Raw genomic sequence first — 57671 nt, 5'->3', positions numbered from 1 at the left:
GCGGTCTGGAACGGGGTGGCGAGGTCCAGCCCTTCGAGGGCGAGCGCCGAGACACGTGCCGGGTCCGGGTTCTTGCTGCGGATCACGGCCATGGCCTCGTCGAGGCGGACGTAGGAGCGCTGATGCACGTTTTCCGTGCCTGCGGCCGACGTGACGATGGCGTTGAACTCCCGGACGTCGTCGGGCCGTCCCAGGTAAGCGAAGGCTGTCGCGGCGGCCGACCCGAAACTGACCGGGTGGTAGGAGTCCAGGTCATGGACGATGGTGGCGTGTATCGGGCCGCGCTGTTGCGGGGTCAGGGATGCGACGATCGCCCCGGCTTCGTCAATCGCGGCCACAGCACCGTCCGCATCGCCGACCTCAGCTCTCGCCCAGGCCACACCGTCCGTGAGGAGGATCGCCCGCTGCGGCCCGGACGGGGCATAGCGCAATCCGTCCAGCGCGTACTCCTCGGCGCCACGGGGGTTGCCCGCGTAGTCCTCGACGATCCCCTGCATGTACCGCGTCCACGCCATGAGCTGCGGGTCCTCCAGCAGCTCACCGCGGCGGAAGGCTTCGGCGAGGGAGAGCCGCGCGGCATCCGTCTGGCCGGCGTTGTTGTGCACCCAGCCGCGCAGGCCGGCGCCGATCCCGGCCTGGCGCCACAGCCGGGCCTGGTCGGCGGGGCGCAGGCTGAGCTGCCCGAGCGCGTCGGTGACCTGCTGCATCTCGGCGATCCGCCCGAGCAGCACGGTCGGCGGGGTCGTCGGGTAGTCCGCGACGATAGCTTTCCAGCTGGACGTCGACGAGGGCCAGCCCACCCGAGCCGGAGGCGGTCCTGTCCAGGGCGAGCAGCCTGTCCAGCGGGGTGAGCGCGGATGCGACCGCCACCCCGGCGACCGTCAGGCCGGCCGTTGCGGCAAGTGCTTCGAGGAGATCCCGGCGGTTCGTGGCAGCCTCCCCGATCAGCCGCTGCACAGACATGACAGGCACGCCATGGTCTGTGAGCGCGATGGTCTCTTGCGTCGTTGTTTCGCGCGTGGCCTTCTCATCGTGCACGCCCTGGCACGCCCTGGCACGCCCTGGCACGCCCTGTCACGCGCCTTTGTCAGGCGGTGTGCGGACGCAGGGAGGAGGCCAGGGTCCCCAGGTCGGCGGCGGACGCACCGCCCTCGCCGCCACCGTCGGAGACGATCAGTACGACATCGCCGACCTGGCGGGTGAACGCGAGGTGGCCGGCATCGTCCCGCCTTTCCTGCCAGGACTCCCCCGCCAACCGTGCGGTCCCCGTCACCGGCCGGTCGCCCAGGACCCGCGCTACCGCGTCGGCCGCATTGCCCTGGTTGAGCTGGGCGTACGTACGGTTGCCCGGACGGTCGACCACGTAGCCGATGCGCAGCTCGACCACGTTCGCGCGGGACGCACCGGGGGGCGGCTGCGTCCGGATCGACGTGGCCTTCCAGTAGCTGGGCAGACCCGCCGGTTCGGCGACGTCAAACGGCGCCGAACGCGCGAACGCGGCCAGCGGGGCGGCCGTGTCCACCGCGCTCACCGGGTCCGAGCCACCCCTTGGCATGAACAGGGTGAACAGCGCCACCCCAAGCATCACAACACCGAGGGACAGCACCATGTCCCGGATCGTTTCCTGACCGCGTCGTCGTGCCACCCGTCCATCCTGACGTCCCGTCCCGAGCCGGACCCGACGGGGCAGCCGACCCGGGGGCCAAGGGCCAAGGGCCAGGGGCGGGGCTGGGGTGGAGTGGAGTGGGCCAACTAACAGGACGCCGTGCGGCCCAGCCACACGCGCAAAGGCCGACTGGCGATAAACAATGGACGAGCGTCCGGCACGCCCCCTCCGCGGGCCGGACGCCCTCGTCCTGCGTGGCACCTTCGTTCTCTGGTGCCACCTTCGTTCTCTGTGCAGTTCGACGCACAACCGACGACTGGCGTTGCGTCGGCACCGGCAACCGTGGTGTCAGACATCCGACACCCGATGGATCAACCACAGGCCAGGCGGCCTCGCAGTGGTACGCCCCCGACCGGCCGGGCGCTGAGATCGGCCGTCACACCGCCGGTGGGCGCACGGACGCGGGTGCAATTACGCTCGGATGCGTGGCAGCAGACAGCAATCTTCCTGATCCTCTCGCCGTCCAGGGGCAAGCGCCCGATCGCAACCTCGCTCTCGAGCTCGTCCGGGTGACCGAGGCGGCTGCGCTCGCCGCCGCCCGATGGGTCGGGCGCGGCGACAAGAACGGCGCGGACCAGGCCGCCGTCGACGCCATGCGGCGGCTCGTCGGCACGGTGTCGATGCGCGGGATCGTCGTCATCGGTGAGGGCGAGAAGGACGAAGCCCCGATGCTCTTCAACGGTGAGGAGGTCGGGTCGGGCGAGGGTCCCGAATGCGACGTCGCGGTCGACCCGGTGGACGGCACCACGCTCACCGCCAAGGGCATGAACAACGCGATCGCGGTGATGGCCGTGTCCGAACGCGGGTCCATGTACGACGCGAGCGCCTGCTTCTACATGGAGAAGCTGGTCACCGGACCTGAGGCCGCCGCCGTGGTGGACATCACAGCGCCCGTCGAGGACAACATCCGCGCCGTCGCCAAGGCCAAGGGCGTGCATCCACGGGATGTGACCGTCGTCGTCCTGGAGCGTCCGCGCCACGTCAACCTGGTCGAACAGATCCGTGCGGCCGGTGCCCGGGTGAAGCTCATCTCCGACGGGGATGTGGCCGGCGCGGTCATGGCCGCGTCCGCCGACACCGGCGCCGACCTGCTGCTGGGCATCGGCGGCACCCCTGAAGGAATCATCGCCGCGTGCGCGGTGGCCTGTATCGGCGGTGTCATCCAGGGACGGCTCTGGCCGCGGGATCCCGACGAACAGAAAAGGGTCTTCGACGCCGGCCATGACCCCACGCGCGTTCTGACCACGCGCGAGCTCGTGAACAGCGACAACGTCTTCTTCGTCGCCACCGGCATTACCGACGGCGAGTTGCTGGCCGGGGTCCGCTACCGGCCCGGTGGGGCGAACACGTCATCCCTGGTTATGCGATCGCGCAGTGGGACGGTCCGCCGGGTGGACAGCCAGCACCAGTTGACCAAGCTCCAGGCCTACTCAACGGTGCCGTTCTGATCAGGGCAAGGAGCCTGGCCAGCCCAACGGCTCCGGGCAAACCGCCGGCACCAGGTGAGCTGACGGCAAGTGAGCTGACGGCAAGTGAGCTGACGGCAAGCGAGGCGACACCGAGCGGGCCGACGGCGGTGTTGCCGTTGCGGGCGGGCGCCTGGGTGACGCGCGTCGTCGTCGCGACCGCCGCTCGTCTGGACAGACCCGGTCCGCACGGACGCGCCACCCAGGTCACCACACTGCCCGACGCCGCCCGGTGTTTTCTGCGTCATCCCCGGCCATCGGTGCTGCTGGGCACCGTCGGGAGCCTGGCGACCGTGCGGCTCGCCCGTGGACGCTTCGGGCGGGCCGATGTCCTGGTCGCCGCGTCGATGGTGGCCATGCAGCCGTTTGTCGAATGGGCGGTCCACCGGGAGATCCTGCATGCCCAGCCGACCAGCCCGATCGGCCGTGCCTTCTACCGGACCGCCGGCAGGGGGCACGAGCAGCACCACCGTGACCCGACGAGCCTGGACACGATGTTCGTACGTCCGCAGGAGGTGCTTGGCGGCGGCACGATCGCCCTTGCCACAGCCGTTTTCGGATCACCTGGGGCGGCGACCGCGGCGCTGTGCGCGGCGGCGGGCCTACTCGCCTACGACTGGACCCACTTCCTCATCCACAGCAGCTACCAGCCTCGAAGCAAAATGTACCGACGGCACTGGCGCAACCACCGTCTGCACCACTTCCGTAACGAGCGCTACTGGCTCGGAGTCACGTCGAATATCGGTGACATCGTTCTGGGAACCAACCCGCCACGTGACGCGGTTGCGATCTCACCGACGGCAACGCGCGCACCTACCCGGTGAGTTGTCGCGGAGCCGCCCATATCCGCACCTGGTCGACGTACATGGTGACTGTCGCGGGTGTCTGGCTGGTCCGGCACGGGATCGCGGAGGTACAGCCCTTGTCCAGCTGCAGGGCCAGATGCATCGCAGACGTCGACGGGATCGGGCTGAACGCACCCGCGGTGCTCGGCGCGCTCACCGTCCATTCCGGCACACCGTTGAGATAGAACGTGATCGATCGGGGCAGCCACTCGACCGCGATCGTGTGCCACTGGGAGTAGTCGCCGGGCAGGTAGTGCCACGCCACATGATTGTTCGATCCGTTGTGGACGAAGCTCGACGCACCCTGGCGGTTTCCGTTGATCGCTTCTAGCAGGTCGATCTCACCGTCGGTGGGCCAGTGGCCGGACGCCGGCCACAGCAACACCACCCCCGAGTAGCCATCCCCACGCTCAACCCGGACGCGGACCTCCCAGCGTCCATACCGCAGGTCGGTCTTGCTGGCGATCCCGCCGGACAGGTCCCGCCCGGCGGCGTCGAAGCCGCCGGTAAGACGCAGCGTGCCACCCGCGACCGTGGCCCGGGCCGCCGACCGTGGGAAGGCAGCCGCGTTCGGGCTGTCATAGACCCACCAGTTTCGAAGGTCGACACCCTTGCCGTCGAACTGTTCGACGAACAGCGGGGCGCCCCAGGCCGCGACCGCCGAGGCCGATCGCGGGTCGGCGATACGCGCCGGCCCGCCGCCGAGCACGGCGGGGTCCGTGCACGCCGTGGCAGCGCTGAACGCCACAACACAAGCCGCGAGCAGCGGCAGGACAACGCGAGGCCTGGTACGCATCTGAGGGCAACCCAACATCCGGGCGGGTCAGGCCCCCGCTGACCCGCGCAACCGGCTTTCCTGTCGCCAGCGAACCTAACACGGAAAGTAATCAGTCGGACGCGAAACGCTTACGTTGCGTGACGCGAATTGCCGGTCACCGGAGAGCACCCACACAGCACCGAAAACACCCGTTCTGCTGACGAACCCCGCTGAGGATGGACACCATTCAGCAGTGACCGTATGCCTGCGCCCCGACCGTATGCCGCCGGGTGAAACGAGCTCTGACCGGCTGGCCGGTCGCAGCATTCCGCGGGCCATTGTGCACACCGACCTCGTCAGTCAGGCTATTTCCTGGATGCGCCTCGATGCACCTCGATGCACCTGGATGCACAGAACCAGTTCTTGTAATCGTCTCCGGGGTTTCCCGTCGTGCTTTGTCCGGACTACCTACCGGGGCTGGTGGTGCGGACGGGTGCGTCGCGCTGCTGACCTTTCAGCGACTGGTCCGGGTTCCGGGTGGGAATGGTGGTTGCGTCGGCGCCGGGATCGCTGGTCGCAGGACCGCCGGTCGAGGAGCCGCTGGTCGGGGACACGGACGCGATCGCCCTGCGCCCGGCAAGACCCAGCGCTCTGGCGAGGGGCGGCCCGGCGGCAGCCGACACCATCGCGACCGAAGCATCCAACGTGCCCGGGACGGTGACCGAACTACCGCCCGGTACAGCCGAATCCCCATGCCCACACGCACTGGTGGCCGATACTACGGCCAGAGCCGCGAGGCACGCCAGCACACAACGGAGACTGGAACGCATGACCGCCGCCATCTCACCTGTCCAGGCGGCCGACCCAGTCGTTACCGCGAAGCTGTTCCCCGCGTTACCATTCTCCGCGTTATCATTTACCGCGTTATCATTTACCGCGTTACCATTCACCGCGTCGATGCCAACGATAGCACCAGACGATGCCGAACCCGGGGAGATCTGTGCGACGCCGGGAACGACAACTGCCAGACAGTTGTTCCAGTGTCCACCCCACCCGAAAAGGCGTGATCGCGCCGTTTTGACCAGCCAGCCGAACAGTGCGAACGGATAAATAATTTGGCCTACATGTGTCCGGTCGATGATTCATGAACGACACATCGGGTCACCAGCCCGGTCGGTCTGAGCAATTGTGATCGATCTCATCATGATCAATGCCATCTACCCGCCGACGCCTCCGTCAGTGGCCCGACCGGCGCGCCCGGCACACTCCCGGCCCACTCCGTGCCCACGCGGCGGATGGCGGCTCCGATCTGTCCGGCGGATCTTCGATCACGTGGCTCGGCCAGGCCCTAACCTCCAGGACGGAAGGTAGCCGTCGAACGGGTAACGACCGGTGGGAGCGGGAGCACATGAGCGAGCAGGACTACCGCATCGAGCACGACTCAATGGGCGAGGTGCGGGTGCCGGCCACAGCCAGGTGGCGGGCGCAGACGCAGCGTGCGGTCGAGAACTTCCCCGTGTCGGGCCAGCGGATCTCCCGGGCCCACATCGCCGCGCTCGCCCAGATCAAGGCAGCCGCGGCGACCGTCAACGCCACGCTCGCAGTCCTGGACCCGGAGATCGCCGCTGCGATCTGCGCGGCCGCCGTGGAGGTCATCGACGGGCGCTGCGACGAGCACTTCCCGATCGACGTATTCCAGACCGGCAGTGGGACGTCATCCAACATGAACACCAACGAGGTGCTGGCGACGCTCGCCACCGAGCGGCTCGGCCGGCCGGTGCACCCCAACGACCACGTCAACGCCTCGCAGTCGTCCAATGACGTGTTCCCCTCCTCGATCCATGTCGCCGCGACGCAGGCGATCGTCCACGACCTCATCCCCGCGCTTGCCCATCTGGCCACGTCGTTGGAGCGCAAGAGCGTCGAGTTCGCCGAGGTCGTGAAGTCCGGGCGCACGCACCTGATGGATGCAACGCCGGTGACCCTCGGGCAGGAGTTCGGCGGATACGCGGCCGCGGTCCGCTATGGCGTGGAGCGCCTGCACGGCGCGCTGCCTCGGATCGGTGAGCTGCCGCTGGGTGGCACCGCTGTGGGCACCGGCATCAACACCCCGCCGGGCTTTGCCGCGGCGGTCATCGAGCAGCTGGTCGCGTCCACCGGCCTGCCACTGTCGGAGGCACGCAACCACTTCGAGGCCCAGGCGTCCCGGGACGCTCTGGTCGAGGCGTCCGGTGTGCTGCGGGTGATCGCACTGTCCCTCTACAAAGTTGCCAACGACCTGCGGTGGGCGTCGTCGGGTCCGCGCGCGGGACTCGGGGAGATCCGCCTGCCCGACCTCCAGCCAGGATCCTCGATCATGCCCGGAAAGGTGAACCCGGTCATCCCCGAGGCCGTGTGCCAGGTTGTCGCGCAGGTCGTCGGTAACGACGCGGCCGTTGCGTTCGGTGGCTCCGCGGGCAACTTCGAACTGAACGTGATGTTGCCTGTAATCGCGCGGAACCTGCTTGAGTCGATCCATATCCTGTCCACCATCAGTCGACTGTTTGCGGACCGTTGCGTGGACGGCATCGTGGCGGACGTCGAGCGCTGCCGGCGGTTTGCCGAGTCCTCTCCGTCCATCGTGACGCCGCTCAACCGCTATATCGGATACGAAGAGGCCGCCAAGGTGGCCAAGCAGTCCCTGGCTGAGGAGAAGACGATCCGGGAGGTTGTCCTCGAACGCGGCTATGTGGCCGCCGGCACACTCACCGAAGAGCAGTTGGACGCCGCGCTGGACGTCCTGTCAATGACTCACCCATAGGCCTCCGAGCGCGCAAAAAGCGCGATCGCGCACTCTTCGGCCCCACGACTCACCCATAGAAACCCCCAGGCCTCCGAGTGCGCGAAAAACATGATCGCGCACTCTTCGGCCCCACGACTCACCCGTAGAAACCCCAAGGGAGATATACCCTCGCCGATTTCCGGTCCGAAACATTTCCTCCGGATCAGCGCCCGCTCGGACCCCGCACCGGTGCGATCACAGCGGCCGGGAAGGCGCCGGACCGTTCGTGGCCGGCGAACGGCGGGGGCCGTGGAAGACCCCCCAGCAAGCCCCCACGACCCCCGCACCCGGTTCAACGACACGATCCGGTGGAGGTTACGGGCAGCCGGAAGATTTTTTCGGCTGCGCCGGACGGATCCCCCCGCGCCGACCCGTCGACACCGAGCGCATCCATGTCATCACCCGAAACGGGCTGTGCTGCCCGCCGGTGCGAAAGACCCCCGCGAAGAAGAAGTAACAACCTGGCGATTGGGGTGTCGCGGGCCTCCCGGCCGGATAGCCTCACAGTAATCGATCGTGGGGCTTTTACGTGAGGAGGTGACGATGTACGATTACGACCTCCTCGTCATCGGGTCGGGTCCGGGTGGGCAGAAAGCGGCTATCGCCGCCGCTAAGCTGGGCCGTCGGGTGGCGATCGTCGACCGTCGTGACATGGTCGGCGGAGTCTGTATCAATACCGGCACAATCCCGTCAAAAACACTGCGCGAGGCTGTGCTCTACCTCACCGGCATGACTCAGCGGGAGATGTACGGGCAGAGTTACCGACTCAAGGACGACATTACGGTCGGCGACCTGTCCTCACGCACGCAGCATGTCATCGGACGTGAGATCGACGTCATTCGCAGCCAGCTCAGCCGCAACCGGGTCACCCTGCTCATCGGTACGGCGAGCTTCATCGACGCGCACACAATCAGCATCAAGGGTACCGACGAGGTCGACGAGCGGCGGGTCCACGCGGAAAAGATCATCATTGCGACCGGAACGCGGCCGGCCCGGCCGGACACGGTCGACTTCGACGGCCGCACCGTGGTCGACAGTGACCAGATCCTGGCCCTCGACAAGATTCCCGGCTCCATGGTTGTGGTCGGTGCCGGTGTGATCGGTATCGAGTACGCATCCATGTTCGCGGCGCTCGGTACGAAGGTGACAGTGGTCGAACGCAGGGACCGGATGCTCGACTTCTGCGACGTCGAGGTAGTCGAAGCTCTTAAATATCATCTGCGAGACCTTGCCGTAACATTCAGATTCCGCGAGTCGGTGGTGTCGGTGGGACGCCACAACGGCGGGACGTTGACGTTGCTGGAGAGCGGCAAGAGGCTGCCCGCGGACACCGTCATGTACTCGGCCGGTCGCCAGGGGCTCACCACGGCGCTGAACCTCGCCAACGCGGGTCTGAGCGCCGACAACCGCGGTCGGATCAAGGTGGGTTCGGATTTCCGGACCGAGATGGATCACATCTACGCAGTCGGGGATGTCATCGGCTTCCCCGCCCTGGCCGCGACATCCATGGAGCAGGGCCGGCTCGCCGCCTACTCGGCCTGCGGCGAGGACGTTCATGTGATGCGGCACGACCTGATGCCCATCGGGGTCTACACCATCCCCGAGATCTCCTATGTCGGCAGCACCGAGGACGAGCTCACCGAACGGGCCGTGCCGTTCGAGGTGGGCGTTGCCCGCTACCGGGAGCTGGCCCGCGGCCAGATCGTCGGAGATTCCTACGGCATGCTGAAACTCCTGGTCAGTTCAATCGACCGCAAACTGCTCGGCGTACACGTCTTCGGCACCGGTGCCACCGAGCTCGTCCACATCGGCCAGACCGTGATGGGCTGTGACGGCACGATCGACTACCTGGTCGACGCCGTGTTCAACTATCCGACACTAGCCGAGTCCTACAAGGTGGCCGCATTGGACGCGATGAACAAGATGCGCGCCATCGCCCGCTTCAGCGGCTGACGCGCGCCCACCCGGATCGGGCGCTGTGGACGCGCAGCTTGTCCCCCAGGATGCCGGGGAGTTCCTCGAGGAGTATCCATCGGTGATCGGGGATCTCCCCTGAAGGTAGACACACCGTTACATCTGGAACATGTAGAACAAAACGAACATCATAGTGTATATGGGCAGGTTCATCCCAGGCACTGTCCGCCGGGATGATGTGCGCCTCAATATCCACCGGTCGGGCAGTGTCCGGAATCACAACGTTCGTGGCGATTCCGGTCTCCCGGGCAAGCTGACGCAGTGCTGTGCCGAACAGGGACCGATCGACTGCCTCGACATGCCCCCCGGGAAGCAGCCAGCGGGCCAGGCGCCGATGGTGGATATGCAACACCCGCCAGTCGGATGTGACCACGACCGCACGGCACGTGACATGCCCCGGCATCGTAGCGCGATCGGTCACCGAACTCGGCCCGGCCATCGCGGCCAGCACCAGGGGACCCACCGTCTCAAGTTCGCCCGGGTTTTCCTCAAGGTAGTTGAGAACCACCCCGGCGACCGCATTGTTGCTCACTGCCACGGCACATCACAGTACCGGCGAGAAGCCGCTCCGGGATGGCTGGGGGCGTGTCGGACGCTGCCGTTTCCATCATGTTCACGAGGTCCACCGCGGCTACCGGGCCCGAATGGAGCTGGCACATCCCAGCGACCGCACGCGTTTACCCATGAAGCTGCCCGGTGTGAAACGACTCCGGGGGTCGCACCCGGCGCTCCCGTGTCGCCAGACCGACAGGATCCCGTCCGTGTTCCGGGGACTGGGGACTTGGGCTTTGGGACTTGGGCCTGAGGCCTGGGGCCTTCGGCGCTGACAGCCCGACGACAACCGGGGCGATCTGTCGGATGTGCCGCCTATGGTGTGGTGACCGGCACCAGTGGTGAAAGCCACACTGGTCCGGCCGGCGGATCCAGGTGACCGGGGGCGGTCACGCATCGCGTGTCTACGTCCCCGGGTCCATGAAGGGGGAGATCAGGTTGGGCGCTCGCGAGGGTCTGGCAGGTTCGGCCCGATCCGGCCGGTACCGGATGGCGGCGGCAGCCGCGGGCGCAGGCCTGGCCCTGCTGCTTCTCGGGGCATGTGATGGATCATCGAATGTCGGCGGGACAACATCGTCGGCAGGCTCCTCAACCGGGGCGAACTCGTTGCCGACAAGCTTGCCGACGGCCTTTCCGACATCGCTGCCCGGTGGCCAGCATGTGACCGACGGGGCCGATGCCCTCAAGGAACCGAACGTACCGGCCGGCTTCCCGATCCCGCCGGGCGCCAAGGTCAATGGCGGCACGGCCGGCACCAGCCAGTCCACCGTGGCCTTGACCGGTGTGTCCGACACGGCGGTGACGAACTTCTACCGCACGGCGCTGCCAGCGGCCGGTTACACCATCACCAGCGACAACCAGATTCCCGGCCTGGCCACGGCCATGGGATTCCGCGGTCACGGCGTGACCGGCACCATCGACGCAGCCGGTGTAGGCACGGCCAACGGCGCGATCATTACCTTCCGTAAGGAGTAGGTGACTACGGAGGTACGAGGGACGGAGCCGAGGCTGCTCGGCTCACGGCACCTGGCCGCATCCGGCAGGCCTGCACCCGGCAGGCCTGCACCCGCAACTGTTTGACTTGGCGCCGACACCAGGGCAGATTACGTTATAGTCCAAATTGGGCTATAAATTGCTAAATGGTGGCCGATGTTGGTTGACCACCGAGCGGCTGACGCCGTGCCGCGACGACCCGCGGCCGGCTCCGCTCGGTGGGTCTCCTCCAGCTGACTCCAGCATTACTGGACATCGTCGGAGCATGCCGGATGACTGACCCCGCCAGGCACCGCAGGTACCGCTCCCCGCTTCGCACCGAACAGGCTCGTCAGACCCGGCTACGCATCCTGGAAGCGGCCAGAGAGCTCTTCCGTGCGCAGGGCTACGCACCAACGACGATCAGCACAATCAGCAAGGCGGCCGGTGTCGCACCCGACACCGTTTATGACGCCTTCCGGTCCAAGCGTGGGCTGCTCAAGGAACTGCTGGGCCTCAGCGGCACGCAACATGCGGATGACATCCGGGATCACGCGATGCCGGGCCGGGTGGAACCGCCCGCGATCCGCCAGGAAATCGATCAACGACGGCAGATCGCGATGTTCGCCGCGGACGCCTCCCACCAGCTCGAACGTCTGCGGCCCCTCGATGACATCCTGCGCGGTGCGGCCGCCACCGACCGTGAAATGGCGGCTTTCCGGGAGAACCAGCAGCTCGGTCAGCGGCGGCAGACGATGACGACCGTGGCACTCTGGATCTCTGAACGCGGACCCCTGCGTGACGGGATGCCGGTCGATCAGGCAGCCGCGGTGATCTGGACGCTCACCGCGCCGGAGGTTCACCACATGCTGCGCGTGATCTGGCAGTGGACCGCGGAACAGTACGAGACCTGGCTGGGCCGGACGCTCACGGACACGCTGCTTCCCCGATCACTGTAGAGCGCTGGGGCACACAGGAAACGCACAGATGACACCCACCGTGCTCGGCGACCTGCGCACCCATCTCGCCGTGCACGGCCCGTTGCCCTATCGCGGCAGCCCGCGGTAAGGGCATGTTGCTCCTGCGCACATCACCACATCTTGTGCTCGACGGCATCCAACTGGCCGCCGAGGCCGTCAACGCGACGCAGGCGTTTCTGTGCACGCATCATGATCACATGGCCGGCCGGACCGACACGCCGTCCAGGGCAGCTGCAAGCCGCCCTGGACGAGCGCGCCACCGCCGGCGTCGACCGGATCCCGGTAGGGCTGTTCCCCGTCCCCCCGAGGTTTCTCGCCGGTGAGGCGACCGCCCTGGTCAACACGATCAACGGCGGGGAAGCCATCCCCCGGTTCACCCCGCCGGCGAGTGTCCGACGCCGGCGCTGGCGCTGCTCCCGGCCGGCGAACCGTGACTGGCGGTTCAGGTGGCGGGCGACGGCGGGCCCGCGCCGGAAACCGCAACCCTGGCGAGGCGGCGGGCCAACCCGGTGATGAACAACCTCGCGCCGAGGGCCACCACGGCGCCCGTGCCGGGCACCAGCGGAACAAAACTACCCTGCCAAATGATCTGGGTACCACCGCTGTCCAACGGAGACAGATCAACCGTCCCGAGGTAGTCCCGGGCCGGCAGCCCCCGGTGAAGCCGGTAGGCATGCCGGTGACCCGGCACATACTCGACGATCTCCTCCCGGGCGTACAGCGGCGGCCGACCGAGCCGACGCACCGCGCCCACGCCACCCGGCGCGGGCGTACCCTCCCGCTCCCACCAGGACCGCGACACGAGCGGACCCGCCCACCGCGACCAGCCCGCGCCGTCCGCCAGCAGATCGAACACCGCCGACGGCGACGCCGCCGACGTCTGGGTCACCATGAACACACGGCGCCGACCGCTCATGACCCGTCCACGGCTGGTTGCCGCACTGGTACTCCACGGCCGATTTCGATCACCGGGGTCAGCGGCACCAATATCGATCTCATACTCTTACTCTTCATCAACTGCGCACACAGCGCAAGAAACCACGCGGGTCTGGCACGGATGACCCATCGACAAGGCGTCAGTACCCGTGCATCTCAGTGGTCGGCGGTCGACGCTCCCGTGTGACACCGACCGGCCCACGGCCCAGACGAGACGATCGACAGCACTTGGTACCAGTTCAGTACTGAACTGGTACCGTCAAGGGCATGGCCATGAATCTCCGGCTCAACGCAGAGACCGAGATCGCGCTACGCGCATGCGCCGAACAGACCGGCCGATCCCAGCAGGAAATCGTACGGGATGCAGTAGATCGATACCTCAACGCCGCGAACGTCGAGCGCCACCTACCACGTGACCGGCGGATCGATTCCGGCACGCTGCTCCCGCCTCGCACGCCGTACCGTCGAACGACGCCGACCCTGACCGTTCCGGACGGCACGACAACTCTCGATCTACTCGATCGCAGCGACCGAATCTGATGCGCGTATACGTCGACAGTAGTGCTCTGATCAAGCGAGTCGCGATCGAAGCGGAATCCACCACGCTGGTGGCGACACTCGACCGTTATTACGCGGACCGAGACTTACTGATCTCATCTTCGCTGGCATGGATCGAGGTCACCCGGGCTCTTCATGCACGGGCACTGTCGCCCTTCGCAACCGCGACCGTTCACGCGGACGCCGCGATGTCAGGCATTGCCGAACACCCCATCTCGCCGGAGGTCGTCAGCCTTGCGCGTCGAATTCGGCCACCGGTTCTCAGGTCGCTCGACGCGATCCACCTCGCGTCCGCGCTGTTGGTCGACGCGGATCACATGGTGACCTATGACGCCCGGCTCGCGGCTGCCTGCACGGAGAATAGTCTGGTCGTCACGTCCCCGGGACGGGCCTGACCACGGTCACCTGCAGCCGCGCTTCGCCACCGGATCGGCGGCACGCCAGCTGGCGGAGAACCGATGCCTCAGCCGGCGTCGGCCCCTGCCACGCCGACCGGGCACGACTGGCCGGTGCCCACGAGCATCCGCCTATGTGACCCCTGCACCACGACAGCGGAGTCCCGCGTGCCCCCCGGGGGCGCTGGTCTGCAGCCACGAACGCGCCCGGTAGTTGGCCGTAGTAGACCAAACACAGACGGGCGGCCGTAGCTCACCCCGCGCGGCTCTTGTAAGTGCCCTCATGTGTGGGCATGCTCTTCGAAAGGATCGTCCCCACGCCCGTGGGGACGATCCGGAAGCCGACTGCCCAGGGGAGGCGAAGAGGGAAGTGACGCAACCCAGCGCTTGGCCGTACCCCGAGCCGTACGAATGGGTCGATGCGCCAGACCCCGCCACGCAGCAGGCGATCGACGAAGCGTACGAGGACCTCGCCGCGGGACGATCGGTCATCTGTACCAGTGATGCCGCGTTCGACGCACTCCTGCACGAGCTGTCCACATCCCCGCGGTCGAAGGCAAGCTGACCCCTCGCAGGAGCGCTCACTCTTCGTCCTATTGTTGTGACCGTGCCCACATACGAGCCGGTTGCCCGCTTCCTCGCGGAGTTCCATCGGCTCTCCCCCGCGCACCAGACCGCCTTCCTGCGCGCTGTCGGGCTGTTCCGTGAGGGACTGGAGTCGGGCTCGTTCCATCCGAAGCTGCGGGTGAAGGGTTACAAGTCCGAGTCCGGGATGTTCGAGATGACGTGGGCGCCCGACGGCCGGGCACTGTGGCGGTACGGCGACCCGATCCCGGGTAAGCCTGGCCCGCACATCATCTGGTTGCGGATCGGCACCCACGACATCTTCGAACGGTAGAAGCGACGCGGACTGCGATCAACCGGCGTCGGCCCCTGCCACGCCGACCGGGCACGACTGGCCGGTGCCACTCAACCCGCAGTAGCCGTTGGGGACCTTGTGCAGGTACTGCTGGTGGTACTCCTCAGCGAAGTAGAACGGACCGGCCGGGGCGATCTCGGTGGTGATCGGGCCGAAACCGGCCTTGTCCAGGACTGCCTGGAAGGCGTCCCGGCTACGCTGCGCCGCAGCACCCTGCTCGGCGGAGAACGTGTAGATCGCCGAACGGTACTGGGTGCCGACGTCGTTACCCTGGCGCATCCCCTGCGTCGGGTCGTGCGCCTCCCAGAAGACCTTCAGCAGGTCCTCGAAGCTCACCACCGCCGGGTCGAACACGACCGCAACAGCCTCGGTGTGCCCGGTCAGGCCTGAACACGTCTCCTCGTACGTCGGGTTCGGGGTGATTCCGCCCGCGTACCCGACCGCGGTCGAGTACACCCCGGGGATCTGCCAGAACGTCCGCTCCGCACCCCAGAAACAGCCGAGCCCGAACACCGCGGTCGCGAAACCCGTGGGGACGGGACCCCGCAACGGTGTGCCGAGGACCGCGTGCCGATCCGGTATCGCAAAAGACGCTTCCGCGCGGCCGGGCAGTGCCTGCGCGGCCGTGGGCAGCGTCGGCTTCTGGCGAGCGAAGAGCATGTCGAGCACCTCCGGCATCTCTGAGAGCCTGTCCATGTCGTCAACCACGGCCGTCCCCGGTACGTTCCCCGACTACCGCGGTTGACGACTACCGCCGTCGACGACAGCCGCCGTCCACGCCGGACCCGGGCAGCCTGACTGCCGGGTCCGGCGTCCGCGCCGCCGTCTGGCGGGCTACAGGACGAGGTCCTCCAACATCGTCGTGACCAGTGCGGCGATCGGCGAGCGCTCCGAACGGGTAAGGGTGACATGCGCGAACAGCGGATGCCCCTTGAGGGTCTCGATCACGGAGGCAACTCCGTCATGCCGACCAACCCGCAAGTTGTCACGCTGAGCGACGTCATGCGTGAGGACCACCCGCGATCCCTGGCCCAACCTCGACAGCACGGTAAGCAGCACCCCGCGCTCGAGCGACTGCGCTTCGTCCACGATGACGAACGCGTCGTGCAGCGACCGGCCACGGATGTGGGTGAGCGGGAGCACCTCCAGCATCCCGCGATCGGCGATCTCTTCGATGACGTCCTGGGAGACCAGCGCGCCGAGGGTGTCGAAGACGGCCTGTGCCCAGGGCGCCATCTTCTCGTTCTCGCTGCCCGGCAGATAGCCGAGGTCCTGACCGCCGACGGCGTACAACGGCCGGAACACCACGACCCGACGGTGCAGCCGCCGTTCCATCACCGCCTCGAGCCCTGCGCACAGCGCCAGCGCGGACTTTCCGGTACCGGCCCGCCCACCGAGAGAGATGATCCCGATGTCGGGATCGAGAATCAGATCCAGCGCGACGCGTTGCTCCGCGGAGCGTCCGTGCAGGCCGAAGGCCTCCCGGTCACCCCGGACGAGGCGCACCTTCTTGTCCGGGGTGACCCGTCCAAGAGCCGACGCACTGCCGCCGGAAGCGGTGAGGACCAGACCGGTGTGGCAGGGCAGCCCGGTCGCCTCGGTGATCTCAACAGTCTCCCGAGCGTAGAGCCGATCAAGATCCTCCTGGGAGACTGCGAGCTCGGCCATGCCGCTCCAGCCCGAATCCACCGGACTCTGCGCCCGGTACTCCTCGGCGGCAAGCCCCACCGCGGACGCCTTCACGCGCAGCGGCAGATCTTTCGTGACGAGAACAACGTCGTTGCCCTCCCGAGCCAGGTTGAGCGCGACAGCCAGAATGCGCGAGTCATTGTCATCCACCCGAAACCCCGGTGGGAGCACCGAGGGGTCGCTGTGGTTTAGTTCAACCCGCAGGGTTCCACCGTCGTCCAACGGCAACGGTTGATCCAGCCGACCATGGCGGATTCGGAGGTCGTCAAGGAGACGAAGGGCTTCACGGGCGAACCAACCCAGTTCCGGGTGGTGCCGCTTACCTTCCAACTCCCCTACGACAACCAGAGGAAGCACAACATTGTGCTCCGCAAAGCGCAGCAGCGCACCAGGATCGGACAAGAGCACGCTTGTGTCGACGACATGCGTTCGTGGCACACGCCCACCCGCTTACTCGGAGGAAGTCCGGGACAGGGCCCCACAGGAGGCCGGGTCCCGGCCTCCTGACGTTGTCGCGAATGCGGCACCGAGGGGCCTCCCGAGTGGTCCAGCCCAGTGCCGGACCACAACTTGAGCCAACTGGATCCATCCCGACGGATCGCCGTTCGGTAACGTCCGTCAGTGGAACCCAGGCTCACACGTTAGCTCCCCCGCCTGGAAAGCGCGACCATCTTCGCACAACACGCTCGGCAACAGTCACCGACCATAAGGTGATGGCGCACGAAACCGCCTGCGCCCCAGACAGAACAGGTTGATCGTCTAATCCGATCGAACGGTCTTGGACAACGATGTGGTCCGCTGTTCAGATGACGGCCACCACCACAGCGGACGGCGGGTGGCCGATCGCGGGTGCGTCGCCGCCGCGACCCGAACGTACGTCGCCGTCGCCGTCGCGACCAGAACGATGACGGTCGGACCTGCGTCCGTGGTACATACCGGACACTGATCCGACCGTCATCCGCCGCATGCAGCATGACCGCCGAGACGATCAGCCATGATCATAAAAAGTCGTCACGAAGGTGGCGGTGCCCACGGCGTGGCAATGGCCACCACGGCATGCTGTCAAAGAGCTGCGCAGCCGGTCCGCGGCCCGTCGTCAGTCCTTGAGTCGGGCGACCAATGCCTCCTGTTCGGCCCACAGCTCGACCGGCAGCCCGTCCCCAAAGGTCTGATAGTGATCGGGGATCAGCTCCGCCTCCCGCTTCCAGACCTCGGTGTCGAGGGTGAGCAGCTCGGCGAGCTCCTCCGGCGCGACGTCGAGCCCATCGGTGGGCAGCGCCTGCGCCGTGGGCAGGACGCCCAGCGGTGTCTCCACCCCGTCCGCCTGCCCTTCGAGCCGCCCGACGATCCAGGCCAGAACCCGGCTGTTCTCGCCATAGCCCGGCCACATGAACCGGCCCTGCGCGTTCTTCCGGAACCAGTTGACATAGTAGATCCGCGGTAGCTTCGCCTGGTCGGCCTTGCGACCCATCGCCAACCAGTGCGCGAAGTAGTCGGCCATGTTGTAGCCACAGAACGGCAGCATCGCGAACGGGTCGCGCCGCAGCTTACCGATCGCTCCGGCCTGCGCCGCGGTCGTCTCGGACGCCACGATCGAACCGAAGAACACCCCGCGCTGCCACGTCGGCGCCTCGGTCACCAGCGGGACCGCGGTCGCCCGACGTCCACCGAACAGGATGGCCGAGATCGGGACACCCTTCGGGTCCTCCCACTCCGCCGCGATCGTCGGGCACTGGCTGGCGGGCACCGTGAAGCGGGCGTTGGGGTGAGCGGCCGGTTCGGTGGCCTCCGGCGTCCAGTCGCGACCCAACCAGTCGATGAGGTGCGCGGGCTTGTCCCTGGTCAGCCCCTCCCACCAGACGTCACCGTCGTCGGTGCGGGCGACGTTGGTGAAGACCGTGTTGCCCCACAGCGTCTCGATGGCGTTCGGGTTGGTATCGACGCCTGTGCCCGGTGCCACGCCGAAGAAGCCAGCCTCGGGGTTCACCGCGTACAGCCGGCCGTCATCCCCGAAGCGCATCCAGGCGATGTCGTCACCGACGGTCTCCGCCTTCCAGCCCGGCAACGTCGGAATGATCATCGCGAGGTTGGTCTTGCCGCAGGCCGACGGGAAGGCCGCCGCGACGAAGTGGACCTTGCCCGCCGGTGAGGTCAACTTGAGAATCAGCATGTGCTCGGCCAGCCAGCCCTCATCGCGGGCCATTACCGAGGCAATCCGCAGTGCATAGCACTTCTTGCCCAACAGGGCGTTCCCGCCGTAACCGGACCCGAACGACCAGATCTCCCGGGTCTCGGGGAAATGCGTGATGTACTTCGTCGAGTTGCACGGCCACGGGACATCAGCCTGACCTGGCTCGAGCGGCGCGCCCAGAGAATGCACGCATGGGACGAAGAATCCGTCCACGCCCAGCTGTTCGAGGGCGGGGGTTCCCATTCGGGTCATCGTCCGCATCGACGCGACAACATACGGCGAGTCAGTAATTTCAACGCCAAGAGCGGAAATCCGCGAGCCTAGCGGGCCCATACAGAAGGGCACGACATACATCGTGCGCCCGCGCATACTGCCCGCAAACAGGACATGCAGCTTCGCCCTCATCTCAGCCGGATCGAGCCAGTTGTTGGTCGGCCCGGCGTCCGCGCGGTCACGCGAGCAGATGTATGTGCGGTCCTCAACCCTGGCAACGTCTGTGGGATCGGAAGCCGCGAAAAAACTACCTGGCCGCTTCTCGTCGTCCAGCGGCACAAAAGTACCCTTGTCGACCAGCAACCGCGCGAGTTCCGCGTACTCCGCATCAGAGCCGTCACACCATTGGATGCGCTCCGGTCGGGTGAGTTCGGCGATCTCGCGCACCCAGGCAATCAGCCCGGTATGCCTGGTCGGGGCAGCGTCCAGCCCCGGAATCTGCGCCGCGGTCGTCACAGCTCCCACCTCCGCTTGAGTTGAGCCCACCACGGCCTCGCCGTGCCGCCACACGTCCCCGCCATGACAGACCCACTCGTGCCCGGGATCGTGGAACGCGGAACGCATGCGTAGTGAACCCGCAACAACGTGCCGACACCCCACCGTCCACTACATAGCGGGTCCACCACGGCTCGGGTGATTCGAGGCCGGGTACAGGATCTTTTGACTCTACCGTGGGAGCTTCTGACAGTCGCGCGGTCGAACTGCCCCACAGCGAGGTAGATCCGTCACGCTCCGGAACTGAACGCGGTGCGCGACATTGGCGGTGGGTAGTAAGGAGAGTGGTCGCAAGATACGGTAACCAGGTGACCACAACGGCACCCGGACACGACTTCGGCAACCATCCCCACAACCTGGTGCGACCACGGATGCGTGGGTGGCTGCATGCCGGCGCGTTCCCGGTCAGTGTGGCACTCGGCGTAATCGCCGTGGCTCTGGCAAGCACGTTCCGCGCACGGCTGGCCGTCGGCATTTATGCGCTGAGCATCGCCCTTCTGTTCGGCACCAGCGCGCTTTACCACCGAAAAATGTGGTCGACGTCACGTTCCCGCTCGCTGATGAAGCGACTCGACCATTCAATGATCTTTGTTTTCATCGCCGGGACGTACACACCGCTGACCTTGCTGGCGCTGCCACCGAGGACCTCGCGGACCATACTCACGATCGTCTGGAGCGGCGCAGCGGTCGGGATCGGACTGCGGATGCTCTGGCTGCACTCGCCCCGCTTCCTGATGGTCCCGCTGTACATCGCCCTGGGCTGGGTGGCGGTCTTCGTCATACCGCAGCTGCTGCACACCGCGGGCGTGACAACGCTGGTTCTGATCGTCGTCGGCGGCGTCCTCTACAGCATCGGGGCGATCGTCTATGCGACCCGACGACCGAACCCGGCCCCAGAGACGTTCGGGTACCACGAGGTTTTCCATGCGTTCACGATCGTCGCGGCGGCGTGCCATTACATCGCCGTCATCTTCGCCATCTATGCGACATGACCGGGTGATCAGGTGATCAGGTGATCAGGAAATTGCCGGCACCGGTCGCCGGCAGGGCAACTCCATAGCCAAGGGGACACAAACCCGGGGCGAAACCAAACCACGAGGCTTGTCCGGGGACGCCGTCGCAACAATCGACGGCGCCCCCGGACGCGCCGGTGAAAATTACCCGCTGCCGGATGTCGGCCGGATTCTCACAGTTCAGGCCCGTCGGCGCGAACCTGCTCGACCTTCGCCATGGCCTCCCGCAGGCGGGCGAGCCACGGCTGGGCATTCTCACCGACGAGGCGGACGCACCACGCGAGCGCGTCGCTGCGGCTGCGCGCGACGCCCGAGTCGACCAGAGTGTCAAGAACATGACGTTCTGGTTGCCGAAGCCTGGTCATTACCGGAACGGACAGCGTGGTGAACAACTCGGTCGTGCCGCCGGCCGTCACCCCCCACGCGACCTTGCGCAGATAACGCTCCTCCGCCTCTTGGGCGATCGCGATCCGGGCGTCCCTGGTCTGCTCGCGGAACCGCCGGATCCGACCGGACTCGGCGGCGGCCGCTGCGGCCTGATCGTCGGACTCCACCTCTGGAGCGGCAACCGTGCCCACGACAATGATCTCATCTCGATCCACCGTCACCGTGACCGGGTGGGTGAACCACTCATCGGGCAGTCGCCCCGTGAACCATGCCTGCGCATCGTCTGCGGAGGGCGCCTGCTCGCGCTCGCCCCACCGCCCGTGGCCGCGCCCGCGCGATCCTGCCATCCCGTGCCTCCTCGCCACCTGCTCTCGATGTGGGCTCCCGTACATCATGAACCTCCCGATTGATTACACACTTACATTTGATACACATGCAACGGCAGTCAGACATCAGACATTCCACGGTGGCGCTGGGGCGAGCGTGACGCCCAGTTGCTCACGCACGGCGTCAGCCGTGGTCGCGGGCCGCTCACACACGAAGCCTCGACACACGTAGACCCCGGCGGAGCCCCGTCCGCGCGTCAACGGTCCGGACGTCACCACGACCGCACCCGGCGCGGTGGCGAGCCGGGCCAGGCGTTCCAGATCCGGCCGGTCAACGACGGCCACCTCGGCCGGTCCGGCAAGCGATGCCTCGGCGACCGCACCGGCCCAGCCGGCAAAGGACGCGCTGAGGCCGAGCATCGGGGTGAGAACCTCCAGCGCCCGGTCGGACGCTTCGCGATGGTCGCGTGAACCTGTCAGCGCCGCATAGGTCAACAGCGCGCCGGCGACCGCAGCCTGACCGGACGGCGTCGGCGAGTCCGCGGGGTCCCGCGGCCGGCGCAACAGCCGCTCGGCGTCATCGGCGGTGTCGTGGAAGCCACCGTCAGGCGCAGCAAAGTGCGCACGCACGACCTCGAGCAGGTCGCCCGCCCACGCCAGCCATCGCTCGTCGCCGGTGACCTGATGCAGGACGAGCAGGCCCTCGGCGACGTCCCCGTAGTCCTCCAGCACCCCGGCGTTCGTTCCGACCCGGCCGTGCCGACTGGTCCGCCGCAGCCGACCGTCCACCCAGTGGACGTCGAACAGCAGCGTGGCCGCCTCGACAGCCGCGGTCACCCAGGCCGGCTCCGCCAGCAGCGCGCCGGCCTCGGCCAGCGCGGCGATCGCCAGACCGTTCCAGGCGGCGACAATCTTGTCGTCACGGCCCGGCTGGGGCCGGCGCGCCCGGGCCGCCGCGAGTCGGGCCCGCACCCGGTCGAACCTCGAATGATCATCCGCGTCCACGGCCAGCGCAAGAACGGACGCCCCGTGCTCGAACGTCCCTGCCACGGTGACGCCGAACAGATCCGCGGCCCAGCCTCCGTCCTGCGGGCCGAGGATGTCGACAAGCTCACCCGGCGTCCAGACATAGGTGGCACCCTCCACGCCGTGCGCACCGTCGACTCCCTGACCGGCGGGCAGGACGGTGTCGGCGTCCAGGGCGGAGGCGAACCCGCCCTGCGCGGTCCGCAGATCACTCAGCAGGAACGATGCGGTCTCCCGAGTGACCCGCTGCGCCAGGGCCGATCCGGTCGCCCGCCACAGATGCAGATACACCCGCAACAGCTGGGCGTTGTCGTAGAGCATCTTCTCGAAGTGCGGGACGGTCCAGGTGGCGTCCACGCTGTAGCGGGCGAAGCCGCCCGCAAGCTGGTCGTAGATCCCGCCGCGAGCCATCCGCTCGCACGTGGACACGACCATGCGCAGACTCGCGCCGTCCCCGGTGCGCGCCGAGTGCCGCAGCAACATCTCCAACAGCGCGGACGGCGGAAACTTCGGTGCCGTCCCGAAACCGCCGTTGGCCTGGTCGAACGTGCGCCCGGCCTTTTCGACCGCGGCCGCCAGGAGCTCGGCCGTGAGCGTCGCCGGCGGCCCGCCTGCGGCGTCGGCCGCTGCGGAGATCTGGCGCACGATGTCCGCGCCGGACGCGGTCACCTCGTCCCGGCGCGTCCGCCAGGCGCTTGCCACCGCCTCCAGCAGCTGGCGGAACGATCCCATCCCCGCTCTCGGCGTCGGCGGGAAGTAGGTACCGGCGTAAAACGGCTCGCCCGCCGGGGTGAGGAAGACGGTCATCGGCCAACCGCCGTGGCCGGTGAGGGCGACGGTGACGTCCATGTAGACGGCGTCGACATCCGGCCGCTCCTCGCGGTCAACCTTGATGTTGACAAAGTGCTCGTTCATGACCGCCGCGGTGGTGGCATCCTCGAACGACTCGTGCGCCATGACATGACACCAGTGGCACGCCGCGTATCCCACGGACAGCAGGACCGGTACACCACGCTCGGTGGCCTCGGTGAACGCGTCCGCGCCCCACGGCCACCAGTCGACCGGGTTGTCCGCGTGCTGGAGCAGGTACGGTGAGGTCTGGTCGGCAAGACGGTTCGGCATGTGGCCAGCATTCCCGTTGCCGGGGAAGTTTGGCCGGCTCCCAGACATTGAACCCTTTGTGGTGTATGCCCACCGGATGCTGTTCCGTGACGCCCGCGGCCTGCTCTCGCGGTCGCCGTTGCAGTCGCAGTCGCCGTCGCAGTCGCCGTCGCAGTCGCCGTCGCGGTCGCCGTTGCGGTCGCCGTTGCGGTGGCCCACGCCGCACGCCGGGCGGGACCTGCTCCGCCAGGCATGGCATACGGCACCATTAGCGATGATCTACATCGCCATCCTGGCGGTCACGTCGGCCGTCCTCGCGGTCGCCTACGCGCTCGACCCGGAGCTGCATCGCCACATCCTGGTGACCAGGTCTACCAACCTCAGCGGGCTGCGGACCCGTCCGCTCTACGTCCTGGTGGCCAGCGCCTTCTGGCTGGAGAGCTTCACCTTCTTGCGGTCGGCCGCCGCGGTTGCCGCAGTCCTCGGCCCGCTGGAGCGGGCGATCGGCTCCGGACCGGCACTCGGGGTCTTCGCGGCCGGCCACGTCGGAGCAAGTCTGATCGTCGCCGGTGGGCTGGCGGCGGGTCGAGCCGTACAGCTCGTCGACGATCGGGTCAGCGATACCATTGACGTCGGCACCAGTTACGGCATGATCGCCTGTGGGACGGTGCTCGCCGCCACGCTGCCGCCGGGCTGGCGGTGGCCGCTGACCGGTGGCCTGGCTGCCGGGCTCACTCTGGACATGGCGCGTGAACCCGACTTCACCGCCGCCGGCCACCTCGTCGCGGCGGCGCTGGGCCTGCTCTGCTCCCGCCATCTCGCCCACCGCTCAGCCCTTGTCTCCAGGCGCCGGATAGGCTCGAAACAACGATCGACACCCTCCGCGTGAGCCTTTCATCGGCATCGCCGTCCTGATCAACGGTATCCCGCGGGGTCCGCGGGATGGGTCGGATCGAAACGATCTGAGGATGATGAGGCATGACCAGCAGTTCCGAGCACACCGGTAATGCGAGCACCGCAGCAGGCACCCACGGCACGACTCCAGCCAAGATCCCCCCCCTGGTGTCGGATCTGCCGTTCCGTTACGGTGCACATCTGGCGGGTGATATCGAGCGCCGCTGGCAACAGACCTGGTCCGAGCGGGGCACCTTCAACGCGCCCAATCCGCATGGTCCGCTGTCGGACGGCTTCGATCAGGTCGCCGGGCGTCCGGTGTTCTTCGTCATGGACATGTTCCCGTACCCATCCGGCAGCGGCCTACATGTCGGTCATCCGCTCGGCTACATCGGCACCGACGTGTTCGCCCGTTACCTGCGGATGACCGGCTACCACGTGCTCCACCCGTTCGGCTACGACGCCTTCGGCCTCCCGGCCGAGCAGTACGCCATCAACACCGGCCAGCACCCCCGGGTCACCACCGAGGCCAACATCGACAACATGCGGCGCCAGCTGGGACGCTTGGGGCTTGGCCACGACACCCGTCGGGAAGTGGCCACCACTGATGTCGAGTACTACCGGTGGACACAATGGATCTTCTTGAAGATCTTCAATAGCTGGTACGACGACGAGGCGGGCCGCGCGCGGCCGATCAGCGAACTGATCGCCGACTTCGAGGCCGGTACCCGGGCACCACGCGGGGACGCAAACCCACACAACCGGCCGTGGTCGGCTCTGCGCACGACTGAGCGTCGACAGATCGTGGCCGGGTACCGGCTGGCGTTCATCTCCGAGCAACTGGTCAACTGGTGTCCGGGCCTGGGCACGGTGCTCGCGAATGAAGAGGTCACCGCCGAAGGACGCAGCGACGTCGGTAACTACCCGGTCTTTCGCCGCCCACTGCGCCAGTGGATGATGCGGATCACCAGCTACGCAGACCGTCTGATCGCAGACCTCGACCTGGTCGACTGGCCGGATTCGATCAAGCAGATGCAGCGCAACTGGATCGGACCGAGCGACGGCGCCACGGTCGAGTTCACCGCCGTTGGCTCAGACATCCGTATCGAGGTTTTCACAACCCGTCCGGACACCCTGGCCGGCGCGACCTTCATGGTCCTGGCACCCGAACATCCTCTCGTCGACACACTGACCGCACAGGCATGGCCGCAGGGAACCCCGATTGCGTGGACGTTCGCCGACGGGATTGACCGCGAAGCGGGCCCGGGCACCGGTGCCAGCGGCAACAGGCCGGCTCCGGAGTGGACGCCGCGAGCGGCGGTGAACGCCTACCGGGAGTACGCAGCGCACCTTGGTGATCGCCAGCGCGGCACCGACGAGATCCCACGCACCGGCGTGTTCACCGGCTCCTATGTCACCAATCCGGTTACCGGCGACCCCATTGCGGTCTTCCTCGCCGACTACGTCCTGATGGGCTACGGAACCGGTGCGATCATGGCTGTTCCCGCGCATGACCAGCGCGACTTCTCCTTCGCCCGCACACTCGGCCTGCCGATCCCAGCCGTGTTGGCGCCGGACGAGGACTGGCGGGCCGAACACAACGTGCCCGCGGGTGCCGAGCCGAACACCTGGCCGGTTGCCTTCGCCGGGGACGGCGAGTACCTGCCGGCGACGGGTGTCGGGCCGCCCCTGGTCGGGCTGTCGAAGCCGGACGCGATCAAGTCGACGATCCGTTGGTTGGAGGACGTCGGTGCGGGCCGCGCGGCCCGCTCATACCGCCTGCGGGACTGGCTGTTCTCCCGGCAGCGTTACTGGGGCGAACCCTTCCCCATCGTGTTCGACGATGACGGCCTTCCGATCGCGCTCAGTGAGGATCTCCTGCCCGTCACCCTGCCGGAGATGACCGACTTCCGGCCGAGCGCCATGGCCGATGACGACGTCAACGACCCGGTCCCCCCACTGGCCCGGGTAGCCGACTGGGCCACTGTCACCCTCGATCTGGGTGAGGGGCCGAAAACATACCGACGCGAGACCAACACCATGCCGCAATGGGCCGGCTCGTGCTGGTACTACCTGCGTTATCTCGACCCGACGAACAGCGAACGCTTCGTCGATCCAGAGGTCGAGCGTTACTGGATGCACACGCCGGACGGCCCACCCGGCGACGGGGGTGTGGGGCTCTATGTCGGCGGTGTCGAGCACGCCGTCCTGCACCTGCTGTATGCGCGGTTCTGGCACAAGGTCCTTTACGATCTCGGGTTGGTGTCCACCAGGGAACCGTTCAAGAAACTGTTCAATCAGGGCTATATCCAAGCGGACGCGTTCACCGATGGCCGCGGCATGTACGTACCCGCCGCCGAGGTCGTCCGCACAGCAGAGGGCACACTGCGCCACAACGGTGAGCCGGTGAACCGACGCTCCGGGAAGATGGGCAAAAGCCTGAAGAACAGCGTCAGCCCGGACGAGATATATGACAGCTTCGGCGCTGACACCCTGCGGGTCTACGAGATGGCGATGGGGCCGCTGGACGCCGACCGGCCGTGGCACACCGACGACATCGTCGGCTCCCACCGCTTTCTGCAGCGACTGTGGCGCAACATCATCGACGAGGCGACCGGAGGGGCGGTCGTCTCCGATGTCACACCGGACGCGGAGGCCACCCGGATGCTGCACCGCACGATCCTCGCGGTCCGGGCCGACTACACCGATCTGCGCTTCAACACCGCCGTCGCCCGCCTCATCGAGCTGACAAATTTCGTCAGCAAGCGCTACGGCGCTTCCGGTGGACTGCCCCGTGAACTCGCCGAGGCGCTGGTCCTCATGGTCGCCCCCCTGGCTCCGCACATCGCCGAGGAGTTGTGGGCGCGGCTGGGCCACGATGGCTCGCTGGCGATGCATCCCTTCCCCGAGGCGGACGACTCGCTCGCCGTCGATCCCACGGTGACCCTGCCGGTGCAGGTCAACGGCAAGGTGCGGTTCACCGTGGATGTCCCGGTGGACGCCGACGAACAGGCGGTGCGAGACCTTGTGGCCGGCCACGACGAGTACGCGCGCCACACTGCCGACCGGACCGTGAAACGGATGATCGTGATTCCCGGCCGGATCGTCAACATCGCCCTGAACTGACCGCCGTCCCGGCTTCATGGCCGCAACTGCCACGATCACCATCGGTCACGACGACAGGCGCCGATGACGGTCGCGTCGCGCCGCGAGCCTCGTAGCGGCGTCGCGGACCGCGACGCCTGCAAGACAATGCGCGACAGCACCGGCGAGCCCGGCGAACCCGGCGGTCGTGCCGACGCCGGCCGGACCGCGCGCGACGACGACGTCGACCGCGCCCAGCCGGTACAGGTCACCGGCGGTGATCCGTAGCTCGCGCGCCATCTCGGCGGCATGGTCAACAGTACGGTGCATGATTGTCGCTGCACCCTCGGGTGGCAGCGGAGCCAACCAGGCGTCCTCGGCCGCCACCACGGCGTCCGCCGGCAGCAGGGCCAGCGCGGCACCGCCCGCGCCCTGTCCGAGCAGCACGCTCACCGTCGGCACCGGTGTGCTCAACAGTGCCGCCAGGCAGTGCGCGATCGCCGCGGCCAGGCCGCGGCGTTCGGCCTCCTCCGAGAGTTCCGCTCCCGGCGTGTCGATTACAGTCACTATGGGTAGACGAAGATCGACAGCCCGTTGCACCGCGTATTGCGCCGCGTGCAGGTCGCGCACCCCGATGGGCTGATGGCGCTGGGCCTCACGGTCCTGCCCGATGACAACGCATGGAATGCCGCGCAGCAGAGCGAGCGCCGTGACCATCGGCGTGCCGGGCACATCCGGGCCCTGGCCCAGCTCGGACGCGCCGAGAAGGGTGAGATCGCTGGTCGAGGCAGCCAGAAACGCACGTAATCCGGGACGGTCGGGCGCGCGGGTCGCCAGCACCGACGCCCACGGATCCCCCGTCTGAGCTGTTTCGCCTGGCTCGACGTCGGCCGGTGGGGCTCCCGTACCGCTCTCCGCGGTCGTCGGGCCGCGGTCCACCGCCACGACACGCAGCACCCGCTGGACGGCTTCCCGCAGGTCAGCGGGGGCGACAACGGCGTCCACCACACCGGCCTGCCGCAGCGCCCGCGGGCTCTGCGCGTCACGCGCAAGCGCCGCGCCCGTGAGCGCCTCAACCACCCGAGGACCGAGGAACCCGACCAATGCACCGGGTTCGGCAAAGGTGACATGGCCAAGCGATGCCCATGACGCCAGCACTCCGCCGGTCGTGGGGTGGCGCAGGTAGACGAGGTAGGGCAGGCTGGCCGCCCGGTGCCCGGCAATGGCAGCACTGATCGTCAGCATCTGCAGGAACGCGGGGGTCCCCTCCTGTATCCGGGTGCCGCCGCTCGCGGGCAACGCGAGCAGCACCCGTTTCTCGGCGGTGGCCCGTTCGATCGCGGCCGTGGCACGCCTTGTCGCGGCCCGGCCCACGCTGCCGCCGAGAAAGTCGTACTCGCTGGCCACCACAGCGACCCGGTGGCCAGCCACCCGGCCCGCACCGGTCCGGATCGACTCGTCCCTACCGCTACGTGCGGCGGCCCGCGACAGATCCCGACCATAGGCGGCGCTCACCGTCGGCTGCTCCGGAGCGCCATCCCAACAGGTCCAGCTACCGGCATCCAGCAGCAGGTCGAGCAACTCGGCACAATTCGGATGTTTCACAGTCAGGGCCAGTCCCCCATCAGGTGTCAGCCCTACCGGACCGCGCCGCTCCCTAAATTCGGTGGCGGCGGCGCGCGGATCGGCGACCATGGTGCAGTGACATTTCCACCATCTCAGGTCCGCCCGGGCTTCATACTGCGCGAATCCGACCTGACCTGGCGATTCTCCCGGTCGAGCGGGCCTGGCGGGCAGGGGGTGAACACGTCGGACAGCCGGGTCGAGGTATCCTTTGACGTCCGCCGTTCGCCGTCGCTTCCCGAACGGCTACGCGAGCGGACACTGACGCGGCTGGAAGGTCGATTGGTCGACGGCGTCCTCACCGTCACCTCCAGCGAACACCGATCGCAGCTACGTAATCGTGAAGCTGCCCTCGCACGGTTGACGGCAACCCTGCGCACCGCGAGCGAACCCCCACCACGGGCGCGGCGCCCGACCCGTCCATCCGCCGGAGCCGTACAGCGGCGCATCACCGGCAAAAAGCAGCGGGCGCGGGTCTTGCGTCAGCGCCGCGCCGACCCCGATGATTGATCATCGCTGCTGTCGCCCCGCTCGTTGATCCACGCCCCTGTTGCCGGACGCCCTTTGGGAACGATGTGAATCTGGTGCTGTGGCAGGAGCATCAGATTCACATCGTTACGAGCGCCCGGCTGCGTCCTGGACCGGGATGTCGCTACCGGAGCCATGGCCGTTGCCGGAGCCATGACCGTCGGGCTGTCCACCTCGATCTGCCGTATGCTTCCCGAAGCGTCCGCTGGCGACGTTGCCACGCAGCCGTACAAGGCTGCGCGACATCATCGTGAAGAGGCCGACAGCCGCCAGGCCCAGCAGCAGGACCACGAGGAACCCGCCAGTGCCCGCGCTGACCTCAAGTGCAAGAGTCTGTCCCGCAAAAGTCACGCCTCAACCCTACGTCGCAATCCGGCTGGGGCCCTGTGCCGGCGGGCTCCAGCCGGATGACTGACAAGGTCGAGGAGCCGCCGCGTACCCGGAGGCGTACGCAAGGCGACGAGAAACGCGGTCAGGCGTCGGCTGGGGCCCGCCGATCAGAGGTCGAACTCGTGGGGGTCCAGCCCCACCGCATAGCATGCCTCCCGAACAACCTGCTGCTCGGACTTGTCGAAGTGACCGTCAGCACCGCCGATGACGATGCCTATCTGGATCACCGCCCGTGCTTCGGCGGGCTTCTTCTTGGTCTTGCCGATGTCCTGGATCACACTGACCTTGCCGAAGTCGAAGTCGGTCGTCAACTTGGTGCAGTAGTCGTTGAACTTCTGCTGTAGCTGGTCAGCCGGAAAGTTCTGCAATACCTCGTTCGACCCGATGAGCGCGGCGACCTTACGGCGCTCGTCCGGGTCGATGCTGCCGTCGGCGGCTGCGACCAGCGCGCACATGGCCATGCTCGCGTCCCTGAAGGCACCGCTTTTAAGATCGTTTTTCTTGGCGTTCAGCTGTTGCTGCATGGTCGTCGTGGTGGTGCGCAGACGATCCCAGATCGCCATGACGTGTTCCTCTCATCCTTGCCAAATGGGCCGTGCGTTCGCATGTGCGGGCCTGGATGCCGCATTGAGACAGCATCCTGTCACCAGCAACGACCGATGGCTCGTGGCCGTGCCCGGACCGCGGGTCATTTCCCGACAATCAGGACAATCAGGACGATCAGGGCGATCGGCGGATCCCGTTGAAGAGGTCGCTCTCGGGCAGCGTCCCCACTTCGATCAGCGATCGGGCGAGTTGGTAGTCCTCAGTGGGCCACACCTCACGCTGGATCTTCACCGGGATGCGGAACCACGGCCCGTTCGGGTCCACCTGGGTGGCATGGGCCAGCAACGCACGGTCGCGGGTCTCGAAGAAGTCCCCGCACGAAACTCTGGTCGTGATCCGCCCGGCGTCACCCGCGCGGTCGACCCACTTCGCCAGATACTCGACATAGGGCGATTCACGCCCGCTCGCGAGCATGGCGTCATGCAGGGCGAGCATCCGCGCCTTGTGGAACGTCTGGTGATAATAGAGCTTGAGTGGCTGCCATGGTGACAGACCGACCTCGCGTCCTACCTCTAGGTAACGCTCCGCGTCACCCGCAGCCTCGAACGCCTCGATCGTGACCTTGTGGTTCATGATGTGATCAGGATGTGGATATCCACCGTTTTCATCATAGGTGAGCACCACCTGCGGCCGGAACTCCCGCATCAGTCGGATCAACGGTCTGGCCGCGTCAGCCAGCGGCATGAGCGCGAAGCATCCTTCCGGCAGCGGCGGCGGCGGATCACCCTCGGGCAGACCGGAGTCATGAAAACCCAGCCAGACCTGCCGGACTCCCAGAATGCGACGTGCTTCCTCCATCTCGGCCCGCCGCAGTTGCGGCAGGCGGGCGTGGACGTCCGGTCTGTCCAGATCGGGGTTCAGTACGGTGCCCGCCTCACCACCGGTGCAGGTCACCACAAGTACGTCAACGCCCTCGTGGACGTAGCGTGCCATGCTTGCCGCACCCTTGCTGGACTCATCGTCGGGGTGGGCGTGAACTGCCATGAGTCGCAGGCCATCCCCACTGGTCGCCTCGGACATGCCACCATTGTCCCCGATGCCTCCGGTGACCTCGTCCAGACAGACACGGCGCGCCGCCCTGCCGGGACGGTCGCGTGTGCTCGGCTTCCCCCTGCGCTGGCTCGACATCCCGTGGCTCGGTGGGATCAGGGTGGCACCCTGGTTCCTGCTGGCGACAGTCCTCATCATCGTGGTCGCGGCGGTCGGCGCCGGGTGGGTCCAGGGCCATCCGGACCGGCTGGACTATGCCACCCGCGCCTTCCGGATCAACGGGACGCAGGCGCAGCTGACGTTCGATGTGGAAAAGTCACCCAACGCCGTGGCACAATGCACTGTCCGCGCACGCTCCCGGGATGACCAGGTCGTCGGCCGGCGTACCGACATCGTTGTCGGTCCGACTACAGACGGCCGACGGGTCACGACCGTAAAGGTCACACTGACCACATCACGGGAGGCAAACGTGGTCGAAGTCGAGGACTGTCAGATCACCCGCCCCGGCTGACAAGCGGGCGGGGTCCTGGCACGCAACCAGGGCGCGGGTCGTGTCCTGGTTCGTCGCCTACGGCAAGCAGGGACGCTTGCCTGCGCGCGGTTGCTCCGACTCAGACTGCCGACTGTTAAGCTGGGCGTTTGCCCCTGTCCCCGCCATCACTTCCAACCCCCGCCCACCGCCCTTGACTCCAACAATTTCCACCATCGGCCGCCCTTCACGGCGAAATAACCCAACGAAGGCCCCGCGAGAGTCCCACCGAGATATAGCGGCCCCAAGCAATGTAACCGGCCAAAGGCCGCGCGATCATGGTTCTGTCGCGCGCGGCCGGCGGCCCCAGGCAACGTAACCGGCCAAAGGCCGCGCGATCATGGTTCTGTCGCGCGCGGCCGGCGGCCCCAGGCAACGTAAGGAGCGTGACGCGTGTCGCAGCAGACGTGGCTGACCCAGGAGGCGTACGACCGGCTCCGCGGGGAGCTCGACCACCTCACCGGGACCGGTCGTGTCGAGATCGCCAACAAGATCGAAGCTGCTCGCGAGGAGGGTGACCTCAAGGAGAACGGCGGCTACCACGCAGCCAAGGAAGAACAGGGCAAGATGGAGTCCCGCATCCGACAGCTCACCGACCTGCTGCGTGACGCGCGAGTCGGCGAGGCGCCGCAGTTCAACGGCGCTGCGGGTCCGGGCACCGTGGTCGAGGTCCGCTTCCCCGGCGATGACGACACCGAGAAGTTCCTGATCGGATCCCGCGAGGACCACAGCACACCGCTTGAGGTGTATTCGGCACAGTCACCACTGGGTGGAGCGGTCGCCGGCCACAAGGCCGGTGACACCGTGACCTACACCCTGCCCAACGGCCGCCCGGCCCGGGTTGCGATCGTCTCGGTGGAGCCGTACCACCGCTGATCTCCTCAGAGCGACCGGCCCGGACCCGCAGCCCGGGCCGGCATACCGCAGTCGGGGTAACCGACTTCCCAAGACCTCCGGCGGCGCACAAAACATCATCGCGCCGCCTCCGGTCGGGGCAACTTCCCTGCACCCGAGACCCCGGGGACGTACCGTCAACTAGTGCTCGATCTGTCAGGGGCCCAGGCCCCGCAGTCCCCTGAACCGACAACGCTCGGTGTCCTGCGTGGCTCAGGACACCGGCACCGGTCCGTACGCACTGAACTGCGCAACAACACCCTCGCCCGGATGGCGGGTGGCGAGAACCGGTTTCCCGGCATCGTCGGCTTCGACGACACCGTGCTCCCCCAGGTCGAGCGTGCCCTGCTCGCCGGGCACGACATCGTCTTCCTCGGGGAACGCGGGCAGGGCAAGACCCGCCTGATCCGCACCCTGGTGGGCCTGTTGGACGAGTGGACACCGGTGGTCTCCGGCTGCGAGATCAATGATCACCCTTTCACCCCGGTGTGCACCCGGTGCCGGCTGTTGGTCACCGAGTTCGGTGACGACACCCCGGTTTCGTGGAAGCACCGCTTCGAACGGTTCGGCGAGAAACTGGCCACGCCGGACACCAGCGTCGGCGATCTGATCGGCGACGTCGACCCGGTCAAGGTCGCACAGGGCCGCACTCTGGGTGACCCGGAGACCGTCCACTACGGTCTGATACCACGTACCAACCGCGGCATCTTCAGCGTGAACGAACTTCCCGACCTGGCCGAACGGATCCAGGTATCGCTCCTGAATGTGCTGGAGGAACGCGACATCCAGGTCCGGGGCTACGTCCTGCGGCTCCCGCTCGACCTGTTTCTCGTCGCTTCGGCGAATCCCGAGGACTACACCAACCGGGGCCGGATCATCACACCTCTCAAGGACCGCTTCGGCGCCGAGGTCCGCACCCACTACCCGCTGCGCCTCGACGACGAACTGGCCCTGATCCGCCAAGAGGCGGCGCTGAACTGGCGGGAGTCGCCGCTGGGCCTTCCCGCCGTCCCCGACCACCTGCTGGAGGTGGTCGCGCGCTTCACCCGGCTGGTGCGCGACGCCCCGCAGGTCGATCGGCGCTCCGGCGTGTCGGCCCGGCTGTCGGTGGCCGCCGTCGAGACCGTGGCCGCCTCGGCGGTGCGCCGGGCGGCGCTGGCCGGCGAAGACGTTCCGACGGCCCGGGTCGTCGATCTCTCAGCGATCGTGCCGGCGGTACGCGGCAAGGTCGAGTTCGACCAGCTGGAGGAGGGGCGGGAGGACGAGATCCTCGCGCACCTGCTGCGGCGGGCTGTCGCCGAGACCTTTCGCGCCCGACTCGCCGGCACCGACCTGAGCGGTCTGCAACGGCGTTTCGAGGTGGACGGCCCGGTTGAGACCGGTGATCTCGTCCCGGCCACGGAGTTGCTTCGGCGGGTCGGCCCGGTGCCGGGGCTCGCCGCGATCCTCATCAGGCTCGGCATTGACGGTGCGGAGTCGCCGGGGCTCGCCGCGGCCGGGCTTGAACTGGCCATGGAGGGTCTGCACCTCAACCGGCGGCTCGCCAAGGAAGAACTGCCGGGCCGGACGGTGTACGGCGGATGAGCGCCGGGACCGGGCCGGCGGGATTCCGGTACGGCCCATGGGACGGGGGCCCGGACCCCCTGGCATACCCGTTCGACGTGGCGGGCGCGCTGGACGAGATGTCCGAGCACATCCTTGATGGCCGAACCCCGCGCGAGGCTCTGGACGCGTTGCTGCGCCGGGGCACACCCAACCGCCGTGGCCTGGAGGATCTGCGCCGCCAGGTGGAGCGCCGGCGGCGCGAGGCCCGCGCGCGCGGGCGTCTGGACGGCACTCTGGAGCAGGTCCGTGAGCTTCTGGACGAGGCGGTGGGGCAGGAGCGGGCCGCGCTGTTCCCGGACCCCTCCGACGATGCCCGCCTGCGCGAAGCCGAACTCGACGCCGTGCCGGGCGACCCGGCCCGGGCCGTGAGCGCGCTGGCCGACTACGAGTGGCGTTCGCCCCTTGCGCGCGAGACGTTCGCAAAGATCTCCGACCTGCTCCGCCGCGAGGTGCTCGACACGCAGTTCCGCGGCATGAAACAGGCGTTGGAGAACAGCACGCCCGCGGCCATGGCCCGAGTGGCAGACATGCTGAACGCGCTCAACAGCATGCTGGAGGCGGATGCCCGCGGCGAGCACACCGACGCCGCGTTCGAGAACTTCATGCGCTCGTTCGGTGACTTCTTCCCGGACAATCCGCGCTCGCTGGACGAGCTGGTGGATTCGTTGGCGCGGCGCGCCGCGGCTGCTGCGCGGCTGATGGCGGGCCTGTCCCCGCAGCAACGTCAGGAACTGGCCGATCTGATGACCGCCGCCATGGCTGACATGGGCCTGGCGGCCGAGCTGTCCCGGCTGCGCGATGCGCTCCGGGCCGCCCGCCCGGACCTCGGCTGGGGCCAGCCCGCGCGCGGCCGGGTGCGGGACCCGATGACCGGCGAGCGCCCCCTCGGGCTGGGGGAGGCCACCAGCGCGCTGGAGGAGCTGGCTGAGCTCGACGAACTGGCTGCCGCGCTGTCCCAGGACTACGCCGGGGCGTCCCTGGAGGACATCGATCCGGACGCGGTCGCGCGAGCGCTGGGCCGAGATGCCGTCGACGACCTGCGTACCCTCCAGCAGATCGAAAAGGAGCTGGAACGCCAGGGTTTCCTGACTCGCAACGCCGGCAACCTGGAGCTGACCCCGCGGGCGGTCCGCCGCATCGGGCAGACCGCGCTGACTCGCATCTTCCACCGGTTGGACGCCCACGGACGCGGTGATCACGATGTCGCCGACGCCGGCGCGGCCGGCGAGCTCACCGGGACATCCCGGCGGTGGTGCTTCGGTGACGCCCAGCCCCTCGACGTCGTCCGCACTGTCCGCAACGCGGTTCTACGGGCGGGGCCGGCCGGCCCGGACGGAGCGGTGCGCCTGGATGTCGCCGACTTCGAAGTCGCCGAGACCGAACGCCGGACCTCGGCCGTGGTGTGCCTGTTGGTCGATCTCTCCTATTCCATGGCGCTGCGGGGGACCTGGGGGGTGGCGAAATCGACAGCGCTCGCGCTGCACACCCTGATCAGCACGAAGTTCCCGCAGGACACGATCCATCTGGTCGGTTTCTCCGACTACGCCCGGCTGCTGCGCCCGGTGGAGCTCGCCGGGCTGGACTCCGAAGTGGTACAGGGCACGAACCTCCAGCACGCACTGATGATCGCGGGTCGGCTGGTGTCGAAACATCCGGATTCCGAACCGATCGTACTGGTGGTCACCGACGGTGAGCCGACCGCGCACCTGATGCGTAACGGCACGCCCGCCTTCTCCTGGCCGCCCACTCCGGAAACCCTCGAGCTGACCCTGGCCGAGGTGGACCGACTGACCCGCCGTGGGGCGACAATCAACGTGTTCATGCTTGACAACGAGCCACGGCTGGTGCAGTTCGTCGATGAGGTCGCGCGGCGCAACGGCGGTCGGATGCTGTCCCCCGATCCGGGGGCGCTGGGTCAGTATGTCGTCCGGGACTACCTACGCGCACGTAGCGGACGACGTTCCCGCTGATCCCGAACGTGCGACATCCGAGGGTGCGCCAGGAGCGGCCGACACGTGGTCGGACCCGGCGGTCGGCACGAACACCGACTGCCGGCCGTGCCCGGCCCTCTTCGCCCGCAACATGGCAAGATCGGCATTGCGGACGGCAACCTCAGGATGGCCCTCGGCCGGTTCCGCCACGGCGATACCGACGGTCGCGTCAACACTGACCAACGTCGCGCCGACGGACATGGGCTGGCGGATCGCGGCAAGCAAGCGGTCTGCGACCCCGCGGGCCTGCGGGCCGTCCACATCGCGCAGGACGACGGCAAACTCGTCGCCACCGAGGCGGTAGACCACGTCCTGCGCCCCACTCACCCTGGCCAGCCGTGCTCCGATGATCCGCAACACCTCGTCGCCGACGTCATGGCCGTACGTGTCGTTCAGTGGCTTGAACCGATCAAGATCAATAAGCAGTACCGCGAACGTCGATACCGCCCCGTCCTCGGTGATGCCATGAAGGCGCCGAACAAACGCAGCCCGGTTCGGCAGGCCGGTGAGAGCGTCATGGCGGCCCTGGTGGCGCAACTGGTCCTGGCGCTCCCGGCGTTCGCCGATCTCATGGCAGGTCAGCAGGATGCCGGCCACCTCCGGCTGGCCGCGCAGATCGCTTGCCTCGATGTCGAACCAGCGGTAGCCGCGGTCGAGCGCATGCAGCCGAATATCGCGGACCGCGGCGGCGCCCACCTCCGCGGCGAGCCGCAGGAACTCCGCCAGGGTGGCTGCATCGTCGGGATGGGCCGCGTCGGGCAGGTGCCGGCCGACGTAGCACCGGGCCCGGTGACCGAGCAGTACCTCGACAGCGGAGCTGACAAAGGTGATCCGGCCATCCGCGCCGGTGGCGATCACGAGATCGTGGGCGTTGTGGAGCAGTGCCTGAAGCCGTCCTTCGTCGCGACGCAGCGCCGATTCCCGCCGACCGTGGCGGACAGTGAGCCCGGCGACCGCAGTGGTGACCAGGGCGAGCAGGGCGAGCAGGCTTATGTCGCGGCTCCACCGGCCGGATCTGATGTCCCCGTAGAAGGCCGAAACCGATTGTTGCTCCGCGCCATGACGTACCTGTGTCTGCAGCCACACGCTGATCGCGGCCATCGCGAGCAGGACAACGCCGCCGACCAGCGGTGCGATCAGCCGGCCCGACCGGTACCGGCGGGCACGACCCGTGGGCACGCAACGCTCGGGTCGTCCGGATGCGGAGAAATGCCCACCGACCGCACCGACCGCGGGTTGACGTGGCGCCGGCGGGTACACCTCGCCGGCAAGGTCGGTGACGGGGATACGAGGACGACTGGCAAGAGGCTGGGCGCCCGCGACCGCCACGACGAAGCGGCCTTTCCCGGTCCGCTTGGCCTCGTACATAGCCTGGTCCGCGACGCCGAGGAAATGGTCGGGCGTTTCGAGCGACAGCGTCGAGGTCGCGATGCCGATGCTGACGTCAACCTGAACGATCGATGTCCCGACGGTGATCGGTGCGCGTATCGATTCGATGACACGGTCGGCAACCGCACCCGCCGATACCTCGTCCGCGCCCGCGAGCAGGATCGCGAACTCGTCGCCGCCGAGCCGGGCCGCCAGGTCCCCATCGCGCAGCGTCTGGACGAGACGGGCCGCGACGACCCGCAGAACCGCATCACCGGCATCGTGGCCAAGACCGTCGTTGACCGGCTTGAAGTGGTCGAGGTCGATGAACAGCAGCGCGAACGACGACCCACCGCAACGGGCGGTACCGACGGCCGCTGCCAACGCGCTCATGAAGAGCGTCCGGTTGGGAATACCCGTCAGTGCATCGTGTGACGCCTGGTAACCCAGCCGGTCCTGCAGGTCCTTGCGCTCGCCCGTCTCGTGACAGGTGACCAGCACACCGGCCAACTCGGGATGGTCGGTGACGTCACGTGCTTCCAGGTCGAACCAACGCACGGCACCCGAGGCAGGGGTCAATCGTACGTCGAAAGCGGTGCCGCCGCCGGGCTCGGCGAGTAACCGCTGGATCCGGCCCACGTCGTCAGCATGGGCGAAGTCGGTGAGCGCGCAGCCGAGCCAGGAGGCGGTGTCATAGCCGAGCAGGTCTCTAACGGCCGGGCTGACAAAAGTCATCACCCGATCCACACCGACGACGACGATGATATCCCGGACGCCGCCGAGCATGGTGCGCAGTCGGGCCCGACCCCGCTTGGCCGACCGCTCCCGGCGCAGCCCGAACGCGGCCAGGCCGCCCAGGCAGCTGGTAAGGACAACCAGCAGGATCAGGTCATGGCTGCGCTGGCGGGCCCGGAGATCGGCGAACATGCGTGCTGTGGGCTGCTGGAAAATCGTCGTATAACCGGTCGTTTGCTGGCGCGCCGCGAGAGTGGTGAGCTGCGCCGCGCCACGGCCTGACGTCCACACCCGGACCGCGCCCGGAATCAGATCCGCAAGGCGCGCCGGTTCAACCAGCCGTCGGCCCCGCAACGCCTGGTCCCAGGATGCGAACGCGACGCCCGAGGCATCAAGATTGCCGAACCCGCCAGGAACACCGCCGAACGAGGCACGCTTCTCCTCACGCTGCCGGGACACAGCCTCGTCGGCGACCTGCACCACCACCGCCCACGGGCGACCGGTGCCCACCGGTGCGACCGTGGCCCGAACGATCTGATCATCCAGGACGAATACCGGCGACATGGCCGACCGTCCAGCCAGTGCGGCCGACCAGGCCTCACCAAGATCAGATACGGATATCCGACGCGCCGCTGGAACGGTGGCCACCGGCCTACCAACCGGGTCGACGAGGGCGACGACCAGGCTGGGGTCTCCAGCGGGCGTTCGTTGCAGCTGCCGCAGCAGTCGGGCGTCGGCGTCCGGCTGGTCCGGAATGAACGGCGTGCTCTCGACGGCCGCCCGCATCCGTTCTGGATCGTCCACTTTTGAGGTGTTGTAGGCGATTCGCTCAACAAGGCTGGACCGGTCGGAAAGGCGCTCCCGCTCTGCCTCCCGCAGGCCGGTCTTCCCGGCCGCCACGGCCACCGACGCGAGTGCGACAACCATCGCCAGCCCGCCGGCCAGCGGGGCGAACCGTCGTAGTTGCCCTCGTTCGACCGCACTTCCGGCGAGGCCGGGCTGTCCGCCGAACCAGGCACGACGGTTGCCAAAAACCGGACCAGTTCGAATGACCCTTACCCCTCGTGACAGCCAGCCGTAATAACGGTCAGTCGTGACAACACAAGAAGTGTGCGAACGAGAAGAAGGAATCTGATCGAACACTTACTCATACGTGATGGTACCGTGCCAACCCGTCACGCTCCTAGCGAGCACCCTGTTACCAACCCGGGCGGTGACACAGGGCACAAAGGCGACCATCGCCGAAACCGGCCCAGCCCTACGCGCTGGCCCTACGCGCTGGCCCTACGCGCTGGCCCTACGCGATGGGCATCCTGCGCGCAGTGGTGGCCACTTCACCTCGGTGGGCCACGTCGTCGAGCTTGTCCAGCAGGCGCTCCCAGACCTGGCGCGGGAGGTCGTGGCCCATTCCGTCGATCTCCAGCAACTCGGCGAACGGGACGGCGGCCGCGGTATGGCGACCACCGGCGACCGGAATGAGCGGATCGGCCGTACCGTGCACGACCAGGGTGGGAATCGTCAGCTGGCGCAGGGCGGCCGTCCGGTCGTCGGCCGCCAGGGCGGCAAGCAACTGCCGCGCGGTCCCGTGCGGGTCGTACCTGCGGTCCCACGCCATCCCAGCCCGCCGACGCGCCCACTCGCGGTCGTGCGGGAACTCACCCGGCCCGATGATGTTGTATGCCTGCTCGGCCCCGTCTATGAACGCCTCGCGGCTCGCGGCCACCGGGCGCAGCAATGCGGCAGCCGCCTCCGGGGTCGGCCGGGTCTCCTCATAGTTGCCCGGGGTCGAGGAGACCGACGTCAGGCTGCGTACCCGATCGGGAAAGTGCAGCGCAAGCGTCTGGACGATCATGCCACCCAGAGAGCTCCCCAGGACGTGCGCGGACTCCCAGCCCAGAGCGTCCATCAGACCGATGGCATCAGCCGCCATGTCCAGGAGAGTGTAGGCAGCGGCGTCGGCATCCCCGGAGAGCGCGGCCGTGAGGTCCGGCTGGCCAAGATGATCAAAGTGGGTGGAAAGCCCGACGTCCCGGTTGTCGTAGACGACGACCCGGAAACCTCTGCGCACCATCGCGCGGAGAAGATCAGGATGCCAGCCGACAAGCTGCTGGCCCAGCCCGCTGACGATGAGGAGCGGCAGGCCGCTGGGGTCACCGTGCAGCTCGTACGCGATTTCGATGCCATTGGCCTGAACCGTGCCCATAGACGGAAGGTAGCGAGCAGGCGCCGCTGACGCTCGCAATCCATCGAACTTCCGCCGAAGATCACCCATACACACGCAATCGCGCACTCAGCCAGGACCGTACAGCCGCCGCTCCCGCTGACGCTCCCACTGGCGCCCCCACTGGTGCCCATCGCCCCACCCGTGCACGCTCGACTACCTTAAGTCGAAAACCTGATGCTCAAAGTGATATTCGCGAGGGCGGGTACGGGTGGTCTTCCCTACGATCGAGTTCGCGGCGTTCTTCGCCGTGGTCATGGCAGGCTCCTGGAGCCTGATGCCCCGCCCGCACCTGTGGAAACCCTTCATCCTGGGTACCTCCTACTTCTTCTACGGATATGCCGACAAACGGTTCGTCGCGCTCCTACTCGCCTCGACCGCCCTCAATCAGGCGGCCGCGCTCGCCCTTGCCCGGTGGCGGGACCGGCGCATCCTCATCGCGGCGATCAGCTGCGATCTGGGTCTGCTGGGCTGGTTCAAGTACTACGGATTCTTCGCCCTCTCCGTCGACCGGATGCTCGACCGCATCGGGCTGCCGGCGCCACTCCCGCTGCTCCAGGTCGCATTGCCGGTCGGCATCTCATTCTTCACGTTCCAGGCGATGTCATATGTCATCGACGTCCATCGCGGGACCATCCAGCCGGCGAAGACCAGCGACTTCGCCGTGTACCAGGCGTTCTTCCCACATCTGGTGGCCGGGCCGATCGTCCGGGCCAGTGAGTTCATTCCACAGCTGGCCACCCCGCGAGACCCGGACCAGGTGCCGGCCACCCGGGCGATCTTCCTGATCGTCGGCGGCCTCGTCAAGAAGATCGCGCTCGCGGACCTGCTTGCCACGCAGATCGTCGATCCGGTCTTCGACACCCCGAGCCAGCACTCGTCGCTGGAGGTACTGGTTGCCATCTACGGCTACGGCGTGCAGATCTACTGCGACTTCTCCGCCTATTCGGACATGGCCATCGGAATCGCCCTCCTGCTCGGTTTCAGCTTCCCCGACAACTTCGACCGCCCGTACACCGCAGCCAGCCTGCGCGAATTCTGGCGACGGTGGCACATAACGCTGTCACGCTGGTTGCGGGACTATGTGTACGTACCGCTGGGAGGCAACCGGCACGGTCCTCGGCGCACCTACGTCAACCTCATGATCACAATGATCCTCGGCGGGCTGTGGCACGGAGCTGCCTGGACGTTCGTCATCTGGGGCGTTCTGCACGGTGCCGGGTTGGCAGCCGAACGCCGATGGGCCCAGTCCCGCCGCCGACCCGCCGCCCCTGCTGTCATGACCGCCGCTGCTGTCATGACCGCCGCGGTGCCATGGCCGCAGGTGCCGGCGCCGCGAACACCACGGCTGGCCAGCCGCCACTCCGGGACCGACTCCCAGCCCCACCCTCCGGCAACGGTGGTCATCTCCACAGCGACCACCACCGCGACCACCACCGCGACCACCGCAGTCGCCGGAGGACCCGCCTACGCCGCGTCCCGGCTGTATTCCGTTGCACGGCCCGTTGCGCGACTATGGTTCGGGCGCCTGATCGTCTTCCATTTCGTCTGCGCGACCTGGGTCCTGTTCCGCTCCCCCGACGTCGAGGCCGCCATCGACATCTTCGTCCGCCTGGTGAGCGCGCCAGGACCGGCGCCGCTGGTGACCAGAGAGGTCCTGCTCGCCATCGCCACCGGCCTCCTCACCCAACTCACCCCGAAGAGCTGGCGGCTGCATGCGGCGGACGTCTTCTCCCAACTCAGCGTTTTCGGCCAAGCCGTGGTAATCGTCGGGTTCATCCTGATTGCCCACGCGATCATCGGCCGGCAGGATGTCGCACCATTTATATACTTCCGGTTCTGAGCGCCTGTTCTGAAAACCTGGCCCAAAACAACACGGCCGCGGATGAAAGCAGCAGCCGGCACCGGCAGGGCGGCGAGGCAGAGTAGGTTCCAACCTTGTTGGGGGGGCGCGATGAGCGAACAGAAACCGATTCGGGCACCGGAGACCGCCGGGAACACGCACAAGGACCCGAAAAGCCGGACGAAGCCGGACGCCGATATGGCGGCGCCCGGAATGGCGGCGCCCGGAATGGAACATGTCCGGCGACCGCCGACAGGTCGTACCCGCCGCCTGCCGGGATCCGCGCCGGGGGGCACCGTGTCGGCACGACAGGCGGCCAGACTCGTCGTCACCAGCCTCAGCCTGCTACTCCTGCTCGACGCCGCCGGCATGGTCCACGCCGGCGAGGGCATGTCACCCGGGCTGACCCGCACCATCGTGCTCGGCGTGGGCCGTCCACTCCACCGGATCACCAACGCCGTCGGGCTCGACGCGATCCCCGGGCTCCTCACCTCGACGTTCGGGCATGACAGGGCCTCGGCACCATCGTCAGAACTGACCGGCACCGATCCGAGGACGCCGCCGCCGGTATTGGAGACCGGCGCCGCCAGCACCGCCCGTGCAGATGCGGCCGACGGCAGAATCCCGACAGCCCAGCCCTCGGCGGTGTCCGCCGCGTCGCGGGCCGCAGCCCCGGAAACGTCCTCGGCACCGCCATCCGACCCGGCCGGCGTCGCGGCTGCCCCGCGCCGTCCCGACGCTGCCACGCCGCTGCGCCTCCTGGTGACCGGAGACTCGCTGAGCGACAGCATCGGGCCGTCGATGGTGAACGGGTCCCACGGCACCGTCCACGCCGATACCGACACCCACGCCGGTACCGGCCTGGTGCGTCCGGATTTCTTCGACTGGGCGGCCCAGGCCCGCGCGCAGGTCACCAAGGGCGATCCAGAGGCGATTGTGGTCGCCGTCGGTGGCAACGACGCACAGGGAATCACGCTGCCGGACGGCAGCACCCTCGCAACCGGGTCACCCCAATGGTTGGCCGAGTATCGCCGCCGCGCCATCGTCGTCATGCAGATCTGGTCTTCGGGGGGCAGCCGCCGCGTCTACTGGATGAGTCTGCCCCCCGCCCGCGAACCGAGGCTCAACAACTATTACCACCAGATCTCCGAAGCCGCCGCAGATGCCGCCCGAAGAGTTCCCGGAGTCCGCTTCGTCAACGTCAGCGACCGGCTGTCGAACAACGGGTCTTACAGCAGTTACCTCACCGACGACAGGGGACAGACAGTACTCGCCCGCTCCACTGATGGTGTTCACCTGACGCTTGATGGTGCCGCCATCGTCGCCGATATCTTCGTAAAGGAGATCAACGCCGACTGGCACATGATATCCTGAGACATCTTCCTGGGACGGCTACCTCCACCCGGAAGGCCCGATTATGGTGAATTTACGTCCTTGTTTCAGGGTCGGCGCCCCTCAAGGTCCAGGCGAGCAGCCCGGACGGCCGACCGAGCGCGCTCTGCGATATCACGTCGGCGATCCGAGCAACCGTTGACAACATGACCACGGGTATCGGCGAGCAGCGTCTCAACCAGGTCGGTGGCCAACACGACGATCTGGTCCGCAAGCGCATGGTCGGCCAGACTCGGCGGCCTGACACCGGCCGGCGCGCCAGAGCCCGCTTGATGACCGAGGTCGGCGAGTTCGGCGGCAAGCGCGCGCACCCGATCAGCACGGGTACCCACAGAGGCAGACCGCTGCCGCCAGGAACCCGGCGTCCACCCCTGGATCCGATCGTGCAATCGTCGTACCTCACTGACCAGATCCCCGGCGAACATGAGTTCCACATCGGTCACGGACGAAGGTTATCCCGTGACAGCCGTGGCGGGTCTTGCCGTTGTCCGGCTGGTGGTGCACGCTCCATCCATGGTTCGTTGACCAGTGCGTACTGGAGGCGTCAATGTCGCAACAACGCTCCGAAGAGACCCACCACAGCCTTATCGAACGAATTCCGAGAATCACCGGACATGAGGTCAGCCACTGGCTGGGATGCCTCGACCGCGGGCCGGGTCTGCTTCGCTTCTCCGAGCGCGTGAACTGGCTCCAGGACGAACACGGTCTCCCCCACTGCTATGCGGCGGCCGTCGTTCACGAAGCCGATCTACGCAGGCGGGCAATCCGCACCTGACGGCGGTCTCGCCCGAGGTCGGCCTGACACCGAGCCGGCCGCAGCCCCGAGCCGGCCGAATCCCAGAGCCGGCCGGTCGATTCGCACACTACCGTAAGGCCGGTTGCGCGAGAATCGACTCATGGACATCGAGGCAGCGCGGACACACATCCGCGAGAACCATCACGCCGTTCTCGCGACGTTTCGCCGGGACGGCACCCCTCAAATGTCACCGGTCACGGTCGGAGTGGACACCGACGGTGCAGTTATCATAAGCAGCAGGGAACCTGCCTACAAGGTCCGCAACCTGTACCGGGACCCGCGCGCGACTGTGTGCGTCATTCCGGATGCCTTCTACGGGCCGTGGATTCAGGTGAGTGGTCGGGCCCATATCATCTCGCTGCCGGCAGCCATGGAGACCCTCGTCTACTACTACCGCTCGCTGTCGGGCGAACACCCCGACTGGGACGATTATCGTGCCGCCATGGTCCGCGACCAGCGCTGCGTGATCAGTATCAAGATCGACAGCGCCGGTCCAGACCACTCCGGCTAGGCCTGTCCGGTGGATATTTGGTCGATGCGATCGAAGATCCGTCGGACAGGCCCTAGCTTCGGAGTTTCGACAACAGACGGAGCATCTCCACATATACCCAGACAAAGCCGACGAGCAGGCCGAAACCGGCCCGCCAGGCCTCCTCACGAGGCGCACCGCTGGCAATCGCGCGCTCGATGTAGTCGAAGTCGAGGATGAACTGGAGGCTCGCGACCACAAGCACGGCGACGCTGAACAGGATGCCGAGCGGAGAGGCGTCATTGATGACTGGAAGGTGACTACCGGACACGGCCCTGATCACCAGATCGGCCAGGCCGAGCATAATCACACCAAGCAGTGATCCATAGACGATCCGGGTCATCCGAGGAGTCGCTCGAAGCCGGCCACTGCGATACGCCACCAGCATCGCCACGAAGACGACCGCGGTTCCCAGCAACGCCTGCAGCACGATGCCGGAGTAGGCGTCTTCGAAGAACCGCGACACCGCGCCCACGAACAGACCCTCGAGCGCCGCAAAAATGACGATCAACGACGGCTTGAGCCGCTGACTGAACGAGATCACGAAGGAGAGGGCGAGCGCGGCGAACATCGCCACAAACCCAACGGCAGGTGCGGCCGGCGCGATTGCCCAGCCGGCCATCCCGGTGACGGCGGCGATGGCGAACAGCCCCATGGTGTGCATGACGACGTCGTCGACGGTCATGCCGCTCGGCGCCCGGTACAGACCGGAGAGCTGCTCCGGGGTCGGAGTGGGTGGCGCTCCGGCTCCCGACAGCGGATACCCGCCGGCACCGTACTCGGGCACAGGCGCCGGCGCCGTGGGCCGGCCGGTGAACCCGCGCCGGCTGAACACCGGGTTCGACGAACGCATCTCGGCCATCAGGATACGACTCCTTCCACCACCCGCATCCAGCCGGGCGCATAGATCGTAGCTGCCATCGAGCTCAAGCGACCGCGGCGCAACCCGACCCGATCGACGAGCTCGTCCGAGGCAAGAGTAGAACGCTCCGCGCAGTCACCGTGTTCCACCGCCCTGTCTCACCTGGCCGCGCGCCCGCGCGGTCACAGCGCGACGAGGGAGCGAACATCGGACACGACATGCGGGGACGACATGCGGGGACGCCGCACTCGAAGGAGGCCGGACTCGATGGCTGCGGCGCCGGAGACCGAAACCAGGTGGTGCGACCGCGTCACACCGGCAGCCCACAAGGCATTCAGATGAATAGTCTGATGGTGGATCGAGATGCCGGCCGGAATGATCCGGCCGGCATCCGACAGTCAGGTACCAGGCGGTAGCCAGGTACCACGAGCACATGAATGTGCCGGTGGTCGGAGTCGAACCGACACTCGAGCTGTTTTTAGGACAGCCTCCTCTGCCTGTTGGGATACACCGGCTGGGCTACATCGGAGATGTTTCTACCACGCTACGTAGGATTTGTGAAAGAGACAACATGGAGAAAGTGTGCGGAGTGACTGAACCGTCCTGTCTCATAACACATCGTGACGATCAAGACCGATTTGCCTGCGCGAAGTAAAGTGATCGTCACGCTATCCTGTAGCCCGGACCGGTAATCGCGCGGGATCAGCGGATCGTGGCGCAGCCGCCCAACCCGACGTGGGGGGGTCCGGCGGTCAGAGCGCCCGACAATAGGGACGTGGATCGGGGCTGGGGCTGGGCCTGGGCCTGGGCCTGGGGCACGCACCTCGCCACACCCAGCCGGCCCCTGACCGATCAGATGGCTCGGACGGATACGCGTCACGCCCGACCCGACTCCGCTCACGGAAATGCCCGCCGTAGTCGCCTACAGCGGGCATCTGGTGCTAATCGTCTACAAGCTGCGCGCCATGGCGCGCCTTGCCGGCAGGTCACGCCACCGACGTTTCCCCGGACGGCTTGGCCGCCCCCACCGTCCTGGTGGCCGCGGGCTTGCGGCCAGCGGCCACCGAACCGTTGGTCTCACCATGCCCGGCGCTCGTCGATGGAAGCACCGGGGTCGCGGCCGTGGAGCCCTGCCCGCCCGCTGCGGCGGACGGGTTGGCAGCCTCACGGAAACTCGCCCGGGGGTCCGCGAAGGCCCCCAGCGAGACGATCTCCCGCCGGAAGAACAGGGCGAGGGTCCAGTCCGCGAGGACCCGCGCCTTGCGGTTGAACGTCGGCACCCGGCTGAGGTGGTAGGTGCGGTGCATCAGCCACGCCGGCCACCCGCGCAGCTTCATCCCGTACACGTCGGCCACACCCTTGTGCAGGCCGAGTGACGCCACGCTGCCGGCGTACCGGTGCTCGTACGGCGCGATCGGTTCGCCACGGAGATCGGCGAGGATGTTGTTCGCCAGCACCCGGGCCTGACGAACCGCGTGTTGCGCCGAGGGACTGGTCGTCGCCCCCTCACCCCTGGTGAGATCGGGAACCGCGGCGCAGTCACCGGCTGTCCACGCCTGCTCGACGCCGTCCACCTGAAGGAACGCCGTCGCCTTGATGCGACCTCGTTCGTCCAGCGGAAGGTCGGTGTTGGTGAGCAGCGGGTGTGCCTTCACCCCGGCCGTCCAGATGATGGTCTCGGCATCGAACTCCTCGCCGCTGTCGAGCACGACGTGTCCGTCGACGAGACTTTTCACGCGGGTATTGACTTTCATTTCAATGCCACGGTGCTCAAGCTGCTTCAAGGTATACAGACCCATCGCCGGCGAAACCTCGGGCAGCACCCGCCCACTCGCCTCGACCATGACCCATCGCATATCCGACGGCGACAGCTCGGGATAGAACTTGCAGGCGTCGCGTGCCATGTCCTCAAGCTCGGCGATTGCCTCGATACCCGCGAACCCGCCACCGATGAACACAAATGTCAGCGCTCGGCGCCGAAGCTGGGGATCGTTGCTGGACGCGGCGGAGTCCATCCGCTCGATGACCTTGTTTCGTATGTGGATCGCCTCGGCCACGCTCTTGAAACCGATGCCCAGTTCGGCGAGGCCCGGGATCGGCAGCGTCCGCGCGACAGACCCGGGACACCCGACCAGGATGTCGTAGCGAAGTTCGTACGGTGTGCCCTGGTTCGGTGCGATGTATGCCCGTCGCTGGGCGTGGTTGATGCCGGTCACACTGCCACTGACAACCCTGCAGGCATTCAGCACACTACGTAGTGGCACAACAACATGGCGCGGTTCGAGGTTACCCGCCGCCGCTTCGGGGAGAAACGGCTGATATGTCATGTACGAGTTGGGTTCGACCACCGTCACGGTCGCCTCGCCCTGACGCAGTCGACGCTGAAGACGCAAAGCCGTGTACATACCGACGTAACCGCCGCCCACAACAAGGATGTGCGGAGGATGTCCAAAGCTCATACAAAAAAGGTACTCGCCACCACCGTGCTATGCCTCGTGATACGCGATCAGCGGTGCGGGCATCCGCGTGACATGCACCACGCGGAGATCAACATGATGGCGCCCGCGATGATCGTGGTTCCGTTATTTATCATCGACCGCCACGCCCAGGCCGGCCACACCCGCCGCATTGGCGAGCACCGCGTCGAGCATCCCGGCCGTGACCCGTCCGGTGAACGTGTTCTGCTGGCTCGGGTGGTAGCAACCGAGGACAACCAAACCCCCGCCGCGCTCATCGCTGAGAACGACCCGGCTCGCGTGTCCGAATGTCGGGCGGCGCGACGGTACAGGGTAACCGGCCCGTGCCAACGCCGGCCACAGCGCCGTCCACGCAAACCCACCCAGGACAACGACGACGCGCAGCGTTGAGCGCAGGAGTTCGAGGTCCCGGACGAGCCATGATCTACAGACGTCCCGCTCGGTCGTGGTCGGCTTGTTCGCGGGCGGAGCGCAGCGGACGGCGGCCACGACGCGGGTGGCGACCAGGCGCTGACCGTCACCGGCCGACACCGACGTCGGCAGTTGCGCCAGCCCGACCCGGTACAGCGATGCGAACAGCCAGTCACCGCTGCGGTCTCCGGTGAAGATCCGTCCCGTACGGTTGCCGCCGTGCGCGGCCGGCGCCAGTCCCACGATGAGTACCCGGGCGTCGGCAGGGCCGAACGAGGGTACCGGCCGGCCCCAGTAACGCTCATCGGCGAAGGCGGCCCGCCGTTGCGCGGCGACCTCCTCGCGCCAGTCGACCAGGCGGGGGCAGGCTCGGCAGACCGACATCCGGGCGTCCAGCTCCGCCGTGTCACCGGCGCCGGCGGCCAGCCGTTCCACCTCGACTGCGGTGAACGCCACCGCAGTCGCGCCCGACGCGGGATCGCCCGGCCAGCCCGAGCCGGGCACGACCGGCCGGCGATCATCGGCCGTACGATCATCGGCCATATGAACATCACTTTCGGTACCGCGGATCCCGTCCACGTCAACAAACCTAGAGCGCCCGGCAACCAACGAGTGGATCAGGGCGCTCAATCGGCCGAACCGGGAGACATCAGCCGAGCAGAGAGAAGACGATACCGTCGAGGATGTCGTGCTCACTGGCGATCACTGCGGACGCGCCGACTCGCTCGACCAGCGTGCGCATTACCAACGCCCCCGCAACAATCACGTCGACCCGGCCGGGATGCATCACCGGGAGCGCAGCCCGCTGTGCGTGCGACATCGCCGCCAGTCGATCGGCCACAGCGGCGACGTCCGACGCGGCGGTCACCGACAGATGGATGCGGTCCGGGTCGTAACCGGGTAGATCGGCGGCGAGGGCCGCCACCGTCGTGACCGTCCCGGCCACCCCGACGAGCGTCGCGGCGGAGCGGATCGGCACCGTCTGTTCGGCCAGATCGAAAGCGGCGTGCGCGTCCGCCACCACCGCCGCGAGTTGCCCGGCGGTGGGCGGATCGTCATGCAGATGCCGTTCAGCCAGCCGCACGCACCCGACGTTCACCGAACGTGCCGCGTGCACGCCGTCGGCGTCGCCTAGAACCAGCTCGGTCGATCCGCCGCCGATGTCGGCCACCAGGAACGGCTCGGGATGCCCGTGCAGCTCGCCGGTGGCACCGGCGTAGGACAGCGCAGCCTCCTCGTCGCCGGTGATCACCTCGGGATCGACGCCCAGGATCGAGCGCACCCCCGCCACCAGCACGTCCCGGTTGCGGGCGTCCCTGGTCGCGCTGGTGGCCACCATCCGAACCTTGGCGGCACCGAGCCGGTCGATCTCCTTGGCGTAGTCACGCAGCGCCGCGAATGTCCGGTCCAGCGCGTCAGGGGCCAACTCGCCGGTCCGGTCGACCCCAGCTCCCAGTCGGACGATCTCCATGCGGCGGACCAGGGCGTGCAGGCGCGGCGTGGTCCGACCGAGCGCAGGCGTGGTGCTCGCTGCGCTGCCCGTCCCGGCGCTGCCCGTCCCGGCGCCGCCCGCCTCTTCGCTGACCGCCTCGGCGACCAGCAGCCGGATCGAATTGGTGCCGCAGTCGACCGCGGCCACGCGGGTCATGGCAGATCAGCCTCTCGTTCCGTGGTGGGGTCGGGTCCGGCGTGCACGCACGGCCCGCGGACCCCCCAGTCGGCCATGAGCTCCAGCGCCTCGTCGCCGAACGGGTTCACCCCCGAACCAGCCACCAGACTGTGCGCGACCAGCACGTGCAGGCACTTCACCCTGGTCGGCATACCACCGGCGCCCGGTGCGCCGGGCAGCTCGCCAAGGGCGTCGCGGCGGGCCAGATAGTCCCGGTGTGCTCTGTCATATCTGCAAGCAAGATCACCGCCGTGGATGCGGTCGGCGGCGAGCCGCTCGGTCATCTCCCGCATCAACCCGGATGCCTCCAGCCGCCCGATCGCCGACGCCGCCCGCGGGCAGGTCAGGTAATACAGCGTCGGGAACGGCGTGCCGTCCTCCAGCCTTGGCCTGGTCTCGACCACGTCCGGCAGGCCGCAGGAGCACCGATGGGCAACCCGGTGCATCGCCCGCGGCGCCCGGCCAAGCTGGCGTGCGACAACCGCGCAATCCTGCGGGCCGACGAGATCGCCGGTCATCGCGGCGTGGCCGACGGGCTCGGCGCCGTCACCGGCTGGCGGGAAGCCGCCTGACCAGCGCCTGGCGCGATACCCGCGGAGGGCGCTCCCGCGCCGACCGTGTCCGACCACAACCGCGAGAACCACGGTGCCTCGGCTGCGGCGGCGCCGGGGGTCGGCACCGGGGATGACGGCACCGCTGCCGCTGCCGAGGCCAGGTAGACCGTCTCCCCCGGCTGGGTGAAGTGCAGCCGCGTCCTGGCCTCATCCCGGGTCCATTCGGGATCATCGTAGCCGGCCACCGCAGTCTTCAGGGCCTCCACCCGTTTGTGCTGGTCGGCGTTTTGCGCGGCGAGCCCGTTGAGCTGGCTCTGCTGCTGGAGGTACAGCCGCAACGGGTAGGCGAGCGTCAGTATGAGCACGCAGATCACCACCACCAGCAGGGTCATGCGGGTGGTCAGGGCGGTTCGGCGTGCCCCTGCCATCAGCCGGCCGTCGACGACCAGCGCGGGAAGGCCGCGGCGCCACCGTAACGGGCGGCGTCGTCGAGCTCCTCCTCGATGCGCAGCAGCTGGTTGTACTTGGCGACCCGTTCGCTGCGCGCCGGGGCACCGGTCTTGATCTGCCCGGCGTCGACGGCCACCGCGAGGTCTGCGATGGTCGTATCCTCGGTTTCACCCGATCGGTGCGAGATCATGCACCGGTAGCCGTTGCGATGCGCAAGCGAGACCGCGTCCAACGTCTCGGTCAGGGTGCCGATCTGGTTGACCTTGACGAGTAGCGCGTTCCCGGCCTTCTCCGCGATGCCCCGGGAGAGCCGCGCCGGGTTGGTGACGAACAGGTCGTCACCAACGAGCTGCACGGCATCACCCAGGCGTGCGGTGAGCTGCACCCATCCAGTCCAGTCGTCCTCGGCGAGCGGGTCCTCGATCGACACGATCGGGTAGGCCGCGACCAGCTCGGCGTAGTAGTCGCTGAGGTCCTCGGCGGTACGCGTGGCGCCCTCGAACCGGTAGGAGCCGTCCGAGAAGAACTCGGTCGAGGCCACGTCGAGAGCAAGGGCGATGTCCTGCCCGGGCCGGAACCCCGCCTTGCCGATGGCCTCCACGAGCAGGTCGAGCGCGGCCCGGTTGGTGGGCAGGTTCGGGGCGAAACCGCCCTCGTCACCGACGGCGGTGGCCAGCCCCGCTGCCTTGAGCACGCCCTTGAGGGCGTGATACGTCTCGGTGCCCCACTGCAGGGCCTCGGCAAAGGTCGACGCCCCGATCGGGGCAATCATGAACTCCTGGATGTCGACGTTGGTGTCGGCGTGCGCGCCGCCGTTGACGACGTTCATCATCGGTACCGGTAGCAGATGCGCGCCGGGACCACCCAGGTAGCGGAACAGCGGCAGGGCCGACGCTTTCGCGGCGGCTTTGGCGACCGCGAGGCTCACCCCGAGGATGGCGTTCGCCCCCAGATCGGACTTGTCCGGCGTACCGTCCAGGTCCAGCAGGGTGAGGTCGAGAATGCGCTGCTCGGTGGCTTCCAGGCCCAGGATCTCGGGCTCGATGCGGTCGATGATGCCGGCGATCGCCTTGCCGACACCCTTGCCGCCGTAGCGGTCGTCGCCGTCACGCAGCTCGACCGCCTCGAAGGCGCCGGTACTCGCGCCGCTGGGTACGGCGGCGCGGCCGAGGGTGCCGTCGTCCAAGACGACCTCGACCTCCACGGTGGGGTTGCCACGCGAGTCAAGGATCTCGCGGGCTCGTACGGCCTCGATGGACGGCACGGGTCTCGACCTCCGGGGTGACGCATCCGACGGGACTGTGGCGAGTGCGTGGGCCGGACGAACATCGGCGACACCAGCTGTTGGCGAGACCAGCTGTTGGCGACACCGACACGTACGGCCCGGCTGAGACTATCGCCAGCAGGCCCCGCGCCATGCACGTTCGGCTCGCCACGCCGAACGCCCCTGAATCCGGACACGACGGACGCGCCACCGGGCCCGATGCCACACCAAGGTGATCTAGAGGCCACCGACCCGCCGGAGCACGCCGAAAGCCGTCAGGTGACCTGGCCGATCGGCGGCATCAGCAGCGGACCGCCCAGCGGCAGTCCGGCCCGCGCCGCGGCCGTCGCCAGCGGACCCCAGCCGCCGGTGAACGCCGCACCGCCGAGCACGCCTGCCATGCTCGCGATACCGGCTATACCACTCATACCCGCCATACCGACCGCAGCGGCCGCAGGGTCCTCACTCGAGCGCGGAGAACGCAGCCGGTCGGCCAGTCCGACCTTGGGCAGGAGACGCAGTCGCGGGGTGTCCGAGCCTGGCCGGCCGACCTTCTCCCAGGCCAGCTCGCAGGCCCGAGAGAACCCGCCCAGCTCGTCGACCAGACCTCGGTCACGCGCGTCGGCGCCCGTCCAGACCCGGCCACGGGCGACCTCGTGCACAGCCTCGGACGACATGCCCCGACCGGCTGCGACCTTGGCGACGAAATCGTCGTAGACCCGGTCGAGAAACTCCTCCAGCTTCGCCCGCTCGGACGGGCTGAACGCACGCTGCGGCGAGGTCATCAGCGCGTTCTCCCCCTCGGCGACCGCACCGAAGCGCACACCCATCTTGTCCAGGAGCTCCCGGACGACCTGCTTGCCGCCGAACACCCCGATCGACCCCGTGAGGGTCCCCGGGTTCGCCACGATCGCGTCCGCGCCGAGCGCGACGAAGTATCCGCCGGACGCGGCGACCGAACCCATCGACACCACGACCGGGCGGCCGCTCGCCTGGAACCGTTCGACCTCCCGACGGATCAGGTCGGAGGCCACATACGAGCCGCCGGGACTGTCGACGCGGAACACGACCGCGGCGACATCATCGTCGCGGCCGGCGGCACGGAAGGCGGCGGTGAGCGCGTCCGAGGTCATGGCAGGACCAGCCAGCGGCGAGCGGCCCGGACGGCCGAGCACCACCGGTCCCGTCCCGTGGATGACAGCGATCACCCGGCGCCGCTGCGACCGCGCCGGGCCCCGCGCGGGCAGCGTGGCGACGCGCAGCCGGGATGCCTCCCGACGCACCGACGCACGCCGGTAGTGGGACAGGTACACCAGCGTCCCGCCCTCGCCTTCCCCGGCGTCAGGCACGGTCCGGCGGGCGTGTGCGCGGGCGGCGGCATACACCTCGTCCCGGTAACCCAACCGGTCGACGAGGCCCGCGCGCACTGCCTGCTCACCGGACAGCGGCGCGTTGTCGATCAGGTCACGGACCCGGTCCGGCGGCAGGTCACGCCCGGTGGCGATGCCATCAATGATCATAGCCAGGCTGGACGCGACGATCCGGCCGCTCGCCTCCAGGTGCGCGGCGGTGAAATCACGCTCGACGAACATGTTGACGGCGTTCTTGTACTCATGGCGCTGGCCGACCTGGATCTCAATCCCGAGCCGGTCCAGGGCGTCGCGCAGGAACGGCGTTTCCAGCGCCACCCCGGTAATGCCCAGATCCCCCGGCGGGGCAAGCCAGATCTCATCGAAGGCGGACGCGAGGTAATACGGGACGGTCCCGCCGCCGAACTCACCGAATGCATCCGAATAGGCAAAGGCGGTGCCACCCGCGTGCCGAAAAGCGATCACCGCGTCGCGGATCTCCTGAGCGCGCGCGAGCGGCATCCCACACGGGGCGATCCGCGCGATGAGCGTGGACGCGCGGCCATCATTGCCGGTCCGGCGCAGCCCGTCCACAATGGCGCGCAGGGACGGACGGCGACGCGTCAGGGCCGCGGCCACCGGGTCGGCGGGTACGCCCTCGGTCGGGTCGACGGTCAGGTCAAGCTCCAGGACGATCGGCGCGGACCGCCCGGCATACACCCGGTGGACGCTCGCCCATGCCTGCCGCGCAGTGCCTCCTGCCATGCCTCCTGCCATACGGTGAGGCTACGCGCATCAGCAGGTACTCTCATCGCGCCGGGATTGTGCCGGTACGGGGGATCAGGGGGGCGGGACCAACCGGTGGTGCGCGGTCAACTGAGAGCGACCGGCAATTGGCTATGCGGACGGCCAGTGGGCGCGCCAGGAGTCCGCGCCCGCGTCTCGCGGGTCAAGACCGGCGGCACGGATGGCCTCCTCGGTACCGGCGAGCGTGTCCCGGAACCGGCGGGCGGACGCCCGAAGTGCCGCCTCTGGATCGACCCCGGCCTGGCGCGCCAGCGTGACCGCGGCGAACAGCAGGTCGCCGATGGTGCGGTCCGCAGCCGTGGCCGGTGCGTCCGGCGGAGCGACCAGGCCTGCGATGATCTCGGCCGGAGACGACACCCGGCCCGCGCCGAGCACGAGCTCCTCGGGCACGCCGACCTTCGCCGCTCGTTTTTGCAGCTTCGCCGCCAACGCCAACGACGGCTGGGACAGGGGCACGCCCTCGGTGACCGACCGACGGCCCTTCTCGACATCTTTGATCTTGTCCCAGTTCGTCTCGACCGCGGCCGGGCCATCCACCGTCACCGACCCGAAGACATGGGGATGGCGGCGGACAAGCTTCTCGGTGAGGCCGGTCGCCACGTCGTCGACGTCCCAGGCCGCCGCGCTGCCGGCGCCCTCGGTCGCGATCCGGGCGTGGAACAGCACCTGCATGAGCACATCGCCGAGCTCCTCGCGCAGCTCGGCGTGGTTGCCGTCCTCGATCGCCTGAAACGCCTCGTAGGCCTCCTCCAGCAAGTAGGAGGCAAGGGACGTGTGGGTCTGCTGCGCGTCCCACGGGCAACCGCCGGGCGAGCGCAACCGGTCCATCACGGCGACCGCGTCCAGGAGCTTCGCCCCGGGCAGGTCACGCGAACCCTCGCGCGTCGAAACGGTGAGGTCCGGACCCGCTGATGTCGCGAGTGCGACCAGCAGTTCCGCCTCGCCGGCCACGTCCGGTGCGCCGCCCGGTCCCAGATCGCCGGTCGGGGCGGCGAGCCACACCACGGGCCGGGACGGGTCGACGCATGCGCGGCTACGCAGCTCCTCGGCGGATGCGGACGCATCCGTGCCCGTCAGGACCTCGACCGGTATGCCGGCCGCGGCGAGCACGTCGCGCTGCGGATGCACCGCCAACCCGCAGCAGACCGCGGATGCCGCCCGCAGCAAATCCCACGCGGCCAGGTCCAGCAGGCCGGGCGCGACCCGTGGGCTGGTCACCAGGACGACGATGCTCGCCGTCATGACCGAAGGGTCGGTATGCGGCTCACTGGGTCATCGCTGCTGTCTGGCCGAGCGGCTCCGGCGCCGGCGTGGTCGCGACCGAGCCGTCCGCGGCAACCACTGCCCGTTGGGATGCGGACCAGACACCAAACCTGGGGTTGATCAAAATTGCTTCCCGTTGCGAAATCTGGCGAAGCTCCGCCTCCACCGCCGCTGTCCGCTCCGTGGAGAGCTTTCGGATCAGGAACGGCTTGGCCTGGCCAAAACTCAGCGGGAGGGGACCGAACCGGGCGACGGCCTGGTCGTAGAAGTTTCGGGCGTCCGCGTCGGAGGCGACGGAGTTCGGCGCGAGCCGGTCGGCAAACGCGAGCTCAAGAGCATCGGTCTGGATCAACACGCGTAGATCGTCACGAGCGAAACCGCCCTGTGCACCCGCCTTTTCAAAAGCAGCGACACTGCCATATTGGAGCACGCCGAAAGTCTGATAATAGGAATCGACGTCCTGGCCGGTGACCGTCACCCCGAGCTGACGGGCCTCCTGCTGGGCAAGGTTGGCCGCGACGAGTAGAGTCAGCGCCCCGCGCTGAAGATCACCACGCTCGATCGGTGCCGCGGCCTGTCCGGTCTGGGGATCCTTAGCAGGTCCGGCCGCCTGGGTGGCGGCCATGCCGCGGTCGACAATTCCCCGCAGGGTCGACGTCTCGATCGTCTCGTCGCCGACCTGCGCGGCGGACCCCGCGTGAGTGGTACAGGCAGACGAGGTTAGGACGACCAGCACGACGCTGGCGAGAACACGGCGAACGGCCGACCGGGTCTTCACGGCTGTGACCGTATCGGCTCGCCGTCCACCGTGTACACGGGGACCCCATCGGTTCCCCGCTATCACGTGCTCTCAGGGAACGCCGCCGAAGAGATCGTCTCCGGGGTTATCTCGCTTGTCGTGGATCGTGCGGCGGTAGGGGTTGCGCCGGGGGGTGCGGGTCGGGTCGATCCATCCCGGGGGAATCCACTCGGGAACACCGTCACCAGCGATCCGTACCTGCCAGTCGCTGTGGTGGAGTGTTCGGTGGTGCTGGCCGCAGGTCAACACCAGGTTGTCCAGGGCGGTGCGGCCCCCGTGGGACCATTCGATGATGTGGTGGGCTTCGCACCAGCCCGACGGCCGGTCACAGCCCGGGAAGGAACAGCAGCGGTCCCGGGCGGCCAGCGCCCGGCGCAGGCCGGGGGGCACGATCCGCTGGCTGCGA

The 57671-nt window shown here is 67.8% G+C and carries 50 protein-coding genes and 1 tRNA gene (1 of these 51 running past the window's edge); 22 read left to right on the top strand and 29 right to left on the bottom strand.

Features of this window, described 5'->3' with window-relative positions; genetic code table 11:
* A protein-coding gene (locus U9983_RS03895; protein WP_322752694.1) for a hypothetical protein crosses the window boundary here: on the bottom strand, positions 1-800 show its 5' portion. 124 nt of this gene lie to the left of the window's left edge; only the first 800 of its 924 coding nucleotides appear in the window; the start codon lies at positions 798-800; the stop codon falls past the left edge of the window.
* A gap of 287 nt (positions 801-1087) precedes the next feature.
* Entirely contained in the window at positions 1088-1645 is a 558-nt protein-coding gene (locus U9983_RS03890) for a DUF4245 domain-containing protein (RefSeq protein WP_322752693.1), read from the bottom strand.
* 446 nt (positions 1646-2091) lie between these two features.
* Here U9983_RS03890 and glpX point away from each other — a divergent pair, with 446 nt between their 5' ends.
* Entirely contained in the window at positions 2092-3114 is a 1023-nt protein-coding gene (glpX, locus tag U9983_RS03885) for a class II fructose-bisphosphatase (RefSeq protein ID WP_322747658.1), read from the top strand.
* 155 nt (positions 3115-3269) lie between these two features.
* Complete coding sequence (locus U9983_RS03880; protein WP_322752692.1) at positions 3270-3956, top strand: sterol desaturase family protein; 687 nt, start codon at positions 3270-3272, stop codon at positions 3954-3956.
* Here U9983_RS03880 and U9983_RS03875 read toward each other — a convergent pair.
* The gene (locus U9983_RS03875; protein WP_322752691.1) at positions 3946-4773 is read right to left on the bottom strand and encodes a glycoside hydrolase family 16 protein; all 828 of its coding nucleotides are present in this window, start codon (positions 4771-4773) and stop codon (positions 3946-3948) included. The genes U9983_RS03880 and U9983_RS03875 overlap by 11 nt on opposite strands.
* A gap of 1369 nt (positions 4774-6142) precedes the next feature.
* Here U9983_RS03875 and U9983_RS03870 point away from each other — a divergent pair.
* Both U9983_RS03870 and sthA read left to right on the top strand, forming a co-directional pair.
* Positions 6143-7534, top strand: a complete 1392-nt coding sequence (locus U9983_RS03870) for a class II fumarate hydratase (protein WP_322752690.1) — start codon at positions 6143-6145, stop codon at positions 7532-7534.
* 564 nt (positions 7535-8098) lie between these two features.
* A complete protein-coding gene (sthA, locus tag U9983_RS03865; RefSeq protein ID WP_322752689.1) occupies positions 8099-9508 on the top strand; it encodes a Si-specific NAD(P)(+) transhydrogenase in 1410 nt (469 codons plus the stop codon).
* Here sthA and U9983_RS03860 read toward each other — a convergent pair.
* Complete coding sequence (locus U9983_RS03860) at positions 9498-10067, bottom strand: NUDIX hydrolase (protein WP_322752688.1); 570 nt, start codon at positions 10065-10067, stop codon at positions 9498-9500. The genes sthA and U9983_RS03860 overlap by 11 nt on opposite strands.
* 452 nt (positions 10068-10519) lie before the next feature.
* Between U9983_RS03860 and U9983_RS03855 the strand changes: the two genes are divergently transcribed.
* Positions 10520-11056 (top strand): hypothetical protein, encoded by a 537-nt coding sequence (locus tag U9983_RS03855; RefSeq protein WP_322752687.1) that lies wholly within the window; start codon positions 10520-10522, stop codon positions 11054-11056.
* 290 nt (positions 11057-11346) lie between these two features.
* Entirely contained in the window at positions 11347-12012 is a 666-nt protein-coding gene (locus tag U9983_RS03850; protein WP_322752686.1) for a helix-turn-helix domain-containing protein, read from the top strand.
* 463 nt (positions 12013-12475) lie between these two features.
* On the opposite strand, the gene U9983_RS03845 is transcribed toward U9983_RS03850, so the two are convergent.
* Positions 12476-12949, bottom strand: coding sequence for an SRPBCC family protein (locus U9983_RS03845; protein WP_322752685.1), 474 nt, complete (start codon positions 12947-12949; stop codon positions 12476-12478).
* Between the two features lie 287 nt (positions 12950-13236).
* On the opposite strand from U9983_RS03845, the gene U9983_RS03840 reads away from it, so the two are divergent.
* From U9983_RS03840 to U9983_RS03825, 4 genes are all read left to right on the top strand, one after another.
* Positions 13237-13509 carry a hypothetical protein gene (locus U9983_RS03840; protein WP_322752684.1) on the top strand — a complete coding sequence of 91 codons (273 nt, stop codon included), beginning with the start codon at positions 13237-13239 and terminating at the stop codon, positions 13507-13509.
* Positions 13509-13922 (top strand): type II toxin-antitoxin system VapC family toxin, encoded by a 414-nt coding sequence (locus U9983_RS03835; RefSeq protein WP_322752683.1) that lies wholly within the window; start codon positions 13509-13511, stop codon positions 13920-13922. The genes U9983_RS03840 and U9983_RS03835 overlap by 1 nt, the downstream gene beginning before the upstream one ends.
* Positions 13923-14292: 370 nt before the next feature.
* Complete coding sequence (locus U9983_RS03830) at positions 14293-14487, top strand: hypothetical protein (protein WP_322747647.1); 195 nt, start codon at positions 14293-14295, stop codon at positions 14485-14487.
* Between the two features lie 42 nt (positions 14488-14529).
* On the top strand, positions 14530-14820 hold the full coding sequence (locus U9983_RS03825) for a hypothetical protein (protein ID WP_322752682.1): 291 nt from the start codon (positions 14530-14532) through the stop codon (positions 14818-14820).
* Between the two features lie 18 nt (positions 14821-14838).
* On the opposite strand, the gene msrA is transcribed toward U9983_RS03825, so the two are convergent.
* The 3 genes from msrA to U9983_RS03810 all read right to left on the bottom strand — a co-directional run bounded on the left by msrA (position 14839) and on the right by U9983_RS03810 (position 19450).
* Entirely contained in the window at positions 14839-15501 is a 663-nt protein-coding gene (gene msrA / locus U9983_RS03820) for a peptide-methionine (S)-S-oxide reductase MsrA (RefSeq protein ID WP_322752699.1), read from the bottom strand.
* A 174-nt stretch (positions 15502-15675) separates the two neighbouring features.
* Positions 15676-16968 (bottom strand): PhoH family protein, encoded by a 1293-nt coding sequence (locus U9983_RS03815; protein ID WP_322752681.1) that lies wholly within the window; start codon positions 16966-16968, stop codon positions 15676-15678.
* A 658-nt stretch (positions 16969-17626) separates the two neighbouring features.
* Positions 17627-19450 (bottom strand): phosphoenolpyruvate carboxykinase (GTP), encoded by a 1824-nt coding sequence (locus U9983_RS03810; RefSeq protein ID WP_322752680.1) that lies wholly within the window; start codon positions 19448-19450, stop codon positions 17627-17629.
* Positions 19451-19797: 347 nt separating this feature from the next.
* On the opposite strand from U9983_RS03810, the gene trhA reads away from it, so the two are divergent.
* Positions 19798-20481, top strand: a complete 684-nt coding sequence (trhA, locus tag U9983_RS03805) for a PAQR family membrane homeostasis protein TrhA (RefSeq protein ID WP_322752679.1) — start codon at positions 19798-19800, stop codon at positions 20479-20481.
* 194 nt (positions 20482-20675) lie between these two features.
* Here the strand turns inward: trhA and U9983_RS03800 are convergent, their stop codons facing one another.
* Positions 20676-21236, bottom strand: a complete 561-nt coding sequence (locus U9983_RS03800; RefSeq protein ID WP_322747642.1) for a hypothetical protein — start codon at positions 21234-21236, stop codon at positions 20676-20678.
* 105 nt (positions 21237-21341) lie between these two features.
* Positions 21342-23363, bottom strand: a complete 2022-nt coding sequence (locus U9983_RS03795) for a thioredoxin domain-containing protein (protein WP_322752678.1) — start codon at positions 23361-23363, stop codon at positions 21342-21344.
* A gap of 76 nt (positions 23364-23439) precedes the next feature.
* Between U9983_RS03795 and U9983_RS03790 the strand changes: the two genes are divergently transcribed.
* Together U9983_RS03790 and U9983_RS03785 are read left to right on the top strand one after the other, a co-directional pair.
* Positions 23440-24231 carry a rhomboid-like protein gene (locus U9983_RS03790; RefSeq protein ID WP_322752677.1) on the top strand — a complete coding sequence of 264 codons (792 nt, stop codon included), beginning with the start codon at positions 23440-23442 and terminating at the stop codon, positions 24229-24231.
* Between the two features lie 89 nt (positions 24232-24320).
* The gene (locus U9983_RS03785; RefSeq protein WP_322752676.1) at positions 24321-27362 is read left to right on the top strand and encodes a leucine--tRNA ligase; all 3042 of its coding nucleotides are present in this window, start codon (positions 24321-24323) and stop codon (positions 27360-27362) included.
* Positions 27363-27407: 45 nt separating this feature from the next.
* Here U9983_RS03785 and U9983_RS03780 read toward each other — a convergent pair whose 3' ends face one another.
* Positions 27408-29015, bottom strand: coding sequence for a carboxyl transferase domain-containing protein (locus U9983_RS03780; RefSeq protein ID WP_322752675.1), 1608 nt, complete (start codon positions 29013-29015; stop codon positions 27408-27410).
* A gap of 6 nt (positions 29016-29021) precedes the next feature.
* On the opposite strand from U9983_RS03780, the gene arfB reads away from it, so the two are divergent.
* Positions 29022-29453, top strand: a complete 432-nt coding sequence (gene arfB / locus U9983_RS03775; protein ID WP_322747637.1) for an alternative ribosome rescue aminoacyl-tRNA hydrolase ArfB — start codon at positions 29022-29024, stop codon at positions 29451-29453.
* Between the two features lie 105 nt (positions 29454-29558).
* Here arfB and U9983_RS03770 read toward each other — a convergent pair whose 3' ends face one another.
* The 3 genes from U9983_RS03770 to mca form a co-directional block, all read right to left on the bottom strand.
* On the bottom strand, positions 29559-29822 hold the full coding sequence (locus tag U9983_RS03770) for a hypothetical protein (protein WP_322752674.1): 264 nt from the start codon (positions 29820-29822) through the stop codon (positions 29559-29561).
* Positions 29823-29968: 146 nt separating this feature from the next.
* The gene (locus tag U9983_RS03765; protein WP_322752673.1) at positions 29969-30424 is read right to left on the bottom strand and encodes a TerB family tellurite resistance protein; all 456 of its coding nucleotides are present in this window, start codon (positions 30422-30424) and stop codon (positions 29969-29971) included.
* A gap of 157 nt (positions 30425-30581) precedes the next feature.
* A complete protein-coding gene (gene mca, locus U9983_RS03760; protein ID WP_322752672.1) occupies positions 30582-31487 on the bottom strand; it encodes a mycothiol conjugate amidase Mca in 906 nt (301 codons plus the stop codon).
* Positions 31488-31512: 25 nt separating this feature from the next.
* Here mca and U9983_RS03755 point away from each other — a divergent pair, with 25 nt between their 5' ends.
* The 4 genes from U9983_RS03755 (at position 31513) to U9983_RS03740 (ending at position 36455) form a co-directional block, all read left to right on the top strand.
* Positions 31513-31968, top strand: a complete 456-nt coding sequence (locus U9983_RS03755) for a DUF4307 domain-containing protein (RefSeq protein WP_322752671.1) — start codon at positions 31513-31515, stop codon at positions 31966-31968.
* A gap of 411 nt (positions 31969-32379) precedes the next feature.
* Complete coding sequence (greA, locus tag U9983_RS03750) at positions 32380-32862, top strand: transcription elongation factor GreA (protein WP_322752670.1); 483 nt, start codon at positions 32380-32382, stop codon at positions 32860-32862.
* A 162-nt stretch (positions 32863-33024) separates the two neighbouring features.
* The gene (locus U9983_RS03745) at positions 33025-34464 is read left to right on the top strand and encodes a magnesium chelatase (RefSeq protein WP_322752669.1); all 1440 of its coding nucleotides are present in this window, start codon (positions 33025-33027) and stop codon (positions 34462-34464) included.
* Complete coding sequence (locus U9983_RS03740) at positions 34461-36455, top strand: vWA domain-containing protein (protein WP_322752668.1); 1995 nt, start codon at positions 34461-34463, stop codon at positions 36453-36455. The genes U9983_RS03745 and U9983_RS03740 overlap by 4 nt, the downstream gene beginning before the upstream one ends.
* Here the strand turns inward: U9983_RS03740 and U9983_RS03735 are convergent.
* Together U9983_RS03735 and U9983_RS03730 are read right to left on the bottom strand one after the other, a co-directional pair.
* Complete coding sequence (locus U9983_RS03735; RefSeq protein ID WP_322752667.1) at positions 36423-39506, bottom strand: diguanylate cyclase domain-containing protein; 3084 nt, start codon at positions 39504-39506, stop codon at positions 36423-36425. The two genes, U9983_RS03740 and U9983_RS03735, sit on opposite strands and share 33 nt — an antisense overlap.
* A gap of 370 nt (positions 39507-39876) precedes the next feature.
* On the bottom strand, positions 39877-40782 hold the full coding sequence (locus U9983_RS03730) for an alpha/beta hydrolase (RefSeq protein WP_322752666.1): 906 nt from the start codon (positions 40780-40782) through the stop codon (positions 39877-39879).
* 229 nt (positions 40783-41011) lie between these two features.
* Here U9983_RS03730 and U9983_RS03725 point away from each other — a divergent pair, with 229 nt between their 5' ends.
* Positions 41012-42643 (top strand): MBOAT family O-acyltransferase, encoded by a 1632-nt coding sequence (locus tag U9983_RS03725; protein ID WP_322752665.1) that lies wholly within the window; start codon positions 41012-41014, stop codon positions 42641-42643.
* A 297-nt stretch (positions 42644-42940) separates the two neighbouring features.
* Complete coding sequence (locus tag U9983_RS03720; protein ID WP_322752664.1) at positions 42941-44017, top strand: DUF459 domain-containing protein; 1077 nt, start codon at positions 42941-42943, stop codon at positions 44015-44017.
* Positions 44018-44082: 65 nt separating this feature from the next.
* On the opposite strand, the gene U9983_RS03715 is transcribed toward U9983_RS03720, so the two are convergent.
* A complete protein-coding gene (locus U9983_RS03715) occupies positions 44083-44478 on the bottom strand; it encodes a hypothetical protein (RefSeq protein ID WP_322752663.1) in 396 nt (131 codons plus the stop codon).
* Between the two features lie 104 nt (positions 44479-44582).
* Here U9983_RS03715 and U9983_RS03710 point away from each other — a divergent pair, with 104 nt between their 5' ends.
* Together U9983_RS03710 and U9983_RS03705 are read left to right on the top strand one after the other, a co-directional pair.
* Entirely contained in the window at positions 44583-44810 is a 228-nt protein-coding gene (locus U9983_RS03710) for a DUF4287 domain-containing protein (protein WP_322752662.1), read from the top strand.
* 121 nt (positions 44811-44931) lie between these two features.
* On the top strand, positions 44932-45342 hold the full coding sequence (locus U9983_RS03705) for a PPOX class F420-dependent oxidoreductase (protein ID WP_322747622.1): 411 nt from the start codon (positions 44932-44934) through the stop codon (positions 45340-45342).
* A gap of 52 nt (positions 45343-45394) precedes the next feature.
* On the opposite strand, the gene U9983_RS03700 is transcribed toward U9983_RS03705, so the two are convergent.
* From U9983_RS03700 to U9983_RS03645, 12 genes are all read right to left on the bottom strand, one after another.
* On the bottom strand, positions 45395-46222 hold the full coding sequence (locus U9983_RS03700; protein WP_322752661.1) for a Bax inhibitor-1/YccA family protein: 828 nt from the start codon (positions 46220-46222) through the stop codon (positions 45395-45397).
* 440 nt (positions 46223-46662) lie between these two features.
* Positions 46663-46737, bottom strand: a tRNA-Leu gene (locus U9983_RS03695).
* Positions 46738-47208: 471 nt separating this feature from the next.
* A complete protein-coding gene (locus U9983_RS03690; RefSeq protein ID WP_322747620.1) occupies positions 47209-48681 on the bottom strand; it encodes an NAD(P)/FAD-dependent oxidoreductase in 1473 nt (490 codons plus the stop codon).
* A gap of 123 nt (positions 48682-48804) precedes the next feature.
* Complete coding sequence (locus tag U9983_RS03685) at positions 48805-49653, bottom strand: uracil-DNA glycosylase (RefSeq protein ID WP_322752660.1); 849 nt, start codon at positions 49651-49653, stop codon at positions 48805-48807.
* A 106-nt stretch (positions 49654-49759) separates the two neighbouring features.
* Positions 49760-50758, bottom strand: coding sequence for a Ppx/GppA phosphatase family protein (locus U9983_RS03680; RefSeq protein WP_322752659.1), 999 nt, complete (start codon positions 50756-50758; stop codon positions 49760-49762).
* The gene (locus U9983_RS03675; protein WP_322747617.1) at positions 50755-51297 is read right to left on the bottom strand and encodes a DUF501 domain-containing protein; all 543 of its coding nucleotides are present in this window, start codon (positions 51295-51297) and stop codon (positions 50755-50757) included. Before U9983_RS03675 ends, U9983_RS03680 begins: the two co-directional genes overlap by 4 nt.
* Entirely contained in the window at positions 51294-51761 is a 468-nt protein-coding gene (locus U9983_RS03670; RefSeq protein WP_322752658.1) for a septum formation initiator family protein, read from the bottom strand. The genes U9983_RS03675 and U9983_RS03670 overlap by 4 nt, the downstream gene beginning before the upstream one ends.
* The gene (eno, locus tag U9983_RS03665) at positions 51761-53047 is read right to left on the bottom strand and encodes a phosphopyruvate hydratase (RefSeq protein WP_322752657.1); all 1287 of its coding nucleotides are present in this window, start codon (positions 53045-53047) and stop codon (positions 51761-51763) included. The genes U9983_RS03670 and eno overlap by 1 nt, the downstream gene beginning before the upstream one ends.
* Positions 53048-53322: 275 nt before the next feature.
* Entirely contained in the window at positions 53323-55161 is a 1839-nt protein-coding gene (gene sppA / locus U9983_RS03660) for a signal peptide peptidase SppA (RefSeq protein ID WP_322752656.1), read from the bottom strand.
* A gap of 132 nt (positions 55162-55293) precedes the next feature.
* Positions 55294-56445: a nucleoside triphosphate pyrophosphohydrolase gene (mazG, locus tag U9983_RS03655; RefSeq protein WP_322752655.1), complete on the bottom strand. Its 1152-nt coding sequence runs from the start codon at positions 56443-56445 to the stop codon at positions 55294-55296.
* A gap of 22 nt (positions 56446-56467) precedes the next feature.
* On the bottom strand, positions 56468-57244 hold the full coding sequence (locus U9983_RS03650) for a SurA N-terminal domain-containing protein (protein WP_322752654.1): 777 nt from the start codon (positions 57242-57244) through the stop codon (positions 56468-56470).
* A gap of 72 nt (positions 57245-57316) precedes the next feature.
* On the bottom strand, positions 57317-57671 hold a 355-nt coding region (locus U9983_RS03645), incomplete at its 5' end, for an HNH endonuclease signature motif containing protein (RefSeq protein ID WP_322752653.1).

Origin of the sequence: Protofrankia sp. Cas3, from assembly GCF_963555955.1 — a bacterium.
Classification (GTDB): domain Bacteria; phylum Actinomycetota; class Actinomycetes; order Frankiales; family Frankiaceae; genus Protofrankia.
The sequence above is the reverse complement of the archived record's forward strand: the minus strand, read 5'-3'. Positions and strand labels throughout refer to the sequence as shown.

What these genes read in the sequence shown, in the direction of transcription:
- U9983_RS03875 (WP_322752691.1), bottom strand. Translation starts at nt 4,773, where the DNA reads ATGCGTACCAGGCCTCGCGTTGTCCTGCCGCTGCTCGCGGCTTGTGTT.
- U9983_RS03870 (WP_322752690.1), top strand. Translation starts at nt 6,143, where the DNA reads ATGAGCGAGCAGGACTACCGCATCGAGCACGACTCAATGGGCGAGGTG.
- sthA (WP_322752689.1), top strand. Translation starts at nt 8,099, where the DNA reads ATGTACGATTACGACCTCCTCGTCATCGGGTCGGGTCCGGGTGGGCAG.
- U9983_RS03850 (WP_322752686.1), top strand. Translation starts at nt 11,347, where the DNA reads ATGACTGACCCCGCCAGGCACCGCAGGTACCGCTCCCCGCTTCGCACC.
- U9983_RS03845 (WP_322752685.1), bottom strand. Translation starts at nt 12,949, where the DNA reads ATGAGCGGTCGGCGCCGTGTGTTCATGGTGACCCAGACGTCGGCGGCG.
- U9983_RS03840 (WP_322752684.1), top strand. Translation starts at nt 13,237, where the DNA reads ATGGCCATGAATCTCCGGCTCAACGCAGAGACCGAGATCGCGCTACGC.
- U9983_RS03835 (WP_322752683.1), top strand. Translation starts at nt 13,509, where the DNA reads ATGCGCGTATACGTCGACAGTAGTGCTCTGATCAAGCGAGTCGCGATC.
- msrA (WP_322752699.1), bottom strand. Translation starts at nt 15,501, where the DNA reads ATGCTCTTCGCTCGCCAGAAGCCGACGCTGCCCACGGCCGCGCAGGCA.
- U9983_RS03800 (WP_322747642.1), bottom strand. Translation starts at nt 21,236, where the DNA reads ATGGCAGGATCGCGCGGGCGCGGCCACGGGCGGTGGGGCGAGCGCGAG.
- U9983_RS03795 (WP_322752678.1), bottom strand. Translation starts at nt 23,363, where the DNA reads ATGCCGAACCGTCTTGCCGACCAGACCTCACCGTACCTGCTCCAGCAC.
- U9983_RS03790 (WP_322752677.1), top strand. Translation starts at nt 23,440, where the DNA reads ATGCTGTTCCGTGACGCCCGCGGCCTGCTCTCGCGGTCGCCGTTGCAG.
- U9983_RS03785 (WP_322752676.1), top strand. Translation starts at nt 24,321, where the DNA reads ATGACCAGCAGTTCCGAGCACACCGGTAATGCGAGCACCGCAGCAGGC.
- U9983_RS03780 (WP_322752675.1), bottom strand. Translation starts at nt 29,015, where the DNA reads ATGGTCGCCGATCCGCGCGCCGCCGCCACCGAATTTAGGGAGCGGCGC.
- U9983_RS03765 (WP_322752673.1), bottom strand. Translation starts at nt 30,424, where the DNA reads ATGGCGATCTGGGATCGTCTGCGCACCACCACGACGACCATGCAGCAA.
- mca (WP_322752672.1), bottom strand. Translation starts at nt 31,487, where the DNA reads ATGTCCGAGGCGACCAGTGGGGATGGCCTGCGACTCATGGCAGTTCAC.
- U9983_RS03740 (WP_322752668.1), top strand. Translation starts at nt 34,461, where the DNA reads ATGAGCGCCGGGACCGGGCCGGCGGGATTCCGGTACGGCCCATGGGAC.
- U9983_RS03735 (WP_322752667.1), bottom strand. Translation starts at nt 39,506, where the DNA reads ATGGTTGTCGCACTCGCGTCGGTGGCCGTGGCGGCCGGGAAGACCGGC.
- U9983_RS03730 (WP_322752666.1), bottom strand. Translation starts at nt 40,782, where the DNA reads ATGGGCACGGTTCAGGCCAATGGCATCGAAATCGCGTACGAGCTGCAC.
- U9983_RS03710 (WP_322752662.1), top strand. Translation starts at nt 44,583, where the DNA reads ATGTCGCAACAACGCTCCGAAGAGACCCACCACAGCCTTATCGAACGA.
- U9983_RS03705 (WP_322747622.1), top strand. Translation starts at nt 44,932, where the DNA reads ATGGACATCGAGGCAGCGCGGACACACATCCGCGAGAACCATCACGCC.
- U9983_RS03700 (WP_322752661.1), bottom strand. Translation starts at nt 46,222, where the DNA reads ATGGCCGAGATGCGTTCGTCGAACCCGGTGTTCAGCCGGCGCGGGTTC.
- U9983_RS03690 (WP_322747620.1), bottom strand. Translation starts at nt 48,681, where the DNA reads ATGAGCTTTGGACATCCTCCGCACATCCTTGTTGTGGGCGGCGGTTAC.
- U9983_RS03685 (WP_322752660.1), bottom strand. Translation starts at nt 49,653, where the DNA reads ATGGCCGATGATCGTACGGCCGATGATCGCCGGCCGGTCGTGCCCGGC.
- U9983_RS03680 (WP_322752659.1), bottom strand. Translation starts at nt 50,758, where the DNA reads ATGACCCGCGTGGCCGCGGTCGACTGCGGCACCAATTCGATCCGGCTG.
- U9983_RS03675 (WP_322747617.1), bottom strand. Translation starts at nt 51,297, where the DNA reads ATGACCGGCGATCTCGTCGGCCCGCAGGATTGCGCGGTTGTCGCACGC.
- U9983_RS03670 (WP_322752658.1), bottom strand. Translation starts at nt 51,761, where the DNA reads ATGGCAGGGGCACGCCGAACCGCCCTGACCACCCGCATGACCCTGCTG.
- sppA (WP_322752656.1), bottom strand. Translation starts at nt 55,161, where the DNA reads ATGGCAGGAGGCACTGCGCGGCAGGCATGGGCGAGCGTCCACCGGGTG.
- mazG (WP_322752655.1), bottom strand. Translation starts at nt 56,445, where the DNA reads ATGACGGCGAGCATCGTCGTCCTGGTGACCAGCCCACGGGTCGCGCCC.